At 70.3% G+C, this 55,965-nt stretch carries 49 protein-coding genes and 1 tRNA gene (2 of these 50 cut by a window edge); 27 read left to right on the top strand and 23 right to left on the bottom strand.

Annotated features, from left to right (window positions below; translation table 11 throughout):
• Positions 1-123 carry the beginning of a YqgE/AlgH family protein gene (locus NYP07_RS07340; RefSeq protein ID WP_268148926.1) on the bottom strand. It extends 456 nt beyond the left edge of the window, so only the first 123 of its 579 coding nucleotides appear in the window; its start codon is at positions 121-123; the stop codon falls past the left edge of the window.
• Between the two features lie 23 nt (positions 124-146).
• On the opposite strand from NYP07_RS07340, the gene NYP07_RS07335 reads away from it, so the two are divergent.
• Positions 147-1,598 carry a cryptochrome/photolyase family protein gene (locus NYP07_RS07335; RefSeq protein ID WP_268148924.1) on the top strand — a complete coding sequence of 484 codons (1,452 nt, stop codon included), beginning with the start codon at positions 147-149 and terminating at the stop codon, positions 1,596-1,598.
• Positions 1,599-1,608: 10 nt separating this feature from the next.
• Here the strand turns inward: NYP07_RS07335 and NYP07_RS07330 are convergent, their stop codons facing one another.
• The 7 genes from NYP07_RS07330 to NYP07_RS07300 form a co-directional block, all read right to left on the bottom strand.
• The gene (locus tag NYP07_RS07330; protein ID WP_268148922.1) at positions 1,609-2,649 is read right to left on the bottom strand and encodes a GGDEF domain-containing protein; all 1,041 of its coding nucleotides are present in this window, start codon (positions 2,647-2,649) and stop codon (positions 1,609-1,611) included.
• Between the two features lie 7 nt (positions 2,650-2,656).
• On the bottom strand, positions 2,657-8,575 hold the full coding sequence (locus NYP07_RS07325) for a hybrid sensor histidine kinase/response regulator (RefSeq protein ID WP_268148920.1): 5,919 nt from the start codon (positions 8,573-8,575) through the stop codon (positions 2,657-2,659).
• Between the two features lie 32 nt (positions 8,576-8,607).
• Complete coding sequence (locus NYP07_RS07320) at positions 8,608-10,962, bottom strand: methyl-accepting chemotaxis protein (RefSeq protein WP_268148918.1); 2,355 nt, start codon at positions 10,960-10,962, stop codon at positions 8,608-8,610.
• A gap of 72 nt (positions 10,963-11,034) precedes the next feature.
• On the bottom strand, positions 11,035-11,565 hold the full coding sequence (locus NYP07_RS07315) for a chemotaxis protein CheW (RefSeq protein ID WP_268148916.1): 531 nt from the start codon (positions 11,563-11,565) through the stop codon (positions 11,035-11,037).
• 83 nt (positions 11,566-11,648) lie between these two features.
• A complete protein-coding gene (locus NYP07_RS07310) occupies positions 11,649-12,014 on the bottom strand; it encodes a response regulator transcription factor (protein WP_132571125.1) in 366 nt (121 codons plus the stop codon).
• A 26-nt stretch (positions 12,015-12,040) separates the two neighbouring features.
• Positions 12,041-12,430, bottom strand: coding sequence for a response regulator (locus tag NYP07_RS07305; protein WP_132571124.1), 390 nt, complete (start codon positions 12,428-12,430; stop codon positions 12,041-12,043).
• 49 nt (positions 12,431-12,479) lie between these two features.
• Positions 12,480-12,632 carry a rubredoxin gene (locus NYP07_RS07300; protein WP_268149035.1) on the bottom strand — a complete coding sequence of 51 codons (153 nt, stop codon included), beginning with the start codon at positions 12,630-12,632 and terminating at the stop codon, positions 12,480-12,482.
• A gap of 180 nt (positions 12,633-12,812) precedes the next feature.
• Between NYP07_RS07300 and thiD the strand changes: the two genes are divergently transcribed.
• From thiD to mpl, 3 genes are read left to right on the top strand one after another with little or no spacing between them, the layout of a single operon-like run.
• Positions 12,813-13,754 carry a bifunctional hydroxymethylpyrimidine kinase/phosphomethylpyrimidine kinase gene (thiD, locus tag NYP07_RS07295; RefSeq protein WP_268148912.1) on the top strand — a complete coding sequence of 314 codons (942 nt, stop codon included), beginning with the start codon at positions 12,813-12,815 and terminating at the stop codon, positions 13,752-13,754.
• Between the two features lie 18 nt (positions 13,755-13,772).
• A complete protein-coding gene (gene hemL, locus NYP07_RS07290) occupies positions 13,773-15,059 on the top strand; it encodes a glutamate-1-semialdehyde 2,1-aminomutase (RefSeq protein WP_268148910.1) in 1,287 nt (428 codons plus the stop codon).
• 29 nt (positions 15,060-15,088) lie between these two features.
• Positions 15,089-16,468, top strand: a complete 1,380-nt coding sequence (gene mpl, locus NYP07_RS07285) for a UDP-N-acetylmuramate:L-alanyl-gamma-D-glutamyl-meso-diaminopimelate ligase (RefSeq protein ID WP_268148908.1) — start codon at positions 15,089-15,091, stop codon at positions 16,466-16,468.
• 69 nt (positions 16,469-16,537) lie between these two features.
• On the opposite strand, the gene NYP07_RS07280 is transcribed toward mpl, so the two are convergent.
• Both NYP07_RS07280 and NYP07_RS07275 read right to left on the bottom strand, forming a co-directional pair.
• Positions 16,538-16,948: a PaaI family thioesterase gene (locus tag NYP07_RS07280; RefSeq protein ID WP_268148907.1), complete on the bottom strand. Its 411-nt coding sequence runs from the start codon at positions 16,946-16,948 to the stop codon at positions 16,538-16,540.
• Positions 16,949-17,037: 89 nt separating this feature from the next.
• Positions 17,038-19,707, bottom strand: coding sequence for a zinc-dependent metalloprotease (locus tag NYP07_RS07275; RefSeq protein ID WP_268148905.1), 2,670 nt, complete (start codon positions 19,705-19,707; stop codon positions 17,038-17,040).
• Between the two features lie 111 nt (positions 19,708-19,818).
• Here NYP07_RS07275 and NYP07_RS07270 point away from each other — a divergent pair, with 111 nt between their 5' ends.
• The 12 genes from NYP07_RS07270 to NYP07_RS07215 all read left to right on the top strand — a co-directional run bounded on the left by NYP07_RS07270 (position 19,819) and on the right by NYP07_RS07215 (position 30,292).
• The gene (locus tag NYP07_RS07270; RefSeq protein WP_268148903.1) at positions 19,819-20,409 is read left to right on the top strand and encodes a YqiA/YcfP family alpha/beta fold hydrolase; all 591 of its coding nucleotides are present in this window, start codon (positions 19,819-19,821) and stop codon (positions 20,407-20,409) included.
• Positions 20,410-20,426: 17 nt separating this feature from the next.
• On the top strand, positions 20,427-22,454 hold the full coding sequence (locus NYP07_RS07265; protein WP_268148901.1) for a ribonuclease catalytic domain-containing protein: 2,028 nt from the start codon (positions 20,427-20,429) through the stop codon (positions 22,452-22,454).
• A 1-nt stretch (position 22,455) separates the two neighbouring features.
• Entirely contained in the window at positions 22,456-23,307 is an 852-nt protein-coding gene (locus NYP07_RS07260) for a cell envelope integrity TolA family protein (protein WP_268148899.1), read from the top strand.
• Positions 23,304-24,119, top strand: a complete 816-nt coding sequence (gene aroE / locus NYP07_RS07255; protein WP_268148897.1) for a shikimate dehydrogenase — start codon at positions 23,304-23,306, stop codon at positions 24,117-24,119. Before NYP07_RS07260 ends, aroE begins: the two co-directional genes overlap by 4 nt.
• A complete protein-coding gene (gene mtgA, locus NYP07_RS07250; protein ID WP_268149033.1) occupies positions 24,119-24,832 on the top strand; it encodes a monofunctional biosynthetic peptidoglycan transglycosylase in 714 nt (237 codons plus the stop codon). The genes aroE and mtgA overlap by 1 nt, the downstream gene beginning before the upstream one ends.
• A complete protein-coding gene (locus NYP07_RS07245) occupies positions 24,829-25,428 on the top strand; it encodes a hypothetical protein (protein ID WP_268148895.1) in 600 nt (199 codons plus the stop codon). The genes mtgA and NYP07_RS07245 overlap by 4 nt, the downstream gene beginning before the upstream one ends.
• Positions 25,425-25,943: a TlpA disulfide reductase family protein gene (locus NYP07_RS07240; RefSeq protein ID WP_268148893.1), complete on the top strand. Its 519-nt coding sequence runs from the start codon at positions 25,425-25,427 to the stop codon at positions 25,941-25,943. Before NYP07_RS07245 ends, NYP07_RS07240 begins: the two co-directional genes overlap by 4 nt.
• 138 nt (positions 25,944-26,081) lie before the next feature.
• Positions 26,082-26,531, top strand: a complete 450-nt coding sequence (gene aroQ, locus NYP07_RS07235) for a type II 3-dehydroquinate dehydratase (protein WP_268148891.1) — start codon at positions 26,082-26,084, stop codon at positions 26,529-26,531.
• Positions 26,532-26,587: 56 nt separating this feature from the next.
• Positions 26,588-27,049, top strand: coding sequence for an acetyl-CoA carboxylase biotin carboxyl carrier protein (gene accB, locus NYP07_RS07230; protein ID WP_268148889.1), 462 nt, complete (start codon positions 26,588-26,590; stop codon positions 27,047-27,049).
• Positions 27,050-27,062: 13 nt separating this feature from the next.
• Positions 27,063-28,412, top strand: a complete 1,350-nt coding sequence (accC, locus tag NYP07_RS07225; RefSeq protein WP_268148887.1) for an acetyl-CoA carboxylase biotin carboxylase subunit — start codon at positions 27,063-27,065, stop codon at positions 28,410-28,412.
• Positions 28,413-28,451: 39 nt separating this feature from the next.
• The gene (gene prmA, locus NYP07_RS07220; RefSeq protein WP_268149031.1) at positions 28,452-29,339 is read left to right on the top strand and encodes a 50S ribosomal protein L11 methyltransferase; all 888 of its coding nucleotides are present in this window, start codon (positions 28,452-28,454) and stop codon (positions 29,337-29,339) included.
• Positions 29,336-30,292, top strand: a complete 957-nt coding sequence (locus NYP07_RS07215; RefSeq protein WP_268148886.1) for a zinc-ribbon and DUF3426 domain-containing protein — start codon at positions 29,336-29,338, stop codon at positions 30,290-30,292. Before prmA ends, NYP07_RS07215 begins: the two co-directional genes overlap by 4 nt.
• 109 nt (positions 30,293-30,401) lie before the next feature.
• Here NYP07_RS07215 and NYP07_RS07210 read toward each other — a convergent pair whose 3' ends face one another.
• The 7 genes from NYP07_RS07210 to NYP07_RS07180 all read right to left on the bottom strand — a co-directional run bounded on the left by NYP07_RS07210 (position 30,402) and on the right by NYP07_RS07180 (position 40,218).
• Positions 30,402-30,881, bottom strand: coding sequence for a histone (locus NYP07_RS07210; RefSeq protein WP_268148884.1), 480 nt, complete (start codon positions 30,879-30,881; stop codon positions 30,402-30,404).
• 208 nt (positions 30,882-31,089) lie between these two features.
• Positions 31,090-32,283: a ribonucleotide-diphosphate reductase subunit beta gene (locus NYP07_RS07205; RefSeq protein ID WP_268148882.1), complete on the bottom strand. Its 1,194-nt coding sequence runs from the start codon at positions 32,281-32,283 to the stop codon at positions 31,090-31,092.
• 157 nt (positions 32,284-32,440) lie between these two features.
• Positions 32,441-35,344 carry a ribonucleoside-diphosphate reductase subunit alpha gene (locus NYP07_RS07200; protein ID WP_268148881.1) on the bottom strand — a complete coding sequence of 968 codons (2,904 nt, stop codon included), beginning with the start codon at positions 35,342-35,344 and terminating at the stop codon, positions 32,441-32,443.
• Positions 35,345-35,997: 653 nt separating this feature from the next.
• On the bottom strand, positions 35,998-37,440 hold the full coding sequence (locus NYP07_RS07195) for a sigma-54-dependent transcriptional regulator (RefSeq protein WP_268148880.1): 1,443 nt from the start codon (positions 37,438-37,440) through the stop codon (positions 35,998-36,000).
• On the bottom strand, positions 37,437-39,098 hold the full coding sequence (locus NYP07_RS07190) for a sensor histidine kinase (RefSeq protein ID WP_268148878.1): 1,662 nt from the start codon (positions 39,096-39,098) through the stop codon (positions 37,437-37,439). The genes NYP07_RS07195 and NYP07_RS07190 overlap by 4 nt, the downstream gene beginning before the upstream one ends.
• 2 nt (positions 39,099-39,100) lie before the next feature.
• Positions 39,101-39,343: a PP0621 family protein gene (locus NYP07_RS07185; RefSeq protein WP_268148876.1), complete on the bottom strand. Its 243-nt coding sequence runs from the start codon at positions 39,341-39,343 to the stop codon at positions 39,101-39,103.
• Positions 39,340-40,218 carry a cytochrome C assembly family protein gene (locus tag NYP07_RS07180; RefSeq protein ID WP_268148874.1) on the bottom strand — a complete coding sequence of 293 codons (879 nt, stop codon included), beginning with the start codon at positions 40,216-40,218 and terminating at the stop codon, positions 39,340-39,342. The genes NYP07_RS07185 and NYP07_RS07180 overlap by 4 nt, the downstream gene beginning before the upstream one ends.
• Positions 40,219-40,272: 54 nt before the next feature.
• Between NYP07_RS07180 and ffh the strand changes: the two genes are divergently transcribed.
• On the top strand, positions 40,273-41,655 hold the full coding sequence (gene ffh / locus NYP07_RS07175; protein WP_268148872.1) for a signal recognition particle protein: 1,383 nt from the start codon (positions 40,273-40,275) through the stop codon (positions 41,653-41,655).
• A 132-nt stretch (positions 41,656-41,787) separates the two neighbouring features.
• Entirely contained in the window at positions 41,788-42,294 is a 507-nt protein-coding gene (locus tag NYP07_RS07170; protein ID WP_268148870.1) for a hypothetical protein, read from the top strand.
• 18 nt (positions 42,295-42,312) lie between these two features.
• On the opposite strand, the gene ftsY is transcribed toward NYP07_RS07170, so the two are convergent.
• The gene (gene ftsY / locus NYP07_RS07165) at positions 42,313-43,422 is read right to left on the bottom strand and encodes a signal recognition particle-docking protein FtsY (RefSeq protein ID WP_268148869.1); all 1,110 of its coding nucleotides are present in this window, start codon (positions 43,420-43,422) and stop codon (positions 42,313-42,315) included.
• Between the two features lie 43 nt (positions 43,423-43,465).
• Between ftsY and NYP07_RS07160 the strand changes: the two genes are divergently transcribed.
• Positions 43,466-43,542: transfer RNA gene (locus NYP07_RS07160), tRNA-Met, on the top strand.
• A gap of 75 nt (positions 43,543-43,617) precedes the next feature.
• Here NYP07_RS07160 and NYP07_RS07155 read toward each other — a convergent pair.
• Positions 43,618-44,880, bottom strand: a complete 1,263-nt coding sequence (locus NYP07_RS07155; protein ID WP_268148867.1) for a vanadium-dependent haloperoxidase — start codon at positions 44,878-44,880, stop codon at positions 43,618-43,620.
• A gap of 232 nt (positions 44,881-45,112) precedes the next feature.
• Between NYP07_RS07155 and NYP07_RS07150 the strand changes: the two genes are divergently transcribed.
• Positions 45,113-45,490 carry a hypothetical protein gene (locus NYP07_RS07150; protein ID WP_268148865.1) on the top strand — a complete coding sequence of 126 codons (378 nt, stop codon included), beginning with the start codon at positions 45,113-45,115 and terminating at the stop codon, positions 45,488-45,490.
• Entirely contained in the window at positions 45,487-46,851 is a 1,365-nt protein-coding gene (miaB, locus tag NYP07_RS07145) for a tRNA (N6-isopentenyl adenosine(37)-C2)-methylthiotransferase MiaB (RefSeq protein WP_268148863.1), read from the top strand. The genes NYP07_RS07150 and miaB overlap by 4 nt, the downstream gene beginning before the upstream one ends.
• Here the strand turns inward: miaB and NYP07_RS07140 are convergent.
• Positions 46,841-47,116: a hypothetical protein gene (locus tag NYP07_RS07140; protein WP_268148861.1), complete on the bottom strand. Its 276-nt coding sequence runs from the start codon at positions 47,114-47,116 to the stop codon at positions 46,841-46,843. The two genes, miaB and NYP07_RS07140, sit on opposite strands and share 11 nt — an antisense overlap.
• Before the next feature lie 54 nt (positions 47,117-47,170).
• Here NYP07_RS07140 and hemA point away from each other — a divergent pair, with 54 nt between their 5' ends.
• The 6 genes from hemA to NYP07_RS07110 all read left to right on the top strand — a co-directional run bounded on the left by hemA (position 47,171) and on the right by NYP07_RS07110 (position 52,143).
• A complete protein-coding gene (gene hemA / locus NYP07_RS07135) occupies positions 47,171-48,433 on the top strand; it encodes a glutamyl-tRNA reductase (protein ID WP_268148859.1) in 1,263 nt (420 codons plus the stop codon).
• A 65-nt stretch (positions 48,434-48,498) separates the two neighbouring features.
• A complete protein-coding gene (gene prfA / locus NYP07_RS07130; RefSeq protein WP_268148857.1) occupies positions 48,499-49,584 on the top strand; it encodes a peptide chain release factor 1 in 1,086 nt (361 codons plus the stop codon).
• Positions 49,581-50,384, top strand: a complete 804-nt coding sequence (gene prmC, locus NYP07_RS07125) for a peptide chain release factor N(5)-glutamine methyltransferase (RefSeq protein WP_268148855.1) — start codon at positions 49,581-49,583, stop codon at positions 50,382-50,384. The genes prfA and prmC overlap by 4 nt, the downstream gene beginning before the upstream one ends.
• Positions 50,385-50,506: 122 nt before the next feature.
• Positions 50,507-51,079, top strand: a complete 573-nt coding sequence (locus NYP07_RS07120) for a hypothetical protein (protein ID WP_268148853.1) — start codon at positions 50,507-50,509, stop codon at positions 51,077-51,079.
• A 54-nt stretch (positions 51,080-51,133) separates the two neighbouring features.
• Complete coding sequence (gene grxD / locus NYP07_RS07115) at positions 51,134-51,448, top strand: Grx4 family monothiol glutaredoxin (protein ID WP_268148851.1); 315 nt, start codon at positions 51,134-51,136, stop codon at positions 51,446-51,448.
• A 131-nt stretch (positions 51,449-51,579) separates the two neighbouring features.
• On the top strand, positions 51,580-52,143 hold the full coding sequence (locus tag NYP07_RS07110; protein WP_268148849.1) for a UbiX family flavin prenyltransferase: 564 nt from the start codon (positions 51,580-51,582) through the stop codon (positions 52,141-52,143).
• Between the two features lie 4 nt (positions 52,144-52,147).
• Here the strand turns inward: NYP07_RS07110 and NYP07_RS07105 are convergent, their stop codons facing one another.
• From NYP07_RS07105 to NYP07_RS07095, 3 genes are all read right to left on the bottom strand, one after another.
• Positions 52,148-54,283: a M3 family metallopeptidase gene (locus NYP07_RS07105; protein WP_268148847.1), complete on the bottom strand. Its 2,136-nt coding sequence runs from the start codon at positions 54,281-54,283 to the stop codon at positions 52,148-52,150.
• 83 nt (positions 54,284-54,366) lie between these two features.
• Positions 54,367-54,972: a lytic transglycosylase domain-containing protein gene (locus NYP07_RS07100; RefSeq protein ID WP_268148845.1), complete on the bottom strand. Its 606-nt coding sequence runs from the start codon at positions 54,970-54,972 to the stop codon at positions 54,367-54,369.
• Positions 54,972-55,965, bottom strand: partial view of a proline--tRNA ligase gene (locus NYP07_RS07095; RefSeq protein WP_268148844.1) — the 3' portion only. It continues 749 nt past the right edge of the window; only the last 994 of its 1,743 coding nucleotides appear in the window; its start codon lies off the right edge, out of view; its stop codon occupies positions 54,972-54,974. The genes NYP07_RS07100 and NYP07_RS07095 overlap by 1 nt, the downstream gene beginning before the upstream one ends.

Raw genomic sequence — 55,965 nt, 5'->3', positions numbered from 1 at the left:
GCCGAGGGCGCCGTTGTCGTTGTGCTCGCAGAGGTAGACCACCGTGCCTGCGAAAGCCTCGTCGGCCATGCCCGGCATGGCGATGAGGAACTGGTTGGTCAGGACGATCCGGTCGGCGGGCATGGCGGCATTTTATTCTGCCGGGTATGACCACCCGAATTGATCGCGCCCTGGTCTGGTTCCGCCGCGACCTGCGCGTGGACGACCAGGCCGCGCTGTACCGCGCGCTGACCGGCGCCAGGCAGGTCTTCTGCGCCTTCGTGCTGGACCGCGACATCCTCGACGCCTTGCCCCGCGCGGACCGGCGCGTCGAGTTCATCCTCGGCGCGCTGCAGGTGCTGGACGAGGCCCTGCGCCGACACGGCGGCGCGCTGATCGTGCGCCACGGCCGCGCGGCGGACGAGATCCCGCGCCTGGCGGCCGAACTGGGCGTGCAGGCGGTGTTCTGCAACCACGACGACGAGCCGCAGGCGCTGGCGCGCGACGCGCTCGTGGCCGGGCGGCTGGAGGCCCTCGACGCCGAGCTGCGCACCTTCAAGGACCACGTCGTCTTCGAGCGCCGCGAACTCATGACGGCCGCCGGCGGCCCCTACGGCGTGTTCACGCCCTACAAGAACGCCTGGCTGCGCAAGCTGGACGCCTTCTACCTGGGCAGCTACCCGGTCGAGCGCCATGCTGCGGCGCTGGCGCCGAGCGGGCTGGCGCGCGGCGTGCCCACGCTGGCTAACATCGGCTTCAAGCCTGCGGGCCTGAGCCCCCATGTCGGCCAGGGCAGCCGCGGCGCCGAGGCCCTGCTGGACGACTTCCTCGACCGCATCGACCAGTACGGCCGCACGCGCGACTTCCCCGCCGTCAAGGGGCCGAGCTATCTGAGCGTGCACCTGCGCTTCGGCACCGTGTCCATCCGCCGCCTGGCGCGGCTCGCCCACCAGCGCATGCTGGGCGGCGAGCATGGCGCCGAGGTCTGGCTGTCGGAGCTGATCTGGCGCGACTTCTACCACCAGCTCATGCACCACCATCCGCAGGCGATGACGGCCGCCTTCCGGCCCGAGTACGACGCTGTTCGCTGGGAGACGGGCCCGCAGGCCGACGCGCTGTTCGCCGCCTGGTGCGAGGGCCGCACCGGCTTCCCGCTGGTGGACGCGGCGATGCGCCAGCTGCGCCAGACCGGCTATATGCACAACCGGCTGCGCATGGTCGCGGCCAGCTTCCTGTGCAAGGACCTGGGGCTGGACTGGCGCCGCGGCGAGGCCTGGTTCGCCGCGCAGCTGCTGGACTTCGACCTCGCGGCCAACAACGGTGGCTGGCAGTGGGCCAGCAGCAGCGGCTGCGACGCCCAGCCCTGGTTCCGCATCTTCAACCCGACCACGCAGAGCGAGAAGTTCGATGCCGAGGGCCGCTTCATCCGCCGCTACTGCCCCGAACTGGCCGGCCTGCCGGCCAAGGCCGTCCACGCGCCCTGGGAGCGCGCGCCGCTGCAGATGCAGGGCGTGGACTACCCGCGCCCGGTCGTGGACCACGCGCTGGCGCGCGCGCGCACGCTGGAACGCTATGCGGTCGTGAAGACGCGTGCGCTGCCGGCGCGCGAGCCGACCTGAGGCAGCCGCGTCAGAACAGCTCCACGTCGGACAGCGGGGCGGTTTCCTGGATCACGCCGCTGGCCACCAGGGCCGCGTAGTTGTGCACCTGGTTCCGGCCATGCGCCTTGGCGTGGTAGACGGCCTTGTCGGCACGCTCGAAGGCCGCGGCCGGCGCATCGCCGGCCCGCACCTCGGTGAAGCCGATGCTGACCGTGATGCGGCCGACCTGCGGGAAGACGTAGCGCTCGGTGTTCAGGCGCAGGCGCTCGAAGGCCTCGCCGGCGTGGACATCCTCGTCGCAGCGCATCAGCACGACGAACTCCTCGCCGCCGAAGCGGTAGAGCAGGTCGTGGAAGCGGAAGGATCCACGCATCAGCCGCGACAGCAGCAGCAGCACCTCGTCGCCGATCAGATGGCCGAAACGGTCGTTGACGGACTTGAAGTGGTCGATGTCGATGACGCCCAGCACATAGTGGGGCACGGCGGCTTCGTGGCGGCGGTCCTCGGCGCCGTGCTCGGGCAGCGGCTGCTTGGCCGGGATCTCGGTCAGCACCTTCAGGAAGCTCTCGTCGAAGGTCTTGCGGTTGAGCAGGCCGGTCAGCGTGTCGCGCTCGGAGTAGTCGAGCAGGCCCTGGAAGTTGTGATAGATGCGCAGCACGCTGCTGACCATGCGCTGCGAACTGGCACCCAGGCGGCGCGTGGAGAGGATCTCGATGACGCCGACGACGTCGCGGTCGGTCGCGATCGGGAACAGGTAGAACCACTGGCCGCCCTGGGCGACCTGGGTCACGCTGCGGCTGCGCATGGCCTCCAGGCGCAGCGGATGCTCGGTCACCAGCGGCAGCGCCTCGGGCTTGGCCCACAGCGGGTCGGCCGAGGCCACCGCGTCGCCGGCGCGCAGATGCGCGCGCGTGAGCCAGCGCTCCTGCCCCGGCTCGCCGACGCTGCGGTAGATGGCCACCGACTCCGGCTCCAGCAGGTCGCGCAGCGCCATGACGAGGGTGACGTCCATGACGTCACGGTCACGGAAGCCCGTCAGCTCGGCGAGGTGGTCGACAACCTGTGACATGGGTCGCCTAGGCCGCGGCGGCGTGACGGGTGAACTGCTGGATCAGGCCCAGCAGCTGTTCCTCGTCATACGGCTTGCCGAGGTAGTGCTCGACACCGAGCTGGGCCGCGTAGTCTCGGTGCTTCTGCGCGATGCGCGACGTGATCATGATGACCGGCAGGCCGGCCAGCCGCGAGTCGGCGCGCATATTGCGCACCAGGTCGAAGCCGTCCATGCGCGGCATCTCGATGTCCGACAGCACGACGGCCGGCAGTTCGTCGCCGGCCAGCTTCTCCATCGCATCGAGGCCGTCCTTGGCCAGCAGCACGCGCAGGCCGACGCGCTCCAGCAGGCGCTGGGTCACGCGGCGCACGGTCAGCGAATCGTCGACCACCATGACCAGCGGCGCCTGCACGACCTCCTCGGCCACCGGCGCGACCGGCTGGGCCGACTGCGACTGCGCATGGGCCGCCACGAGGCGGGCCTGGGCATCGACGCCGTACCAGTCGGCCAGCGCGACGACGTTGTAGATCAGCGCGACATCGCCCGAGGCCAGCAGGCTGATGCCCGCCAGGCCCGGCACGCGGTTGAGCTGGGCGCCCAGGTTCTTGACGACGACTTCCTGGTTGCCGATGACCTCGTCGACGTGCAGGGCCAGCGCGGCCTGCGCGCTGCGCACCAGCACGATGGGCGCATGGCGGCCATGCGTGTGGCCGCGGCCGTGATGGCCGAGCAGGCCGCCCAGCCAGTAGAACGGCAGCTCAGCGCCGCCATGCCTGAGCTTGCCGCCGGCATAGGCCGCCTCGACGGCGTCGACCGGCACGCGCTGCACGGACTCCATCAGCGCCGCCGGCACGGCGACGACCTGGTCACCGCTCCTGAGCAGCACGATCTGCGTCAGCGCCGTGGTCAGCGGCAGGCGCAGCAGGAAGTTGGTGCCCGCGCCGGCCTGCGAGGCCGTCTCGATGCTGCCGCCCAGCGTGCCGACCTCGGCGCGGACCACGTCCATGCCGATGCCGCGCCCGCTGAGCTCGGTGATCTGGCTGGCCGTGGAGAAGCCGGGCGCGAAGATCAGGCGCTTGAGCTGGGCCTCGTCGGGCTCGGCATCGGGCGCGATCAGGCCCAGCTGCAGGCCGCGCTCGCGGATGCGCGCGAGGTTGAGGCCGGCGCCGTCGTCGGCGAAGTTCAGCAGCACCTCGTTGCCGTGCTGGCGCACCCCGATGCGCAGCGTGCCGGTGGCGTCCTTGCCCGCCGCGGCGCGCGCGTCCGGCGCCTCGATGCCGTGGCTGACGCTGTTGCGCAGCAGGTGCTCGAAGGCGCCCGACATGCGCTCCAGCACGGAGCGGTCCAGCTCGGTCTGGCCGCCGCTGATCTCCAGCCTGACCTGCTTGCCGGTGTCGCGCGCGGCCTGGCGCACGACGCGGTGCATGCGCTCGCCGACGGAGTCGAACTCGACCAGGCGGGTGCGCAGCAGGTCGTCCTGCAGTTCGCGCGTCAGCCGCGACTGCGCGGCCAGCTCGTCTTCGCCGGACTGCACGCTGCGGCCCAGCGTGCGCTGCAGCGTGGCCACGTCGCCGACCGACTCGGTCAGCATGCGGGTCAGTTCCTGGAAGCGGGTGTAGCGGTCGAACTCCAGCGGGTCGAACTCGCGGCCGCCCTGCTGCGCCAGCTCCTGCTGGGCATGCATCTGGGCCTCGGCCTGCAGGTCCAGCTCGCGCAGCTGGGCGCGCAGGCGCTCCAGGTTGTCGTCCAGGTCGAGCAGCGCACCCTTCATCTGGGCCAGCTCGGACTCCATGCGGGCGCGGCGGATGCTGACCTCGCCGGCCTGCGTGGCCATGCGCTCCAGCAGGCTGCCACGCACGCGGACCTGAGCCTGGCCGATGGCCAGGCTGTCGCTGCCGGGCTCGATCTCGGCGGTGTCGGTGAAGCGGCTCCAGTCGATCTCGCGGGCCGGCGCCGACGGGGCCGCCTCGTCGGCCACCGGGGCCGGCATGGCCAAGCGGGCCAGCGGCTCGGGCCGGGGTTCGGCGGGTGCGACGGCCGCGGGGAGCGGTGCCGCCACGGGGGCCGCGGCGGCCGGCGCCATCAGGCTGCGGCCGAGCTGCTCGAAGGCGTGCTCCAGCGCATCGCCCTCGTGCTGCAGGGCCTGGACCTGGCCGAAGTCGGCGCTGCCGGCGCGCAGCAGCGCCTCGATGGCCGACTCCAGATGGTGGGCCTGCTCGCCCAGGCGCATCGCGCCGGCGAGGCGGGCACCGCCCTTGAAGGTGTGCAGGGCCCGCATGCAGGCGTCGGAGCGGCCCAGGTCGCCGGGCTCGGCCAGCCATTCGCGCAGCGCGCCGTGCAGCTGCTGCAGCAGGTCGCGGCCCTCTTCCTCGAAGATCGGGTAGAGGTCGGGCTCGATGTGGTCGGGCAGGCCGGCCTCGGGCTCGGGCGGCGGCTCCGGCGCAGGGGCCGGCTCGACGACGGCTTGGCCGGCCGGCTCGGACGCGAGCTCGGGCTGCGGCTGCGCGACGGAAGCGGGCAGCTCCAGCTCACCGGCGATGGTGTCAGGGCCGGCCGCCGCCACGAGCGCGTCCAGCGGGGCCGCGGCCGTCATCGGCTCCTCCTGCGGCTCGTAGGCATGCAGTTGCTCGATGACCTCGGGGTCGTGCGGCTTCAGGAAGCCGGCGGCGAACTGGTGCAGCAGGCGGCGGATGTCGTCGGCGGCGCGCACGAAGAGCTCGGCGTCGGCCTCTTCGTAGCGCACGGCGCGCTGGGCGCGGCCCAGCGTGTGCTCCAGCTCGCGGGCCAGCGACGACAGATCGTCGTAGCCCACGGTGGCCGCATTGCCGGCCAGCTTGTGGGCATGCGCCTCGCAGCTGGCGGGCACGGGGTGGCTGAGCTCGGACGCCCATTCGGCCAGCTCGATGGAGAGGCGGCGCGACAGCTCGTCGGCCTCGTTCAGGAAGATGTTGAACAGCGCGATGCTGATGCGCAGCGGGCCGATGAGCTTGAAGCCCTCGTCGGGATCGACCGGCGCGAGCTCGGGCTCGGGCGGCACCACCGGCTCGACCAGCGCGAGCAGCGGCGCGGCCTCGGCCGCCGCGGCATGCGCCGCCTCGTGGGCCGGCGGCACGGACAGCGCCAGTGTGGGCTCATCGTCGGGCAGGGGTGCGGCCTCGACCGCTTCGGCCGCCCCGTCCAGGTCGAGCTCGACGCCGAGGCTGGGCAGCAGCGGCTCCATGTCGACGGCGGCGACCGGCAGGGGCTCGGCCGACGCGTGGACGTCGGGCAGCAGCTCGGTGCCGCCGAAGTCCAGCGACAGCGCGGGCTCGGGCCGGGCCGGGCCGGCCGGGGTCGCCGCGGCCTGCGGCTCCGAGGGTTCGAGGACGAAGTCGGGCAGCAGCGGCTCGGCCTCTTCGATCTCCGGCGGCAGCGTGTCGGCAAAGTCGAGGTCCAGTGCTGCGGCCTCGATGTTCTCGGCCACGGGCAGAACCTCGGCCGGCGTCGCGGCGGCGCGCGGGGGCTCCGCAGGCGCCGGCTGCGGGGCGGCGGCCGGCGCCTCGGCGGGCCAGTCCAGCGGCAGCGGCTGGCCCTGCAGGCGCAGCGAATCGGCGCTGCGGCGCAGCGGGTCGGGCAGGCTGTGGCCAGGCGCGCTGCCGGCGATCTGCTCGCGCCAGCGCGCGAAGTAGTCCAGCGCCTCAGCCGTGAAGCCCATCAGCGCCGCATCGGCCTGCGGATGCGCCTCGGCGAGGCTGGCGTTGTAGAGCTGCTCGCAGGCCCAGGCGCCCTCGCCGAAGTCGTTCAGGCCGACCATGCGCGCGCTGCCCTTGAGCGTGTGGAAGGCGCGGCGCACGACGGTGAGCTGGGCGTGGTCGGCCGGTTCCGTGTGCAGCGCTTCGAGCGCGGCACGGGCATTGGCGATGACCTCGTCGGCCTCCTCCAGGAAGATCTCGCGCATCTCCGGGTCGTCGGCCACGCTCGGCTCGGCCGCGGCGGGCGCGGGCGCCGGTGCGGCGGGCAGGGGCGCGGGCGCCGGTGCGGGCTGCGACAGGTCGACGTCGGGCAGGCTGAGGTCGGGCAGTTCCAGCGTGCCCAGCTCGACGTGCAGGGGCTGGGTCGCCTCGTGCGCGAAGTCGGGCACGGCCGCGGGTTCCGGCTCGACATGGAAGCCGCTGGCCTCGAAGTCCGGCAGATCGACGGCGCCTTCACGGCGGCCCATGACGGCGTCCAGGCGGCCGCTGGCCTCGTCGAACTGGAACATGCGCTTGGCCAGGGCCGGCTGCACGCTGAGCATGTCGATCAGGAAGCCCAGCGCGCCGAGGTTGGTGGCGAGGCGCTCGAAGACGCCCTTGGCGCCGGCGCGCTCGAAGTCGATCTCGGTGTTGGCGAGGCCGTCGACCTCGTCGCGCATGCGCACCGTGGCCAGCGCGGCCTGGTCCAGGCCCAGCACGCTGAGCACGCCGCGCATGGCCTGCAGCTGGCCGGGCACGGGGATCAGCAGCTCGCGCTGGGTCGGGCTGCGGAAGTATTCGTCGCACAGCCTCTCGACCTCGGACAGGCTGGCGCGCAGCTCGTGCACGACGCTGCCCAGGGTCTGGCGGTCGGAGACCCGGCGGTACAGATCCTCCATCCAGTCTTCCAGCGGCTCGGCCGGCTGGCCGTGGGCCACGGCCTCGACGCGGCGCGCCAGGCGGCGCACGCGGTCGGCCTGCTCGGGCTGGTCGAAGGCGGCGTCTTCCAGCGCGGCCTCGACATAGAGCAGGCTGGTGGCGACCTCCATGGCCAGGGCCGGCGGCGGCGTGCTGCGCGAGCGCAGCGTCGCGACGACGGCGCGCTGCAGCGTCTGGGCCAGCACCTCGCCGCTGGGGAAGAGGCGGGTGAGGGACTCGGCCAGCGCGGCGAACTGCTCGTCCAGGCCGGTCAGGCGGTGCTGGTCGCCCTCGGCAGCGCTGGACCAGCTCTCCTTGGCGGCCAGCACGCGCCGCTTGGCCTGCGCGACCCAGGCGGGGTCGATGCGGCCGAGGCTGGCATCCTCGTAGTTGCCGGCCTGCTCGTCGCCCAGCCGGTAGGCCTCGTGCACGGCCTGCAGGCGCGGGCCGACGCCCGGCGTGGGGCGGCACTGGGCGCAGAAGAACAGCAGATCCTGCGCAAGGCGGTCGCGCTGCGGATCGTCCTGCCCGTCCTGGCCCACCAGGCGCAGCTCGTGCAGCAGCTTGGAGCCCAGGCGCTTGGTGTAGGCGTCGCTGCCCAGCAGCTTCAGCGCCTGGCCTTCGAAGACGGCCGCGGCCAGCTGCCACAGCGTGCGGCCGTTGCCGGCCGGCAGCCCGGCCGCCAGGCCGGCACACAGGCCGGACAGGCTGGCAGCGTGGGCCGGGTTGGGCTCGCGCATCTGGCGCAGCAGCGCGGCCTCGAAGGGCGCGCGCACGGCATCGGGCGAACGCGGCGCGGCGCCGGCCTCCAGCGGCAGGCTGCGCCAGGCCCAGTCGTACTGCCAGAGGTCGGCCGGGTGGATGCGCTCGACGCCGTTGAGCTGCTGCAGGTCGCGGTAGCTCGGGTAGAGGGCCAGCGTCGAGGTCTTGCTGCCGGCCAGCAGCCGGGCGACATAGGCCAGCAGCGCGAAGTCGGCGCGCTCGATGGTGTCGACCGTGCTGGGCTCGACCTCCAGCGGGTGCTGGGCCAGGCGCTCGACCGCCTGCTCGGCGGCGCGCAGCACGCTGGCGCCCGCCGGCAGGCCGACGAGGGACAGCACGCCGCTGACCTGGTGCAGCTGGGCCGCGGCCTGCTGCAGCGGCAGGCTGGGCTGGGCGTCGGCGCCAAAGGCCGAGAGGCGGTTGTCGGCGCCATCGCGCACGAGGCGGCGCAGCGTCTTGTGCACAGCCTCCAGTGACCGGCGCAATTCCTCCTGCACCCAGGCCAGGGGGCTGAGGTCGGCCGGGAGTTCGGCGTCTCGCAGGGAGCTTTCCATGCCTGGGCTTTCTCGCTCGGTGCGGGTCGCCTTCAGGCGACCTTGAATCGGGCCACGGATGCGCGCAGCGCCTCGGCGGAACGGGACAGCTCATGCACCATCTGGGCCGTGGAGCGCGTGCCCTCGGAGGTCTGCTCGGTCACCGCGAAGATGTGCTGGATGTTGGACGCGACCTCGTTGGCGTGCTCGGCCTCCTGCTTGGCCTGCGCGGAGATGCGCACGATCAGTTGGTCCAGCTGGCGCGACACCCTGTCGATGTCTTCCAGCGCCTTGCCGGCCGCGTCGGACAGCTGCGTGCCTTCGACCACCCCGCGCGTCGAGCGCTCCATGGCGGCCACGGCGTCGTGGGTGTCGGTCTGAATGGTCTTGACCAGGGCCGCGATCCGGCGCGTCGCGTCGCCGGATCGCTCGGCCAGGCGCTGCACTTCTTCCGCCACGACGGAGAAGCCGCGGCCCGCTTCGCCGGCGGACGCGGCCTGGATGGCCGCGTTCAGCGCCAGCACGTTGGTCTGTTCCGTAATGTCCGAGATCAGCTCCGTGATCTCGCCGATCTCCTGCGACGACTCGCCCAGGCGCTTGATGCGCTTGGACGTCTCCTGGATGGAGTCGCGGATGGTGTTCATGCCGGCGATGTTGTTCTGCATCGCGGCCAGGCCCTGCTCGGCGGCCTGGCGGCTCTGGCGCGCCACCTCGGCAGTCGTCTGCGCCTGCGCGGACACGTCGGTGATTCGGCCCGCCATGCCCAGCACGGCCTCGCCGGTCGCGCGGATCTCGTGCAGCTGCTCCTTGGACGCGGCCAGCAGGTCGGTGGAGGTCTGATCCACCGCGCCGGTGGTGTCCGTCACGCGGGCCGCCGTCGTCTGCACCTGGCCGACGAGGGTGCGCAGCTCTTCCACCGTGTAGTTCACCGAGTCGGCGATCGCGCCGGTGATGTCTTCCGTCACCGTCGCCTGCTGCGTCAGGTCGCCTTCGGCGACCGTGGACAGCTCGTTCATCAGCCGCAGAATGGCCGCCTGGTTGGCGTCGTTGACGCGCTTGGCCTCCTGCTCCTGGGCCTCGGCCTCGCGCTTCTGGGCCTCGGCGAGGGCGGCGCGCTCGGACTGGTCGGCCACGAACAGGCGCAGGAAACCGACGGCACCCACCAGCAGCGCGATCAGCGACAGGATCATGAACAGGGCCAGGCCCCAGCCGGCGCCGCCGGTCTTTTCGAGGTCGGCCGCGGCCTGCTCCAGGCCTTTGCGCAGCGGCTCGGAGTCGTTCAGGATGGCCGTCTGGGCTTCACGCGCGGACACCAGGCCCTGCAGATTGCCCAGGATCGCGGAGGCCTGGGTGCGGGTCTGCTCGTACTGCTTCAGCAGGGTCTGCAGGCGCTCCTTCAGCTGCGGGTCTTTCGCGGCGTTCAGGCGCAGTTCGGGGCTGCCGCTGATCAGGGCCTCGGTGATGAGCTTGAAGGAGTTCAGATCCTTGCCGAGCAGGAACACGGCCTCGGGGCTGACGCCTTCCTGCGTCAGGAATTCGTTGGCGCTCTTGCCGATGCGCTGGGTCAGCATGACGAGCTGGCCGACCGCGGAGACCTCGCCCGCCGACGAGCCGATCTGCAGCGCCTGGGACGACACGGCCTCGGCGGACTCCAGCAGGTCGCTGGACTGGCGGTTGATGGCGCGCAGCGCCTGGCCGACCTGGGTCAGGATCTTTTCCTGGGCCTGCACGACCTTGCCGTTCTTCTCGGCGCGCTCGACCAGGGGCTTGAGGGATTCGAGGGTCGGCTGCACGGCGGCCGGCGCGACGGCCAGCGGGCCCTCGCCGGTGCGCAGATTGGTGACGACGCCGCCGAGCGTGCCCACCGACTCCCTCAGCTCGCCGAAGGCCGCCGGATTGCCCACCAGCGCGGCGGACACCGACTTGGCCATGCGCTGCGAATGCATCAGCGCCTGGCCGGCCGCGCGCACCTGGGCGGCGCTGCGGTTGGAGCTCACGAGCACCAGGCTGACCGACACGGCCGTGCCGACGAGGCCGAGCACGACGAGGCCGGTCAGCACGCGCTGGCGGTGGCGGCCGAGCAGCTCGCCCAGCTTCGCGGCGCCGCCGGCGGGCCGCGCGGGCAGCACCGTGGTCGGGTCGGCGGCCTGCGTGGTCGGCGCGAAGCTCATCGTGCTGGGCGCGAACTCGCTGACCGGGCCCGGTTCGGTCGGAACGGCCTGCGAGATGATGGATGTCGGTGCGTCGGCGGGGACCAGGCTCTCGACGCCGGCCAGCGTCGACTCGGCGGCGCGCGTCGCATCGAAGCTCGGCCCGCGCGTGTCGATGGTGGTGTCCATCGACTCGGGCGGCATCGTCAACAGCTCTTCGGTTTCGGACTTTCCCCTGATCTTGTCCAGCAGGTTCATCTCACCCTCGTCCTTCAATGTTCGTGATGTCCGCGCTCGGCGGCGGGCTGTGGGCCTAGGAAACGGTTCGCCTCAGGCGACGATGTGCAGGAAATTCTCCTGTCGCGACAGCGCCTCGAGGTTGATCTCTTGCCAGCTGCGCCCGGCCTCGTCGCGCCGCAGCGCGCCGGCAAAGCGCGGCAGCGGCCCTGCGGGTTGCTGGGCCGCGAGGGGCAGTTGCTCGTCGCTGCGCAGGCCGGCCAGCCGGTCCACGAGCAGCGCGCAGTTCAGGTTCAGGTCGGCGCCCAGTGACACGAGGCGGCTCTGCGGCGCGAAGGCGCGGCCATGCACCGGCTCGCGCAGGCCGAGGTAGACGGCCAGGTCGACGACGGTGAACAGGCCGCCGCGCAGATTGGCCACGCCGGCCAGCCAGGGCTTGGCATAGGGCACGGGCTTGATCGGCACCGGCGCGAAGATCTCGCTGGCCTGCTTGAGCGGGAACAGCAGCCCGACGCCGGCGCATTCGACGGCCAGCCAGTTCGCGATCAGCGTCTGCTCGCGCGCGGCCTGCATGCGCTCGGCCAGGCGCTGCTGGAGTTCACGGAGTGCCGTCCGGTTCGCCATGTCAGCGCCGCCCGGCCGCCCGAAGGCGTTGAAGCGCCCCCCCGGGGGGCAGTGAACGGAGTGAGCGTGGGGGCATCGTCATATCAGCCCAGGGCCTTGATCTTGGCGATCAGTTCCTCGGCCTTGACGGGCTTGACGACGTAGTCGCTGGCCCCCTGGCGCATGCCCCAGACCTTGTCGGTCTCCTGGCCCTTGCTGGTGCACATGATGACCGGCACGCCGACATAGCGCTCGTCGCGCGTGATCGCGCGGGTCAGCTGGAAGCCGTTCTGGCCGGGCATGACGACGTCCATCAGGATCAGGTCGGGCTTGGCCTCGGCCAGGCGCTTCATGGCCTCCTCGCCGTTCTCGGCCGTGCGCACGTTGTAGCCGCGCTTGACCAGCATCTCCGACAGCGCGTGCAGCTCGGTCTTGGAGTCGTCAACCAGCAGGATGTTGTGGATGCTCATGGCAGTTCTCTTTCATAGGCTGGGTCTCAGGGCCGGTGCTGCAGCACCGCCTGGAGCAGCTGGTCCTTGGTGAAGGGCTTGGTCAGGTAGTCCTGCGAGCCCACCATGCGCCCGCGGGCCTTGTCGAACAGGCCGTCCTTGGACGACAGCATGATCACCGGCACGGCCGAGAACTGCGGGTTGCGCTTGATGATGGCGCAGGTCTGGTAGCCGTCCAGGCGCGGCATCAGGATGTCGCAGAACACGAGGTCGGGATGGAAATCGCCCAGCTTGGCCAGCGCGTCGAAGCCGTCCTCGGCCAGGGCCACCTCGTGGCCGCCCTGCTTCAGGAAGATCTCGGCGCTGCGGCGGATGGTGTTGCTGTCGTCGATGACCAGGATGCGGGTCGGCGCCGCTGCGGAAACTTGCTCGTTCAAACCATGTCTCCTCGGTACTTCAGCTCGGGGCCGGGCCGGCGAGGCCGAGTCAGATGCGCACCATCTCGAAATCTTCCTTGCGCGCGCCACAGTCGGGGCAGACCCAGTTCATGTCGACGTCCGCCCAGGCCGTGCCGGCGGCAATGCCGTGCTCGGGATCCCCCGTCGCTTCGTCGTAGATCCATCCACAGATCAGGCACATCCAGGTACTGGGTTCGCTCACGGTGCTCAGAGTTTGCTCACTACAATCGAATCATTCTAGCCAGGGCCCGAGAGCGCGATGCTGAGGGCAAACGCCTGTGCCCAGGGCCTCGGGAGCACCCTTTTAGCGGCAGACTCCACGCTTTGCGGCAGCTCTTTGGCCGCGACCGCCACGACCCCCATGAGCCCAACATCCCATCCCGCCGACCCCGAGGTCGACCCCGCCCAAGACGAGCAGGAGAGCCCGCCGCCGGCCTGCGTGCTGTGCTTCAACGCCAGCGACGCCTCCGGCGCCGGCGGCCTGGCCGGCGACGTGGCCACCGTCGCGGCCATGGGTGCGCACTGCCTGCCGGTGGTGACCGCCGTCGTGCTGCGCGACACGGCCGAGGTCTTCGAGCACCACAGCCTCGACGCCGACGTGCTGGCCGAGCAGGCCCGCCACATCCTCGAGGACGTGCCCATCACGGCCTGGAAGGTCGGCTTCCTCGGCAATGCCGAAGGCGTCAGCGCCGTCGCCGAGGTGCTGAGCGACTACCCCGACGTGCCCCTCGTGACCTACCTGCCCTCGGTCGCCTGGATCGACGAGGACGAGCAGCAGCAATACCTGGACGCGCTGCGCGAGCTGGTGCTGCCGCAGACGGCCGTGCTGGTGGGCAACCACAAGACCCTGACCGACTTCCTGCTGCCCGACTGGGACAGCGAGCGCAGCCCCTCCGCGCGCGAGCTGGCCGTGGCGGCCGCCCAGGCCGGCGCACAGCATGTGCTGGTGACCGGCATCCAGCTGCCCAACCAGTTCGTCGACAACGTGCTGGCCAGCCCGCAGGGCCCGATCGCCGGCGAGAAGTTCGAGCGCTTCGAGACCGCCTTCGTCGGCGCCGGCGACACGCTGTCGGCCGCGCTGGCGGCGCTGCTGTCGGTCGGCGCCGAGCTGCACTCGGCCGTCAGCGAGGCGCTGTCCTTCCTCGACCAGTCGCTGGACGCGGGCTTCCGCCCCGGCATGGGCAACGTCATCCCCGACCGCTTCTTCTGGGCCCTGCCCGCGGCGGACGAGGAAGGCGCCGAGACCGCCTTCGACGAGCCCGAGCCCGAGCAGCCGCCCAAGGCGCCGCGGCGCATGCACTGACCCTTTCCTTCGTTTCCGATGGTTACCAATTCGCAGTTGTTCGAGCGCGCCGCGCGCGTCATTCCCGGCGGCGTCAACTCCCCCGTGCGCGCCTTCCGTGCCGTCGGCGGCACGCCGCGCTTCATCGCCCGCGGCGACGGCGCCTACATCTGGGATGCCGAAGGCCGGCGCTACGTCGACTACATCGGCTCCTGGGGCCCGATGATCCTCGGCCACGGCCACCCGGCCGTGCTGGAGGCCGTGCAGAAGGCGGCCACCGAAGGCTTCTCCTTCGGCGCGCCGACCGAGCGCGAGATCGAGCTCGCCGAAGAGATCCTGAAGCTCGTGCCCGGCATCGACCAGGTCCGCCTCGTCAGCTCGGGCACCGAGGCGACGATGAGCGCCATCCGCCTCGCGCGCGGCGCCACCGACCGGCCCAAGTTCATCAAGTTCGAGGGCTGCTACCACGGCCACACCGACGCGCTGCTCGTGAAGGCCGGCTCGGGCCTGGCCACCTTCGGCCACCCGACCAGCGCAGGCGTGACGCCCGGCGCGGCGGCGGACACCGTCGTCCTCGAATACAACAACGTCGAGCAGCTGGAAGCCGCCTTCGCCGAGCACGGCAAGGAACTCGCCTGCGTCATCGTCGAGCCGATTGCCGGCAATATGAACTTCGTGCGCGCCTCCGTGCCGTTCATGACGGCCATGCGCCGCCTGTGCACCCAGCACGGCGCGCTGCTGGTGCTGGACGAAGTCATGACGGGCTTCCGCGTCGGCCTCGCGTCGGCGCAGGGCCACTACGCCGGGCTCATCCCCGGCTTCGCGCCCGACATCTCGGTGTTCGGCAAGGTCATCGGCGGCGGCATGCCGCTGGCGGCCTTCGGCGCCAAGCGCGAGGTCATGCAGCACCTGGCGCCGCTGGGCGGCGTCTACCAGGCCGGCACGCTGTCCGGCAACCCGGTGGCCACGGCCTGCGGCCTGGCGACGCTGCGCGAGATCCAGAAGCCCGGCTTCTTCGATGCGCTGTCGGCCCGCACCCGCCGGCTCGTCGACGGCCTGAAGGCGGTGGCGGCCGACAACGGCGTGCCATTCAGTGCCGACTGCGAGGGCGGCATGTTCGGCTTCTTCCTGCTGCCGGAGCTGCCGCAGAACTACGCGACCGTCATGACGACGGACAAGGAGCGCTTCAACCGCTTCTTCCACGCGATGCTCGACGCGGGCATCTATCTTGCCCCGGCCCTGTACGAGGCGGGCTTCGTGTCGGCGGCGCACAGCCAGGCCGACATCGACGCCACCCTCGCGGCCGCGCGCACCGCCTTGCGCTGAATCCCGGAGCGCCCTCGGGCGCCACTGCCATGCATCTCCACATCCTCGGCATCTGCGGCACCTTCATGGGCGGCCTGGCGGCGCTGGCGCGCGAGGCCGGCCACCGCGTGACCGGCTGCGACGCCAACGTCTACCCGCCGATGAGCACCCAGCTCGAAGCGCTCGGCATAGCGCTGATCGAGGGCTTCGGCGCCGAGCAGCTCGAACTCAGGCCCGATGTCTTCGTCATCGGCAACGTCGTCGCGCGCGGCGAGCGCTTCCCGCTGATGGAAGCCATCCTCGACGCCGGCCTGCCCTATGTCTCCGGCCCGCAGTGGCTGGCCGAAAACGTGCTGCAGGGGCGGCACACGCTGGCCGTGGCCGGCACGCACGGCAAGACGACGACGTCGTCGATGCTGGCCTGGATTCTTGAACACGCGGGCCACAAGCCCGGCTTCCTCGTCGGCGGCGTGCCGCAAAACTTCGGCGTGTCGGCGCGGCTCGGCGAAGGCAAGGCCTTCGTCATCGAGGCGGACGAATACGACACGGCCTTCTTCGACAAGCGCAGCAAGTTCGTCCACTACAGGCCGCGCACGGCCATCCTGAACAACCTCGAGCACGACCACGCCGACATCTTCCCGGACCTGGCCGCCATCGAGACCCAGTTCCACCACCTCGTGCGCACCGTGCCGGCCAGCGGCCTGCTCGTCGTCAACGCCCGCGAGGAGGCGCTGCAGCGCGTCATCGCGCGCGGCTGCTGGAGCGGGCTGCAGCGCTTCGGCGCCAAGAAGGAAGAGGCCGGCATGCTGCGCGCGCGCGGCGAGCCGCAGGCCTTCGACGTGCTGCGCGGCAGCCTCAAGGTCGCGCGCGTCGAGTGGGGCCTGATCGGCGAGCACAACCAGCTCAACGCGCTGGCCGCCATCGCGGCGGCGGAGCATGTGGGCGTGCCGCCCGAGCAGTCGGCCGCGGCGCTGGCCGAGTTCCAGAACGTGCGCCGCCGCATGGAGCTGCGCGGCGAGGTGCAACGTGAAGGTGGCGTCATCAAGGTCTACGACGACTTCGCCCACCACCCCACGGCCATCCGCACGACGATCAACGGCCTGCGCCGCCGCGTGCTGCCCTCCGAGCGCATCCTGGCCATCTTCGAGCCGCGCTCCAACACGATGAAGCTGGGCACGATGAAGGCCCAGCTGCCCTGGGCGCTGGAGGAGGCCGACCTGGCCTTCTGCAACCAGCAGGGCTTGAGCTGGGATGCGAAGGAGGCGCTGGCGCCGATGGGCGCCCAGGCCGTGGTCGGCGCCGATGTGGACGCGCTGGTGGCGGCCGTCGTCAAGGCCGCCAAACCGGGCGACCACCTGCTGTGCATGAGCAACGGCGGCTTTGGCGGCATACACGACAAGCTATTGCAAAGCTTGGCCGCCCGGGCCTGAGGCCCGAGGGCGGCATACACGACAAGCTATTGCAAAGCCTGGCTGCCCGGGCCGGCTGAGCACGGCCGCTCACTTCCCGTAAAGCACCATCTGCGTGCAGCGGAACAAGGCCATCGTCTTGCCCGTGGACTGGTTCGTGACGACCGCGTCCCAGACCTGCGTCGTGCGGCCCAGGTGCACGGCCCGCGCCGTGCAGGCGATGCTGCCTTCGAGCGCCGTGCCGAGGAAGTTGGACTTCAGCTCGATGGTCGTGAAGCCCACCGCGCCTTCGGGCAGGTTGTCCAGGCAGCCGTAGCCCGCGCAGGTGTCGGCCAGCGTGACGACGCTGCCGGCATGCAGAAAGCCGTTGGGCGCCATCAGCTCAGCCCGCACGGCCAGCTCGGCCTGCACCTCGCCGCCGCCGATGCGCGTGACGACGATGCCGAGGTGGCCCGGCAGCTTGCCGGCTCCGGATTGGTTGTAGTGCGCGGCGTCGGCCATGCGGATCTCCTCGTGAAACGACGAGCATCCTAGTGAACAGCAAAAAGGCCGGCATCGCTGCCGGCCTTGTCGCTCGCCGCGAGGCTCGCTCAGCTGCGCACCAGCGAAGCCTTGAGCATGCTGTTCAGCATGTCCTGCAGTTCCGCCAGATGGGCCCTGGTCTCGACCGACAGCCCCGGCCTGGCCGCGGCCGTGCGCAGCTCGCTGGCGAGCTGGGTAGCGTGCCAGCGGGCCATCGAGAAGGCGTCGGCGTAGACGGTCGCGCCGTTCGTCGAGCGGTTCAGTTGGGCCTGCAGGCGGCGCAGGTATTCGCGCTGCAGGCTGCGGCGCATGCGGTCGATCTCGCCGCCGGTCTTGACCTCGCTGAAGATGGCCGCCTGCAGCGTGCCGTAGACCTCGCCGAGCGACACCGCGCCCTTGCGCTGGGCCTCGGGCAGGTAGCTGCCCATCTCGATCAGGCGGTGCGCGGTGTTGGGCGACATCAGCCGGTCCAGCACGCAGCCCTGCAGCGCGGCGACGGCGTCCGGGATGGACAGCGGCAGGCCGCGGTCCCATTCGTTGTAGTCCAGCGTCTGGCTGGTCAGGAACTCGGGGCGGAACCTGAACGAATCGCTGGACAGCAGGCCCGTGGCGATGAAGCGTAGCGCCTCGCGCTGCTGCGCGTTGTCCACCGGCTTGAAGGCCGGCCCCGGCGTCACGCCCGGCACGATGCGCTCGGCATGGAGGCCGCCGACGTATTTGCCGACGTTGTTGGCCGTCATGCCCAGCTGGCGGAAGCTCTCGAGCACCGAGCGGCGGTTGCGCAGCGGATCGTCGCCGGCCGAGGCCGGGCGGGCCTGCACGCGCTCCCACAGCTCCTGGCTGAGCTTGAGGCGCTTCTTCGCATAGGCCAGCGGGTCGTCGCCGAGGTCGCGCTGGTTGATGCGCGGATCGAAGCCGTCGTAGGGGCCGCCGACGCCCTGGTCGAAATCGTCGCCATAGGCCAGCTGCGGCTCGGTGGAGCGCGCGGCGATCCTGGCCAGCTCGGCGGCTTCCTGCTCGGCCGGCAGGGTCTTGTAGGCGTACTCGATGGCCCAGTAGTCGTAGGCGCCCAGCGTCGTGTTCGTCAGGCTGGCCTTGGGCTCACCCTTGAGCGGCAGGTTGTAGGCGTTGTAGTCCATCACCGAGTTGGAGATGCCGTGGGCCTCGGTCCAGGCCCTGTCCCGGAGCTGGGCCTGGGTCACCGTGGTGGACGAACGGAAGTTGTGCTTGAGCCCCAGCGTGTGGCCGACCTCGTGCGTGACGACGTCCTTGACGACGGCCTGGGCCAGCGCCTCGGCCTCGGGGCCGTTCATGTCCATGCCCTCTGCCTCGCCCCGCAGCGCCAGCAGGTCGAGCGCGAAGCCGAGCTCGTTGGCCTGGTCGGCCATATAGCTGCACTGCTGCTCGGCCAGCAGCTGGCCGCTGCGCTCGCCCATCCAGGCCTGGGCCTGCGACTGGCCGCCGGGCAGCACGTCGTCCACGGCGAAGCGGCGCGTGCCGCGGCCGAAGACGTCGCTCATGCCGATGTCGGCGTCCAGGATCTCGCCGGTGCGTGGGTCGCGGTTGCTCGGGCCGATGGCGAAGCCGACGTCGGCGCCGGTGAACCAGCGCACGGACGCATGGGTCGAGTCCATATTGTCCCAGTCGGCGTCGTCAGGCTGCTGCCTGGCGACGATGGCGTCCTTGAAGCCGATCTTCTCGAAGGCCTTGTTCCACTCCAGGATGCCGGCCTTGACGGCCTCGCGGTACTTGGCCGGGATGTTCCTGTCCAGCCAGTAGACGATGGGCTGCACGGGCTCGGACAGCTCGGCCGCCGGATCCTTCTTCTCGAGGCGCCAGCGGGCGATCATGTGCACGCGCGGGTTGGCCTTGAGGTCGTCGCCGAGGTTGCTGTAGGTCTCGGCGAAATGGCCCAGGCGCGGGTCGGCGTGGCGGATGGCGGCGGGCGTCTCGGGCAGCGCGCGCAGGCTGTAGACGAAGCTGAAGAACATCGAGCGCGGGTCGGGCGTGGCCTGCGGCGGCGTGGGCACCGGCACGGGAGGGGGCACCAGCGGCGGCGCCGGGATGCGGGCCGTCGCGAAGTGCACGCGCGCGGTCAGCGTCGAGACCTGCGCATCGGCGCGGCTGGCCTCGATGAAGGAGTTGGCGCGGTCGGGCGCATAGGGCAGGCGGTAGGCCAGCTCCAGGCGCGTCGAATAGCCGGGGATGTCGCCCAGCAGCAGGCCGCTGGCATCCACCAGCACGGACTTGCGGTCCGGGTGGTCGGCGCTGGCCACCGGGCCCGACGTGATCAGGCTGGGCGAGAAGGCCTGTTCGACGGCAAGCCTGCTGGCCGCGTTGTCGGCGCGGAACTTGGTGTTCAGCGCGATCAGCTGCACATGGTTGCCGACGCGGCGCCACTCGGCCAGCTCGTCGCCCAGCATCTGGCTGGCGTAGAGGCCGCGCTCGCCGACGCCGTTGGCGACGTTGACGCTGAACAGGAAGGGCTTGTTGAAGTAGTCCTTCGGGATCTCGATCCAGACCTTCTCGTCCTTGCGCCAGATCGGGAACAGGCCGGGCTGCTCCTTGGCGCCCTTGATGACATCGGCGAAGGGCTTGGGTGCGGCCGGGTCGACGGGCGGGCGGGCGGCGGGGGCCGAGGCGGCGGCGGCAGGGGCGGCGGGGGTCTGGGCCTGCGCGAGGCCGGCCAGCGCGATCAGCGCGGCCGCGGCCAGCGCGGTGCGGGACATCGGGATCATGGTTTGACCGAAGGAAACGAAAAGGCGGCCACTGTGGTGGGCGGCGACACTCGCGTCAATCGGCGCCCGCCCCTGTCGGCGCCAGGCACGAATCCCGCGAAAACTTCCGTCATGGCCCTCACGCATCTGCTCTATCTGCATGGCTTCCGCTCCTCGCCGCAATCGGCCAAGGCGCGCCGCATGGCGGCCTGGTCGAGCGGCATGCCGGGCCTGCATTTCTGCTGCCCGCAGCTGCCACCTTCGCCGCTGGAGGCCATGGCCCAGTTGGCCCGCCTCGTGGCCGACTGGCCGGCCTCGGGGTCGGCCGTCGTCGGCAGCTCGCTCGGCGGCTTCTACGCCACCGCGCTGGCCGAACAGCCGGCCCACCGCGGCTGGCGCGTGGCCGTGCTGAACCCGGCCGTGGACCCGGCGCGCGACCTGTCCCGCCACATCGGCGTGCAGACGGCCTGGCACGACCCGGCGCTGAAGTTCGACTTCACGGCCCGGCATGTGGCCGAACTCGCCGCGCTGGCGCCGCCGGCCCGGCTGAGCACGCCGCCGCGCTACTACGCGCTGATCGCCAAGGGCGACGAGCTGCTGGACTGGCGCGAGATGCTGGCCCGCTACAGCGGCTGCGACGGCAAGGTGCTGGAGGGCAGCGACCACGGGCTGACCGACTTCGAGGACCATCTGCCGGGCGTCGCGGCGCACCTGCTCGCGTAAGGGACAATCACGCCCCTATGTTTGCGCTGTTTGACGACGCCGGGAAATTCCTCGCCGGCCGTGTGATGAGCGAGGCCGACGCCTCGATGCAGGTGGAGCTCGACTCGGGCAAGCGGGTCAAGGTCAAGGCCGCCAATGTGCTGCTGAAGTTCGAGCAGCCGGCGCCCGCCGTGCTGCTGGCCGACGCGCGCGCGCTGGCCGACGACATCGACCTCGACCTGGCCTGGGAGTTCGCACCCGAGGGCGAGTTCGGCTTCGCCGACCTGGCCCGCGACTATTTCGATGCCAGGGCCGGCGTCGTGCAGCAGGCCGCCGCCCTCTTGCGCCTGTTCGACGCGCCGCACTACTTCCGCCGCGCCGGCAAGGGCCAGTTCAGGAAGGCGCCCGAGGAGACGGTCAAGGCCGCGCTGCTCGGCATCGAGCGCAAGCGCCAGCAGCAGCAGCAGATCGAAGCCTGGGCCGAGGAGCTGGCCCAGGGCCGCTGCCCCCAGCCCATCCAGGACCAGATCTACAAGATCCTGTTCAAGCCGGACAAGAACGGCCCCGAGTACAAGGCCGTCGTCGAGGCCAGCAAGCGCTCGCACAAGGCGCCGCTGGACCTGCTGCAGGCGGCCGGCGCCATCACCAGCCCCTACCAGTTCCACTGGAAGCGCTTCCTGTTCGAGAACTTCGCCAAGGGCGTGGGCTTCCCCGCGCTGACCGCGCCGGAGATCAAGGACGAGCTGGCGCTGTCTCCGGTCCAGGCCTTCTCCATCGACGACTCGCAGACGACGGAGATCGACGACGCGCTGTCGGTGCAGGGCCTGGGCACGGGCACCGTCACGTTCGGCGTGCACATCGCGGCACCCGGCCTGGCCATCGCGCCGGACTCGGCCGTCGACAAGGTCGCCCGCGAGCGCCTGTCTACCGTCTATATGCCCGGCTGGAAGATCACGATGCTGCCCGACGACGTCGTGCAGGCCTACACGCTGATCGAGGGCCGCGACTGCCCCGCCGTGTCCATCTACTTCACGCTGGACGAGACGACGTTCGAGATCAAGGCCAAGGAAACCAAGCTGGAGCGCGTGCACATCGCCGCCAACCTGCGCCACGACAAGCTGGACGGCATCGTCACCGACGCCACGCTGTCCGGCGAAGCCCCGGCCGACTACGCCTTCGCGCCCGAGCTGGCCTTCACATGGCGCCTGGCCAAGCACTTGAAGGCCCAGCGCGAAGTCGTGCGCGGCAAGCCCGAGAACTTCAACCGGCCGGACTACAACTTCCGTCTGCTGGGAGAGCGTACGGCCCCGCCCAGCGGCGACGAGACCGTCGAGATCAGCGTGCGCGCCCGCGGCAGCTCGCTGGACCTGATCGTGGCCGAGGCCATGATCCTGGCCAATTCCGCCTGGGGCGGCTGGCTGGCCGAACTGGGCCTGCCGGGCATCTACCGCAGCCAGGCCAGCCTGGCGCCGGGCATCAAGGTGCGTATGGGCGTCAAGGCGCTACCGCACGCCGGCATGGGCGTGGCCAGCTACACCTGGGCCAGCTCGCCGCTGCGCCGCTATGTCGACCTGGTCAACCAGTGGCAGATCATCGCGGCGGCCCGCCACGGCAAGACGGCGGCACTGGTCGCGCCTTTCAAGCCCAAGGACGCCCAACTCTTCTCCATCATCTCGGCCTTCGAGTCCGCCTACGCGGCCTACAACGGTTTCCAGAACGGCATCGAGCGCTTCTGGACGCTGCGCCACCTGGCTCAGAACGGCACGACCGAGCTGACCGCCGCCGTCATGAAGGAAGGCCTAGTGCGCGCCGACGAGCTGCCGCTGGTCTTCAAGGCCCTGGGCTGCGAAAACCTGCCGCGCGGCAGCCATGTGAAGGTGCGCATCACCGGCCTGGACGAGATGACGCTCGACGTGCACGCGACGCTGGTCGAGCGCCTGGACGAGGCCGCTGCCGCCGAGGAGCCCGAGGGCGACGACGACGAACTCGAGAGCGCCGCTGCACCGATTGCACTGGCCATCGACGTCAACGAGGCAGATCCCGCAGAAGCGGCCTCACAAGGCTGAGATGCGCAAGCCGAGCACGCTGCAGATCGCTCTCGCGTGCTCGCTCGGCGTGCACGGCGTGCTGCTGGCCTGGCGCGTCGGCTCGCCTGACTCCTTCAACCGCGTGTTCCAGGACACGCCGCTGGAGGTGGTGCTCGTCAACACCCGCTCCAGCGAGGCGCCGGCCAAGGCCGCGGCGCTGGCGCAGGCCAACCTCGCGGGCGGCGGCAATATGGAGACAGGCCGGGCCACGTCGCCTCTGCCACCGGCCCGCCGCAGCGAGTTGGGCGACGCGGCCGAGGTACAGCACACGCAGATCGCCCAGCTGCAGGAGCAGCAGCAGCAGTTGCTCGCCCAGGTGCGCCGCGAGCTGGCGCTGCTGCCGCCGCCCGACCCGCGGCGCGAAAAAACCGATGCGAACGAGCGCGCCCAGGCCGAGAAGCGCCGCCAGCTCGTCGACCTGCTCGCCGAGATCGAGAAGCGCGTCAACGACGAGAGCGCCCGGCCGCGCAAGCGCTACATCAGCCCCGCCACGCGCGAGGTCGTCTACGCCCAGTACTACGACGGCCTGCGCCGCCGCATCGAGGAGCGCGGCACGCGCGACTTCCCCGAATACCGCGGCAAGAAGCTCTACGGCGAGCTGACGATGAACATCCACATCGACCAGAGGGGGCGCGTCATCGAGACCGAGATCGTGGCCTCCAGCGGCAACCCGACGCTGGACCGCCGCGCCATCGCCATCGTGCAGGCCGCGTCGCCCTTCGGCAACTTCAGCCAGGAGATGCTGCGCGGCGCCGAGGTGCTGGTCATCACGTCGCGCTTCAAGTTCACGCGCGACGAGGGGCTGGAAACAACCTTGACGGGAGAGCAATGACAGATAGATATGCGGTCGTCGGCAACCCGGTGGAACACAGCCGCTCGCCGGCCATCCACGCGATGTTTGCCGAGCAGACCGACCAGGACCTGAGCTACGAGCGCCTGCTGGCGCCGCTGGACGGCTTCGAGGCCACGCTGCGCGCCTTTGCCGCCGCGGGTGCGAGCGGCTGCAACATCACCGTGCCTTTCAAGTTCGAGGCCTTCCGGCTCGCCGCCATGCACAGCGAGCGCGCGCAGCTGGCCGGTGCGGTCAACACGATGCGCTTCGACGCAGCGGGCTGGACGGGCGACAACACCGACGGCGCCGGCCTCATCAACGACATCCAGCGCAATGCCGGCCGGCCGCTGGCCGGGCTGCGGGTGCTACTGATCGGCGCGGGTGGCGCGGGCGCGGGCGTGCTGGGCAGCCTGATCGCCGCGAAGCCGGCCAACGTCACCATCGTGAACCGCAGCGTCGACAAGGCCGAGGCTCTGGCCGCGAGCCACGCCCACCTGGGCGTGCCGCTGCGCGCGGCGGCCCTGGCCGACGCTCCCGCTGAGCAAGACGTCGTCATCAATGCGACCAGCACCAGCCTGGCCGGCGCAGCCTCGCCGGTGGATTCCCGCGTGCTCAAGCCCGGCAGCCTGGCTCTGGACATGATGTACGGCCCCAAGGCTCAGGGCTTTCTCGACTGGGCCGCGGCCCATGGCGCGGAGCCGCGTGACGGCCTGGGCATGTTGGTGGAGCAGGCGGCCGAGGCCTTCTTCTCCTGGCGCGGCGTGCGGCCCGACACGGCGCCGGTGCTGGCCGCGCTGAGGGCTTCGCTGTGATCCGCCACCTCGGCCGCCTGCTCGCCGTGCTGGCGCTCGCCCTGCTCTGCCTGCAGTTCTGGTTCGCCGGCCGCATCCTGTTGATGCGCTTCGTCGCGCCGCAGTCCACCAGCTTCCAGCGCAGCGAGATCGTGCGCCTGCTGGCCGAGAAGCACCAGGTCGCCTGGAGCCAGCAGTGGGTGGACGACGCCCAACTGCCCGCAACGCTCAAGCGGGCCGTCATCGCCAGCGAGGACGACGGCTTCGCCCTGCACGGCGGCGTCGACTGGGACGCCCTCAAGGGCGCCTGGAAGAAAAACGAGAAGGCGCAGGCTCGCGTCGAGGCCCGGGGCAAGGGCGTGGCCAAGGTCGTCGGCGGCTCGACGATCACGCAGCAGCTGGCCAAGAATCTCTTCCTGTCCGGCGAGCGCACGCTGCTGCGCAAGGGCCAGGAGCTCGTCATCACGCTGATGCTGGAGGGGCTGCTCGACAAGCGCCGCATCCTCGAGATCTACCTGAACAGCGTCGAGTGGGGCGAGGGTCTGTTCGGCGCCCAGGCCGCCGCGCGGCACTACTTCCACACCGATGCGGCAAGGCTGGGCGCCTTCGAGGGCGCACGGCTGGCCGTCATGCTGCCGGCGCCCAAGCGCTTCGAGCGCCAACCCGCCTCGGCCTATGTGATGGGCCGCGCCGGCGTCATCGCCGGGCGGATGAACAGCGCGGAACTGCCATGAGTGCGCCCGACGAAATCGCCGCTGAAATCGCAGCAATGGCCGCCCGCCTCATCGTCGACGAGGGCATGGACTGGGGCCCCGCCAAGCAGCGCGCCGCGCGCGACCTGGGCCTGCCGCGCGCCGCCCTGCCCGGCAACGACGCGGTCGAGGACGCCGTGCGCGAGCACATCGCCATCTTCCACGCCGACACCCAGCCGGCCGAGCTACGCGCGCTGCGCGAACTGGCGGCGCAGTGGATGGCGCGGCTCGCCGAGTTCCGCCCCCACCTGACCGGCGCCGTCTGGCGCGGCACGGCCACGCGCCTATCCAACGTCCACCTGCAGCTCTACTGCGACGACAGCAAGGCCGCAGAGATCGCGCTGCTCAACCGCGGCCTGAACTTCGACGTGGCCGAGACGACGGCCGGCAAAGGCCGGGCCGTGGACATGCTCATCCTGGACGCGCCCTGCCCGGCCCTCGGCGAACGCGTCACACTCTGCCTGACCATCCTGGACTTCGACGACCTGCGCGGCGCGCTGAAGCCCGACGCCCGCGGCCTGACCGAGCGCGGCGACCTGGCCGCGCTGCAAACCCTGCTGGACGCTCCCGAACCATGAACCCCATCACCCGTCGCCTGATCCTGGCCGGCGCCGGCATGGGCGCGGCGGCCCTGGGTACCTCTTTAGCTTGGCGCAAGCTGAACAACTCACCCTCTCCTGCCGCCCAGGCTTTCTGGAGCCAACTTTTCCCCGGCCCGAACGGCGGTCAACTCGACGTCGCACGCTTGCGCGGCCAGCCGCTGCTGGTGAATTTCTGGGCGACCTGGTGCCCGCCCTGCGTGAAGGAGCTGCCGGAGATCAACCAGTTCTATCTGGAGGCCAAGTCCAAAGGCTGGCAGGTGCTGGGCCTGGCCGTTGACCAGGCGGAGCCAGTGAACGCCTTCCTGAAGAAGACCCCGCTGGACTTCCTCATCGCGCTGGCCGGCCCGGAAGGCCTGGGCCTGGTGCGCGAGCTCGGCAACCCGGCCGGCGGACTGCCCTTTTCCGTCGTCTTCGACGAAACTGGCGAGATCAGCTGGCGGCGACTGGGCGTCAGCCGGCTTGAAGAGCTGCGCCAGCTGGCCAAAAATTAGGCATCTGCGCTGCAAAGCAGCGTGACCCCGAGAATTTCCCTATCCGGCGGGAAATCGGCGCCAAAACGCGTAAAGTTCGCCCTTCCTCAATTTAGTGGCGGCTCTCTAGACCCTCGCGTCCGGCCCGCAGCCACCTGTTTGATGCAAGTTCTCGTCCTGCACGGCCCCAACCTCAACCTGCTCGGCAGCCGCGAGCCTGGGGTCTATGGCGCGCAGACCCTCGCCCAAATCGACGCCGAACTCGGCAAGATCGCCCACGATGCCGGCGCCACGCTGAGCTGCTTCCAGAGCAACCACGAGGGTGCCCTGGTCGACCGCATCCAGGCCGCGCGCAGCGACGGCACGCAGTTCATCATCATCAACCCGGCCGCCTACACCCACACCAGCGTCGCCATCCGCGACGCGCTGGCGGCCGTGGCCCTGCCCTTCATCGAAGTCCATCTGTCGAACATCCACCGCCGCGAGGCCTTCCGCCATCACAGCCATGTGAGCGAGCTGGCGGTCGGCGTCATCTGCGGCCTCGGCGCGAACGGCTACCGCCTCGCGCTGCGCCACGCCCTCGAATCGTTGGGAGCGGCCGGCGCCTGAACGGTACCGGCCTTCCTTTTTTCCTTTCCCCAAAACAACAACAGCCTGGAGCGTCCATGGACCTGCGCAAGCTCAAAACCCTGATCGACCTGGTCTCGGAATCGAACATCTCCGAACTGGAAATCACCGAGGCCGACGGCAAGGTCCGCATCGTCAAGTCCGACCCGGCCGCCGCCATCGCGGTGCAGCCGGTCTATGCCGCCGCGCCCGCGATGCCGGTCGTCACCGCCGCCGCAGCCGCCCCGGTGGCCGCCGCCGCTGCACCCGCCGCGCCGGTGGAGACCGGCCATGTCGTCAAGTCGCCCATGGTCGGCACCTTCTATCGCGCCTCCAGCCCGAACGCCAAGCCGTTCGCCGACATCGGCCAGCAGGTCAAGGAAGGCGAGGCCATCTGCATCATCGAGGCGATGAAGATCATGAACGAGATCGAGGCCGACAAGTCCGGCACGATCACGAAGATCCTGGCCGAGAACGGCCAGGCCGTCGAATTCGGTCAGCCGCTGTTCGTCATCGAGTGAGCGAGGCCTCTCGATGTTCAAGAAAGTCCTGATCGCCAATCGAGGCGAAATCGCCCTGCGCATCCAGCGAGCGTGCCGTGAACTCGGCATCAAGTCCGTCGTCGTCTACTCCGAGGCCGATCGCGACGCCAAGTACGTGCGCCTGGCCGACGAGGCCGTCTGCATCGGCCCCGCGCCGTCGGCCCAGAGCTATCTCAGCATGCCGGCCATCATCGCGACGGCCGAGGTGACCGACGCCGAGGCCATCCACCCCGGCTACGGCTTCCTCAGCGAGAACGCCGACTTCGCCGAGCGCGTCGAGCGCAGCGGCTTCACCTTCATCGGCCCGACGCCCGAATCCATCCGCATGATGGGCGACAAGGTCTCGGCCAAGCAGGCCATGATCCGCGCCGGCGTGCCCTGCGTGCCGGGCTCCGAGGGTGCACTGCCCGAAGACCCGAAGGAGATCATCCGCATCGCCCGCACCGTCGGCTACCCGGTCATCATCAAGGCGGCCGGCGGCGGTGGCGGCCGCGGCATGCGCGTCGTGCACACCGAGGCGGCCCTGGTGCACGCGGTGCAGACCACGCGTGCCGAGGCGGGTGCCGCCTTCGGCAACCCCGAGGTCTACATGGAGAAGTTCCTCGAGAACCCGCGCCATGTGGAGATCCAGATCCTGGCCGACACCTTCAAGAACGCCGTCTGGCTGGGCGAGCGCGACTGCTCGATGCAGCGCCGCCACCAGAAGATCATCGAGGAGGCGCCCGCCCCCGGCATCCCGCGCCGCACGATCGAGAAGGTCGGCGAGCGCTGCGCCGCCGCCTGCAAGAAGATGGGCTACCGCGGCGCCGGCACCTTCGAGTTCCTGTACGAGAACGGCGAGTTCTACTTCATCGAGATGAACACGCGCGTGCAGGTCGAGCATCCGGTCACCGAGCTGGTCACCGGCATCGACATCGTGCAGCAGCAGATCAAAATTGCCGCCGGCGAGAAGCTGCCGTTCACGCAGCGCCAGATCGAGCTCAAGGGCCACGCCATCGAATGCCGCATCAATGCGGAAGACCCGGTCAAGTTCACGCCCTCGCCCGGCCGCATCACGATGTGGCACGCGCCCGGCGGCCCCGGCGTGCGCGTGGACTCGCATGCCTACACGAACTACTTCGTGCCGCCCAACTACGACTCCATGATCGGTAAGATCATCGTGCACGGCGACACGCGCGAGCAGGCACTGGCCCGCATGCGCATCGCGCTGAGCGAGACGGTCGTCGAAGGCATCCAGACCAACATCCCGCTGCACCGCGAGCTGATGGCGGACGCCAAGTTCATCGAGGGCGGCACGTCCATCCACTACCTCGAAGGCTGGATGGCGGCGCACAAGCGCTGACCCCTGTCGCGTCGCGGGACAATACGGGGCATGAGTCATCTGTTTGAACTTGCCCTCGTCTGCCGCGAGGCAGACGTCGAGACCGTCAGCGACGCGCTGATGGAGATCGACGCCCTCGCCGTCTCCGTCGAGGACGCCGACGCCGACACCGAGGCCGAGCACGCCCTCTTCGGCGAGCCCGGCATGCCGGCCCCCAAGGCCGGCTGGGAGCGCTCGGTCGTCAAGGCCCTCTTCCCCGGCGAGCCCGAGGCCACCGAGGCCGCCACGCTGATCCTGGCCCAGGACTGGGCCGCCGACGTGCATGTGCAGGCCATCCAGGCCGTGCCCGAGCAGGACTGGGTGAGGCTCACGCAGAGCCAGTTCGCGCCGGTCGAGATCACGCCCGAGTTCTGGATCGTGCCGAGCTGGCACGAGGCGCCGCCGCAGGCCAGGCGTGTCATGCGCCTGGACCCGGGCCTGGCCTTCGGTACCGGCACCCACCCGACCACGCGCATGTGCCTGCGCTGGATCGCGAAGAACGCGCAGGAATGGCCGCGCGTGCTGGACTACGGCTGCGGCTCCGGCATCCTCGCCATCGGCGCGGCGCTGCACGGGGCGCAGGACATCGACGCGGTCGACATCGACCCGGCCGCCGTGACCTCGTCGCGCGACAACGCGGCGGCCAACGGCGTCACGCTCAAGCCCGGCCTGCCCGAACTGGCCCGGGGCGAATACCCGCTGGTCATCGCCAACATCCTGGCCACGCCGCTGAAGCTGCTGGCGCCGCTGCTGAGCGCCCACGTCGCACCGGGCGGCCGCCTGATCCTGGCCGGCATCCTGGAACGCCAAGCCGCCGAACTGAAGGCGGCCTACGCGCCCTGGCTGGCGCTCGACGTCGGCGATGAAGAAGACGGCTGGATCCTCATGACCGCCCAACGCGCCGCATGAGCCTCGCGACGCGTTGCACCGCCTGCGGCACGATCTTCAGGGTCGTCGAGGACCAGTTGCGCGTCTCCGACGGCTGGGTGCGCTGCGGCCGCTGCGCCGAGATCTTCGACGCCCGCGAACTGCTGTTCGACATCGAGCGCGACACGCCGCCGGGCTGGCCCGCCGCCTTTGCCGCGCCGACGGCGACCGTCGAACCGCCACCACCACCGCCTCCCACTCAGCCGCCGTCGCCCCCGCCACCGGCACCGGCGTTCGAGTCGGACTGGATGCCGCCCCCCGAACCCGAGCCGCGCACCGACGCGCTGCCCACCGGCTGGCCCGCCGAAGTGGCACGACAGGAGCCGCGCTGGGTCGAAGCGTCTGCCGGCCAGGCGCCGGCCCCCGCCGCCGAGGCGCCGGCGCCCATGGCCGCCGAGCCCGCGACCGCGCCGCCCGGCACCGCCATGCCCGAGTTCATGCGCCGCGCCGAGAGCAGCGCGCGCTGGAATCGCCCGGGGATGCGCGTCGCCCTTGCCCTGGTATCGCTGCTGCTGGCGGCCCTGTTGGCCCTGCAGGCCACGCTGCACTTCCGCGACGCCATCGCGGCCCTGCACCCGCCGATGCGCGGGCCGCTGCAGAGCCTGTGCGCCGCCTTTGGCTGCGACGTGAAGCCGTGGCGGCGCATCGAGGCCCTCAGCATCGATTCGACGTCGCTGAACCCCATCGGCGGCAGCGGCTACCGGCTCAACCTGTCGCTGCGCAACAAGACCGGCGTGGACGTGGCGGCGCCGTGGATAGAGCTCAGCTTGACCGACGCCGGCGGCACCCCGCTCTCGCGCCGCGTGCTCGGGCCGGAAGCGCTGAGCCCGGCGCTCAGGCAGGTCAACGCCGAGTCCGAGCAGGCGCTGTCCTTCAACTTCAGCACCGGCAGCCAGCGCGTCAGCGGCTACAGCGTCAACATCTTCTACCCCTAGAAGCGAGCGCAGTCAGGCGCTCGCCCAAGAAAAAACCCGGCGCCGCCGAAGCGGGCCGGGTTTCGCGGATGCGTGAAGCGGGCGGCGAACCGCCCGCTCGAACAAACGCTTAGGGCTTGTTGCCGGTGGGGAAGGGCCAGGCGGCTTGCGGGCTCAGCGCGGTCTTGGCCGCGGGGGCGGGCGCAGCAGCGGCAGGCTTGGCCGCAGGGGCAGGCTTGGCGGCGGCCTTCTTCGGAGCAGCAGCCTTCTTTGCGGCAGGCTTCGCGGCGGGCTTGGCAGCAGGCTTGGCGGCCGCCTTCTTCGGAGCGGCGGCCTTCTTGGGAGCAGCAGCCTTCTTGGGCGCGGCGACCTTCTTGGCAGCGGCCTTCTTCACCGGCGTGGCGGCGGCCTTCTTGGCGGGCGCTGCCTTCTTGGCCGGAGCGGCCTTCTTCGCCGGGGCTGCCTTCTTGGCGGCGGCCTTCTTCACCGGCGTGGCGGCGGCCTTCTTGGCCGGAGCGGCCTTCTTCGCCGGGGCTGCCTTCTTGGCGGCGGCCTTCTTCACCGGGGTCGCGGCGACCTTCTTGGCCGGAGCTTTCTTCGCAGTTGCCATGGTTTTCTCCTTGATCAAGTGGAAAAGACACCGTCCCGCACGGACCGGTCCGTGCGGATACGGCTATTCACCGTCCGAGAGTCGCTCAGGAGGAACGCCTCGGTACGGTGAATGGGATCGCCATGCAGCCCCGCCACCTCGAGGGTGCTGATGCGGGTTTCGCTCGGTGACTGCATTGGCCAGGTCTTGATCGGGTTGTGGCTGGGGTTCAGTCCCAGCTCAGGGCCCCGCCCGATTGGTACTCGATGACGCGGGTCTCGAAGAAGTTGCGTTCCTTCTTCAAGTCGATCATCTCGGACATCCACGGGAAGGGGTTTTCTTCGTTCGGGAACAGGGCTTCGAGGCCGATCTGCACCGCACGGCGGTTGGCGATGAAGCGCAGATAGCCCTTGAACATCGAGGCGTTGAGGCCCAGCACGCCGCGCGGCATGGTGTCCTCGGCGTAGCGGTATTCCAGCTCGACGGCCTTCTGGAACAGTGCCCGGATTGAGGCCTTGAACTCGGCCGTCCACAGCTGCGGGTTCTCGAGCTTGATCTGGTTGATCAGGTCGATGCCGAAATTGCAGTGCATGGACTCGTCGCGCAGGATGTACTGGTACTGCTCGGCCGCGCCGGTCATCTTGTTCTGGCGGCCCATCGCGAGGATCTGCGTGAAGCCGACGTAGAAGAACAGGCCTTCCATCAGGCAGGCGAAGACGATCAGGCTCTTCAGCAGCGTCTGGTCGGCCTGCAGCGTGCCGGTGACGAAGTTGGGATCCATGATCGCGTCGATGAACGGGATCAGGAACTCGTCCTTGTCGCGGATGGACTGGACTTCGTTGTAGGCGTTGAAGATCTCGCTCTCGTCCAGGCCCAGGCTCTCGACGATGTACTGGTAGGCGTGGGTGTGGATGGCCTCCTCGAAGGCCTGGCGCAGCAGGAACTGGCGGCACTCGGGCGCCGTGATGTGGCGGTAGGTGCCCAGCACGATGTTGTTGGCGGCCAGCGAGTCGGCGGTGACGAAGAAGCCGAGGTTGCGCTTGATGATGCGGCGCTCGTCGTCCGTCAGGCCGTTGGGATCCTTCCAGAGCGCGATGTCGCGGCTCATGTTCACTTCCTGCGGCATCCAGTGGTTGGCGCAGGTGGCGAGGTACTTCTCCCAGGCCCACTTGTACTTGAACGGCACCAGCTGGTTGACGTCGGTCTGGCCGTTGATGATGCGCTTGTCGGCGGCCCGCACACGACGGGCAGTCGTGTGCTCGACATTGCCGCGGCGCGCGGAAGTGGTGGACTCGCCGGACAGTTGGGGAGCAGGCATCGAGATGCTGGCTGCTTCACGCGACGCTGTCGCCGAAGGCATGGCCGCGAAGGGTTTCGCGGCGGGGGTATCAGTGGACTTCAGGTCTTCGTCCCAATCCAGCATGGTGTGCTTCCTATCGCTCCGAATTATCCGCAGTGCTGGCGCAAATCAACAAGGACCAGCCACTGCTATTTGCGTCATTCGCGCAATCTTTGTTGCGCGTGGGCATCGAAAACATGCATCGCCAACTTGTATATACAAGTTGGCGATGCCGCTTCGATTACTGGCAGGCCTCGCAGCCGGGGTCGTCGATCGCGCAGAACTTCATGTCCGTCGCCGGCAGTTCGGGCTCGACGGCAGCGACCGGCGCGGCGGGCGCGGCCATCACCGGCGCGGCGCTGGACGACACCGCATTGAGCTGGCCGGAGCGCGTGACCGTGCTCTTCTCGGCCTGCGTCGCGCTGATGGTGCGCAGGTAGTAGGTCGTCTTCAGGCCGCGCTGCCAGGCGAGCTTGTAGGTCTCGTCCAGTTTCTTGCCCGATGCGCCGGCCATGTAGATGTTCAGGCTCTGCGCCTGGTCGATCCACTTCTGGCGGCGCGCGCCGGCCTCGATCAGCCACACGGTGTCGACCTCGAAGGCGGTCGCGTACAGCGCCTTGATGTCGTCGGGCACGCGGTCGATGCGGCGCAGCGAGCCGTCGAAGTGCTTGAGGTCCATGACCATCACGTCGTCCCACAGGCTTAGGCGCTTCAGGTCGCGCACGAGGGATTCGTTGATGACGGTGAACTCGCCCGACAGATTGGACTTGACCGACAGGTTGCCGAAGCAGGGCTCGATGGACGCGTCGACGCCGATGATGTTGGAGATGGTGGCCGTCGGTGCGATGGCGACGCAGTTGCTGTTGCGCATGCCGTGAGCGGCGATGCGGGCGCGCAGCGCGTCCCAGTCCATCGAGGTCGAACGGTCCACGTCCACGTAGCCGCCACGGGCCTCGGCCAGCAGGTCCAGCGAGTCGATCGGCAGGATGCCGCGGTCCCACAGCGAGCCCTTGTAGGACGAATAGCGGCCACGCTCCTCGGCCAGCTCGGTCGACGCCCAGTAGGCGTGGTAGCAGACGGCTTCCATCGAGCGGTCGGCGAACTCGACGGCGGCTTGGCTGGCGTAGGGCGTGCGCAGCTGGTAGAGCGCGTCCTGGAAGCCCATGATGCCCAACCCCACCGGGCGATGGCGCAGGTTGGAGTCGCGCGCCTTCTTGACCGCGTAGTAGTTGATGTCGATGACGTTGTCGAGCATGCGCATGGCCGTGCGCACGGTCTTCTTCAGCTTGGCCTGGTCGATCGCGCCGTCCTTCAGGTGCTGGGCCAGGTTGACCGAGCCGAGGTTGCAGACGGCGATCTCGCTGTCGTTGGTGTTCAGCGTGATCTCGGTGCAGAGGTTGGACGAGTGCACGACGCCGACATGCTGCTGCGGGCTGCGCACATTGCAGGCGTCCTTGAAGGTGATCCAGGGGTGGCCCGTCTCGAACAGCATCGACAGCATCTTGCGCCACAGGTCCTTGGCCGGCATGCGCTTGAAGAGCTTGAGCTCGCCGCGGTCGGCCTTCTGCTCGTAGCCGACATAGGCTTCCTCGAAGGCCTTGCCGAACTTGTCGTGCAGGTCCGGGCAGGTCGACGGGCTGAACAGCGTCCAGTCGCCGCCCTCGATGACGCGCTTCATGAACAGGTCGGGAATCCAGTTCGCCGTGTTCATGTCGTGGGTGCGGCGGCGGTCGTCGCCGGTGTTCTTGCGCAGCTCCAGGAACTCTTCGATGTCCAGGTGCCAGGACTCCAGGTAGGCGCAGACGGCGCCCTTGCGCTTGCCGCCCTGGTTCACGGCCACGGCCGTGTCGTTGACAACCTTCAGGAAGGGCACGACGCCCTGGCTCTTGCCGTTGGTGCCCTTGATGTAGGAGCCCAGCGCGCGCACGGGCGTCCAGTCGTTGCCCAGGCCGCCGGCGAACTTGCTCAGCAGCGCGTTTTCCTTCAGCGCCTCGTAGATGCCGTCCAGGTCGTCGGCCACGGTGGTCAGGTAGCAGGACGAGAGCTGCGAGCGGCGCGTGCCGCTGTTGAACAGCGTCGGCGTGCTGGACATGAAGTCGAAGCTCGACAGCACCTCGTAGAACTCGATGGCGCGGGCCTCGCGGTCGATCTCGTTCAGCGCCAGGCCCATGGCCACGCGCATGAAGAAGGCCTGCGGCATCTCGATGCGCTCATCGGCGATGTGCAGGAAGTAGCGGTCGTACAGGGTCTGCAGGCCGAGGTAGTCGAACTGCAGGTCGCGCTCGGCCTTCAGCGCGGCACCCAGGCGGGCGAGGTCGTACTGGCCGAGCTTCTCGTCCAGCAGCTCGGCCTGGATGCCCTTCTTGATGTAGCCGGGGAAGTAGTCGGCGTAGCGCGCCTGCATCTCGGCCTGCGTGACTTCGCCGCCGACGATCTCGCGGCGGATCGTGTGCAGCAGCAGGCGGGCCGTGGCGCGGCTGTAGCCGGGGTCTTTCTCGATCAGCGTGCGCGCGGCCAGGATGGCCGCCTTGTAGACCTCGTCGATGGGCACGCCGTCATAGAGGTTGCGCTGGGTCTCGGCCAGCACGGGCTCGGGCTTCACGTCGGCGCCGAGGTTCTCGCAGGCCGAGGCGATCAGGGCCTTCAGCGCGCCCAGGTCCAGCGGGCGGCGCTCGCCACGGTCGACGACCATCAGCTGCGGCTCGGCGGCGCGGGCGGCCTCGCCCTGCGCAGCGCGCTCCTGCGCGCGGCGCTCGCGGTAGAGCACGTAGGCGCGGGCGACTTCGTGGTTGCTGCTGCGCATCAGGCCCAGTTCGACCTGGTCCTGCACGTCCTCGATGTGGAAGGTGCCGCCGCTCGGGCGCGAACGCAGCAGCGCGCGCACGACGTTCTGGGTCAGCTGCTCCACCGTCTCGCGCACGCTGGCCGAGGCCGCGCCGCTGGTGCCGTGCACGGCCAGGAAGGCCTTCATCAGCGCCACGGCGATCTTGCTCGGCTCGAACGAGACCACGGCGCCGTTGCGGCGAATGATCTGGTAGGCCTGGTAGCTCGACGGCATGGAGGCCTGAGCGGCGGCGGGCGCGTCGGATTCAAACGCGACCGGTGCGGCGGAGGCGGAGGCCTGACCGGAGACGGCTTGCTGCATGGGGAATCCTTTATCGAAAAACTGCAAAGCGATGCGCGGCACCGACCCGGGGGCGGCGGGCCATCGCATCGTGGGGGGCTTCAGACGGGGTGTTTCGTCCCTGCCGGGCCATGACTCGGCCGGCTGCGCGGCGCGCTTCCCCGGTGCGTCGTCTGGTATGACATCTCTGGCGGCAAGCCACGTCAAACAGTGCGTCCGGGGAGATGGTCATGGGGGATCGACTGGGGCAGAAGGATAGCACGAGAGGACACTATATATGTGGCAACCCACCCTCTCAAGCACTAGGGATAGTGTGAAACCCAGGCCCCGCCACGCGCTGGAAGACGGTGTTACGCGCGCGCCGCCCCGATCAACACGGGCCTCGCACCGCGCAACCCGCATGGGCATTGGGCACGCAGGCCGAAACCCCGCGCCAGGCCGCGCCGCTGCTCGCTCGCGAGCGCCCGCGACGGCCGCGCGATGCGGGCCGCGCCGGATTCAAGCAGGGCAAATCCCGAGAAGCCGACAACGCGCGAATTTTCGGGCCGAGCGCCGGGCCGCCCCCAAGCCGGCCCGCCGGGCGATGTGCATGCGGCTCGATGCCGCATGCATCGCCGTCCCCTTGGGGGACCGACTGGGGTGCCCGCGTCCAGCGCGGCACACCGGACGAGGGGTCAACTTTCCCCTGCTGAGATTGCCAGCCGCGCCATGCGGTAGCGGATCTGGCGCAGCGACAGGCCGAGGCTGGCCGCCGCGGCCGTGCGGTTGAAGCGGTGCTGCTCCAGCGCCCGCAGCAGGATGGCGCGCTCGACTTCGTCGAGATAGCGCGCCAGGTCGCTCGGCAACTGCTCGGGCAGGCTCAGGCCCTCGGACACCGGCGCCACGGGCAGCGGCGTGTCCAGCGCCGCGAACTGCGATTCGCTGCGGCCCTCGTCCAGCAGCGCATCGGGCAGGCCGAGGTCGTCCGCATCGATCCACTCGCCACCCGCCAGCGCGAGCGCGCGATGCAGCAGGTTCTCCAGCTCGCGCACATTGCCCGGGAAGGCATAGCGCGACAGCGTCTGCAGCGCACCGGCCGTCAGCCGCGGCGTCGGCGACACGCCGGCATCCTGCGCGATGCGGGCCAGCACACGGTTGCTGATCAGGCCCAGGTCCTCCAGCCGCTCGCGCAGCGGCGGCACGCGGATCTGGATGACGTTGAGGCGGTAGAACAGGTCCTGACGGAAGCGCCCCGCCGCGACCTCTGCGCCCAAGTCCTTGTGCGTCGCGCTGAGGATGCGCACATTGACCGGGCTCTCCGCCGTCGCGCCGACCGGGCGCACCGAGCGCTCCTGGATGACGCGCAGCAGCTTGCTCTGCATGGCCAGCGGCAGGTCGCCGATCTCGTCGAGGAAGAGCGTGCCACCGTCGGCCGCCTGGAAGAAGCCCTCGCGGTCCTCGTTCGCGCCGGTGAAGGCGCCCTTGCGGTAGCCGAAGAACTCGGCCTCCAGCAGGTTCTCGGGGATGGCGCCGCAGTTCACCGCGACGAAGCGCTGCTTGACGCGCGCGCCATGCTCGTGGATGGCGCGCGCGACCAGTTCCTTGCCGGTGCCCGACTCGCCCTGCACCAGCACCGGCGCCATGCTGCGCGCGACCTTGTCGATCAGCGAGCGCACCGCGCGGATGGCCGGCGATTCGCCGACGAGGCGCAGCGCGGTCGCCGCGGCCGGCGCCGGCGCGGCGTCCTCGACCACCGGCACCGGCTCGGGCGCCACGCGGCCCAGGGCCGAGCCGACGACGAGGCGGAACTGGCGCAGGTCCACCGGCTTGGTCAGGTAGTCGTAGGCGCCGGCCTTCAGCGCCTCGACGGCGTTCTCGGCCGAGCCGAAGGCCGTGATGACGAGGGCCTTCTCCGGCCGGCCGGCCTGCTCCAGCCAGCGCAGCAGGGCCAGGCCCGAGCCGTCGGGCAGCTTCATGTCGGTGATGACGGCGCTGTAGCGGCCGGCCTGCAGCAGCGCCAGCGCCTCGGCGACCGAGCCGGCGCTGTCGATCTCGTAGCCCTCGCGCAGAAGCGTCAGCTCGTAGAGCGTGCGCAGGTCGGGTTCGTCGTCGACGACAAGCAGGCGGGCAGCGGTCATGGGGTGGCAGGCGTCGTGCGCAGGCGCACGCGGAATTCGTTGGCGGCCGCGTCGGCGGCGCGGCGGTAGTCGATGCTGGCGCCGTGGCGCTCGCACAGCTCACGGCAAATATAGAGGCCCAGGCCGGAGCCGCGGCTGCGCGTCGAGAAGAAGGGCTCGAACAGATGGCGCTCGATCTCCGGCGGCACCGGCGGCCCGGCGCTGCGGACGACCAGCTCGACCGCGTCGCCGTCCGCCGCCAGCGTCACGCGGATCGCGCCGGCCGCGGCGTCGGCGTGGCGCCAGGCGTTGTCCAGCAGGTTGACGAGCACGCGGCGCAGATGCTCGGCATCGAACAGCGCCTTCAGGCCGGCGGCCTCGATCTGCAGGCCGAAGCGGCTCTGCGGGCCGGCCGCGACGCCGTTGACCTGGCACCAGTCGGCGCAGGCCTCGCGCACCAGCTGGCTCGCGTCCAGCAGCAGGCTCTCGGGCTGCACGCCGGGCGCCACCTCGGTCACGTCGTCGACGAGGCGCTTCAGGCGCTGCACATTGGACGCGACCATGCGGGTCAGCTGCTCGGCGCGCGAGCCGCCGACGTCCTCGGCCAGCAAGGCATTGGCCTGCGCGATGGCCGCCAGCGGGTTGCGGATCTCGTGCGCGATGCCGGCCGACACGCGGCCCATCGCCGCCAGCTTCTCCTGGCGGGTGCGCGCCAGCAGCTCGCGGTTGTCCTCGACAAACAGCACGCAGAGCTCCTCGCTGCCTTCGCGCTGGCGCGTGAACCGCAGGCGCAGGCGCAGGCTGCGGCTGACGCCGTCGGCCAGCGGCAGCGTCACGTCCTGCTCGGCGCTGCCGCCCTGGGCATGGGCCTGCTCCAGCGCGGCGACCAGGGGCTGCCAGCCGGGCCGGCCGCGCAGCTGCCAGCTCAGCTCGCCGCTGGCCGCGCCCAGCAGGCCCTGCGCGGCCGGGTTCATCGCGCGCACGCGGCCACGGCGGTCGACGACCAGCACGCCCTCCTGCATCTCGTCGATGACGAGGCGGTTCAGCTGCTCCTGCTGGCGCGCCAGCGCCAGGCTGCCGCGCGCCGCCTTCTCCTCGCGCGCCAGGCGGGCGCTGAGCTCGCCGGCCAGCAGGCTGACCGCGAACAGGCCGCCGCCGACCAGGCCGGCCTGCGTCAGCTTCACGCTCGACATCTCGCCCAGCAGCTGCGACCAGCCCGCCGCCAGCAGCAGGCCCAGCGCCGCGATGGCCGCCGTGGCCAGCGCCAGCCGGCGCGGGCACAGCACGGCCGACATCAGCACCGGCATCACGAACAGCGCGCCGTAGTTCACGCCGCTGGTGTCCAGCGCCTGCAGCACGCCGAACAGCAGCAGGTCCACGCCGATGGCGCTCCACCAGTGCGGGCTGCTGATGCGCGCCAGGCTGCGCGCCGAGGCGCCGCGGCGCAGCTGCGGCAGCAGCCACAGCGCCAGCGCGGCCATCGCGTAGGACGCGCTCAGCACCAGCGTCGAATGCATCAGCGTCTTCAGCGACGCGGCGATCAGCTGGGCCACGACCAGCGCCAGGCCCAGGGCTGCCCGCGCCGTCAGGAAGGCGCGGTAGAGGCGGTCGAAGGACGCGCTCGATTCGGCCGGTTCGGCCGGTGGCGATTCGACGAACCAGCTGCCCGGGCCGGTCACGCTCAGGCCCGGCCCTGGCGGGCTTCGAAGCTGGCCCGGTGGGCGGCGCCGCAGAACACGCCGCCCTTGCCCGGCAAGGCCTCGTCGGCCGGCAGGTGCATGCCGCATTCGGCGCAGCGCAGCATGGCCTGCGGCGGCGCGGGCGGCGGCGGCTTGCGCGCCTCGGGCTCGCTCGGCCGGCCGCGCCGGGCGCCCAGCATGAAGAAGACGACGGCCAGCAGCGCGAGCATCAGCAGGAACTTCATGCGCCTCCCCCGGCCACCGCGCGCTGCAGGATGACTTCGAGCACGAAGCGCGAACCGGCGTAGGACAGCAGCAGCAGGCCCGCGCCGGCATAGAGCCAGCGCGTCGCGCGCCGGCCGCGCCAGCCGTAGAGGCGCCGCCCGACCAGCAGGCCGGTCAGCACCAGCCAGCCCAGCACGGCGAGCAGGTTCTTGTGGTCCCACTTCCAGTGCGGCGTGAACCACCAGCCCAGCAGGATGGCCAGCGACAGCACGCCCACGCCCGCCGCGACGAACTGGAAGGTCAGCCGCTCCAGCTGCAGCAGCGGCAGGCCGCCGGGCGTCGGCTGCCTGCGGCGCATCTGCTGCTCGGCGCGGTTCAGCAGCGCCGCGTGCAGCACGGCCACGCCGAACAGGCCATAGGAGGCCAGGCCCAGCACCCAGTGCAGCGGCGCCCAGGGCGAGGCCGCCAGCGGCCGGCTTTCGCCGGGGAAACTCCAGGCCAGCAGCACGGCCGCGGCGGCCAGCCAGGCCAGCACGCGGCGCACGCTGTGCAGCGGCAGGAAGCGGCTTTCGACCAGATAGACCGTCAGCACCAGCCACATCGTCATCGACAGCGCCGGCGCAAAGCCGAAGCGCGCGCCCGGCGTGGCCAGGCCGTAGCCGCTGATGTCGAGGTAGAGGGCGACGAACTGGGCCGTCCAGGCCAGGGCCATCGGCGGCACGGAGCGCATCGGGCGGCGCGCGGCCGGTGCGCCGTCGACGACGCGGGCGCGCAGCAGGCCGATCCAGATGTAGCCAAGCAGCGCCAACGCGCTGGCGATCGCCAACGCCAGACCGGGCTCGACGCCTTGCGCGGCGGCAGCGGCGCCTCCGAGGGGAGCGGGCGATAAACTCATGGCTGCAGTGTACTTTTGGGCTCCGCGCGTTCTGCCGGACTTCCCCCTCCCACCATGGCTTCCAACCTCACCGACCGCCTGAGTCGCCTCGTCAAGACGATGCGCGGCCAGGCCCGCATCACCGAGAGCAATGTGCAGGACATGCTGCGCGAGGTGCGCATGGCCCTGCTGGAGGCCGACGTGGCCCTGCCGGTGGTGCGCGACTTCATCGCCCGCGTGAAGGACAAGGCCCTCGGCCAGGAGGTCGTCGGCTCGCTGAACCCGGGCCAGGTGCTGGTCTCGGTCGTGCACAAGGAACTCGCCGCGACGATGGGCGAGGGCGTGGCCGACATCAACCTCGCCGCGCAGCCGCCCGCCGTCATCCTGATGGCCGGCCTGCAGGGCGCCGGCAAGACGACGACGACGGCCAAGCTCGCCAAGCACCTGATCGAGAAGCGCAGGAAGAAGGTGCTGACGGTCTCCGCCGACGTCTACCGCCCCGCGGCCATCGAGCAGCTGAAGACCGTCACGCGCCAGGCCGGCGCCGAATGGTTCGAGTCCACGCCCGACCAGAAGCCGCGCGACATCGCGCTGGCCGCGCTGGACTACGCCCGCCGCCACTACGTCGACGTGCTGCTCGTCGACACGGCCGGCCGCCTGGCCATCGACGAGGCCTTGATGGCCGAGATCAAGGAGCTGCACGCGACGCTGAACCCGGTCGAGACGCTGTTCGTCGTCGATGCGATGCAGGGCCAGGACGCGGTCAACACCGCCAAGGCCTTCAAGGAAGCCCTGCCGCTGACCGGCGTCATCCTGACCAAGCTGGACGGCGACTCGCGCGGCGGCGCCGCGCTGTCGGTGCGCCAGATCACCGGCGCGCCGATCAAGTTCGCCGGCGTGTCGGAAAAGATCGATGGCCTGGAGGTGTTCGATGCCGAGCGCCACGCCGGCCGCGTGCTGGGCATGGGCGACATCGTCGCGCTGGTGGAGCAGGTCACGCAGAGCGTCGATCTCGCCTCGGCTCAGGCCATGGCCGAGAAGCTCAAGAGCGGCAGCGGCTTCGACCTGAACGACTTCCTGCAGCAGATCGCGCAGATGAAGAAGATGGGCGGCCTCGGCGGCCTGATGGACAAGTTGCCGCAGAACATGATGGGCGGCAAGCAGCCCGGCCAGGCCGACATGGACCGCGCCGAGCGCGACATGAAGCGCATGGAAGGCATCCTGCGCGCGATGACCGCCAAGGAGCGCGCCCAGCCCGCGCTGCTGATGGACGGCAAGAGCAAGGCCAGCCGCAAGCGCCGCATCGCCACCGGCGCCGGCGTGCAGATCCAGGACGTCAACCGCCTGCTGAACCAGTTCGACCAGATGCAGCAGATGATGAAGAAGATGAAGGGCGGCGGCCTGATGAAGATGATGAAGCGCATGGGCGGGCTCAAGGGCCTGCCCGGCATGGGCTGAGCCCGCGCGCGGACACAGCTGCTCACACTTCCCTCGTGAGCAGTCCCCAGCTCCGGGGACGCCCAGCCATGGTCAAGCCCCCATGCGCCCGCTAGCGTGCGGCGCATGCGCAACCTCCACCTCCCCCGCGCCATGAGCGCCTGGCTGAGCCGCCTGACCGGCCAGCCCGCCCGCCCGGCCAACGACGCCCCGGACACCGTGATGCACTGGCCGCCGACGGCGGCGCGGGTGCTGATGAGTTCGGAGCGGCATGCCTACAAATGCCTGAGCCAGGCGCTGGCGCTGGAGCACCCCAAGGGCTTCCTGCTCGCGCATGTGCCCCTGCACAAGCTGGTGCGGGTGCCCAAGCACCACTCCTACCGCGAATGGCTTTCGCGCACCGGCCTGCTCACCGTCGACTTCGCGCTGTGCGACGAGCACGGCTATGCGCGCGCCGTCATCGTCATGCCGGCCGCGGAGGACCCATCCCGGCACGGCCGCAAGCGGGAGCGGCTGCTGCGCGTGCTGGCCGCCACGGACCTGTCGGTCACGCAGTGGGAGCGGGACTGGCAGAACGAGAGCAGCGAGCGGCTGCGCGCAATGCTGTTCACGAAGCCGCGCGGCGCCGGCTATTTCGCCGACGTGCCGCAAGCGCACTGACGCCGGCTCAGCGCCCGCTCACTCCAGCAAGGCCCGCGCGAACTCGCGTGCGCTGAAGGTCTCGAGGTCTTCCAGCTGCTCGCCCACGCCGATGAAATAGACCGGCACCGGGCGCTCGCGCGCGATGGCCGCGAGCACGCCGCCCTTGGCCGTGCCGTCGAGCTTGGTCACGACGAGGCCGGTCAGGCCCAGCGCCTCGTCGAAGGCCTTGACCTGGTTCAGCGCGTTCTGGCCCGTGTTGCCGTCCACGACGAGCAGCACCTCGTGCGGCGCACCCTCCTGGGCCTTGGCGATGACGCGCCTGATCTTCTTCAGCTCCTCCATCAGGTGCAGCTGGGTCGGCAGGCGGCCCGCGGTGTCGGCGATGACGACATCGGCACCGCGCGCGCGGCCGGCGTTGACCGCGTCGAAGGACACGGCCGCCGGGTCGCCGCCCTCCTGGCTGACGATCTCGACCTGGGCCCGGTCGGCCCAGACGCCCAACTGCTCGCGCGCCGCCGCGCGGAAGGTGTCGGCCGCGGCCAGCAGCACGCGCTGGTCGGCCTCGGCGAGATGGCGGGTCAGCTTGCCGATGCTGGTCGTCTTGCCGGCGCCGTTGACGCCCACGACCATCATCACGGTGGGCGTGTGGCGGCCGACCTCCAGGCCCTTCTCCAGCGGCGCGAGCAGCTCGGCCAGCGCATCGACGAGCAGCGCGCGCACCGCCTGCGGGTCGGCGGCCCGGGCCTCCTTCACGCGGCGCTTCAGGTCGCCGAGCAGGAACTCGGTCGCCTTCACGCCGGCATCGGCCATCAGCAGCGCTTCTTCCAATTCCTCGTAGAGCTGGTCGTCGATCTTCGTGCCGGTGAAGACGCCGGCGATGCTGCTGCCGGTCTTGCGCAGGCCAGCGCGCAGCCGGTTCAGCCAGCTCTGGCGCGGCGCGACCTCCGGTGTGGGTACGGGCGGCGGCGGGGCAACGACTGCCACCGGCGCTGGCGCCGGATCGGCGACGGGCACTGCCACGACGACGGGAGCAGGCTCCGCGGCACGCGGCGCGGGCGCCGAAACGGGCCTGACGGCCCAGCCCTCGGGCAGCAGCGCCGGCGCTTCGGCAGGGGCCGGCGGCGTCTTTTTGAAGAAACTGAACATGGCTTGCATTCTCGCCCGAAACCCCGCTAGAATGGCGGGCTTAGGCGCTTTAGCTCAGCCGGTTAGAGCGACGGAATCATAATCCGCAGGTCCGGGGTTCGAATCCCTGAAGCGCCACCAAAAGCCAACGGGCTGCCTCACACGAGGCAGCCCGTTTTCATTTGCCGCGTCACCGGCCCGGCACGAACAGGTCTTTCAAAGGCCCGGCTTCTCCGCGGTTCGCGCGGGTGCCGTCGCCAGAGGCGCCGCAAAGCGCTGCTGCACCAGCGCCCCGACGGCCATGCCGATCCGGTTGCCGACCTCGGTCGAATTCCGGTAATGCACGCCGTCGTAGATGCGGGCCATGCTCACCTCGGCCATGAAGGCGTCGATGCTGTCCCACTCATGCGCGATGCCGGGCAGCGTCGGGCTGGCCGAACCGAGACGAGGCACGGCCTGGCCGCGCGTCTCCTCGCGCAGCACGGCGCCGAGCGCGCCCGATGCGACGCAGTGCGCGCAAGGGTATTCGGGATGCATGGGCGTGGCGATGAAGGGCGTCCAGCCGAGGTCGGCCACCGTCTTGCTGCCGCCGGCGAGATGCTCGACGCGGATCGCCGTGATCGGGCGCCAGAAGTTGTAGGCGTACTTGGCGTCGAAGACGGCGATCAGCGCATCGTCGATGGCCAGGCCGACGGCGGCATACAGGCGGGCGTTCTGCACGACGCTGCGTCCCGGCATCTGGGCGACGGCCTTGAGTACGGGGTAGTAGACCAGCGGCCTCGTTTCCTCCCAGAACCTCGCGATGTCGGTCTGCGCGGCCGTTCGGGTCGTGCTGTTCTTCGCACCCAGCGCGCGCACCTCCTGCAGGTCGCGCGCCCACACGTCGCTGGCGAGGTCGGGCGGCGGGCCGGGACGGAACTGGTCGGCGCGCGCCATCACCCAGGGTTTGCGCCGCGGCCAGGTCGGCACGGCGGGAATCACGGTGGGCACATAGCGGCCGGGCGCCGTCTGCCACTGGTAGTTGTCGGCGCCGCCGGCACCGTCGGCCGCCGCGCGGGCGAGCACCTGGGCCGCGGCCTTCTCGCCGGTCGCGATGCCGTCCAACTTGGCGGCCCCGTCCGGCAGGGCCTTCAGCGCGGCCTGGTAGACCGCCTCGGTCGTGGCCTTCTCGGCCGGCATCAGCGCCACCAGCGCCGCACGGTTGGCGGCCGCAACGGCGGCGTCCACCGAAGCGCCCGGCGGCGCCGTCATCTGCGGCATCCACGGCGCATAACGCGGCTCGATGCTGTTCACGGCCTCGAAGACGGCGAGCTGCACGATGGCCATCATGCGGTGCCCCGGCGCCCCCGGGCCTGCCTTGGCCACCACCTCGCAGGCGGTCTGGTTCCAGTCGCCGATCACATCGGCCCGCGCCGGCGCGAGGCCGACTCCCAGGATGAATGCAGCCAGAAGGCTGGGCCATGAACGCCGCAAAGCCATGCTCGTCTCCTCATGCGAAGCCGTCGGCGGCGCCGCGCCAACAAAGATAGTCGGCGCACCGGCCAGCAACACCGCACGCTTGAGGGGCTTGCGCGCACAGGATTGCGGTCTCCGCGGGCGCGACCGGCCAAGGTAAACTTGGCGTCCCGCAGACGCCCGAACGCCGCGGAGCCCCGAGCGGCGCGAGCGAGCCTCGCGCCGTCTTCATTTCCGCAGCCACTGGACAAATACCATGTACCGCTGTGTCCTCCCGCTGGCCCTGGCCGCCAGCTGCGTGGTCGCCCATGCGCAGACCCACCGTTTCTTCCCCGCCAAGGCGCTGCGCGGCGAACTGGTCGTGACCCAGTTCCCCGACGTGCTGCTCAACGGCCAGCCGGCCCGGATGGCGCCAGGGGCCCGCGTCAAGAACGAGAACAACCTCTGGGTGCCGCCCGCCGGCCTCGCGGGCCAGAAGCTCATCGTGCACTACACGGTCGAGAGCAGCGGCCTGATCCTGGACGTCTGGGTGCTGAACGCCGCCGAGCTGGCCAACAAGCCCTGGCCGGCGACGCCGGCCGAGTCCGCGAACTGGCAGTTCAACCCGGGCAACCAGACCTGGAGCAAGCCATGAGCGGCGCGGAAGAGACGGCGGGCAAGAAGGTCTACATCAAGACCTTCGGCTGCCAGATGAACGAGTACGACTCGGACAAGATGGCCGACGTGCTGGGCGCCGCCAAGGGCTACACGCCCACCGACGACCCCGAGCAGGCCGACCTCATCCTGTTCAACACCTGCTCGGTGCGCGAGAAGGCGCAGGAGAAGGTCTTCAGCGACCTCGGCCGCGTGAAGCACCTCAAGGCCAAGGGCGTCATGATCGGCGTCGGCGGCTGCGTGGCCTCGCAGGAGGGCGCGGCCATCATCGAACGCGCGCCCTATGTCGACGTGGTCTTCGGCCCGCAGACCCTGCACCGCCTCCCCGCAATGCTCGAGGCGCGCCGCGAGCAGCGCCGCCCGCAGGTGGACATCTCCTTCCCCGAGATCGAGAAGTTCGACCACCTGCCGCCAGCCAAGATCGAGGGTGCCTCGGCCTTCGTGTCCATCATGGAAGGCTGCTCCAAATACTGCAGCTACTGCGTGGTGCCCTACACGCGCGGCGAGGAGGTCTCGCGGCCCTTTGACGACGTGCTGACCGAGATCGCCGGCCTGGCCGACCAGGGCGTCATGGAGATCAACCTGCTGGGCCAGAACGTCAATGCCTACCGCGGCAAGATGGGCGACACGGCCGAGCATGCCGACCTGGCCCTGCTGCTCGAGTACGCGGCCGAGATCCCCGGCGTCCGGCGCCTGCGCTTCACGACCAGCCACCCCAACGAGTTCAGCCCCCGCCTCATCGAGGCCTACGGCAAGATCCCGCAGCTCGTGAACCATCTGCACCTGCCGGTGCAGCACGGCAGCGACCGCATCCTGATGGCGATGAAGCGCGGCTACACGGCGCTGGAGTTCAAGAGCATCGTCCGCAAGCTGCGCGCCATCCGCCCGGACCTGCGCCTGGCCAGCGACTTCATCGTCGGCTTCCCCGGCGAGACCGACGAAGACCACGCCAGGCTGATGAAGCTCGTGCACGACGTCGGCTTCGACGCCTCGTTCAGCTTCATCTTCAGCCCGCGCCCCGGCACGCCGGCCGCGGCGCTGGAAGACACGACGCCCTACGAGACCAAGGTCAAGCGCCTGCAGGAACTGCAGGCCGCCATCGAGGCGCATGCGCTGAGCATCTCGCAGGGCATGGTCGGCAAGGTCGAGAAGGTGCTCGTCACCGGCAACGCCCGCAAGGACGCCGCCGAGCTGATGGGCCGCACCGAGTGCAACCGCATCGTCAACTTCGCCGGCTCGCCGCGGCTGATGAACCGGCTCGTCGACGTGCGCATCACGACGGCCTTCGCGCACTCGCTGCGCGGCGAGGTCGTCACAACCGAGGAGGTGCTCAGCGCCTGAAGCTGAGCAAATACCACTGGGGTAAGGCCACGCCGAGCAGCAGCAAGGCGTAGCCGGCCATGTGGCCGTCACGGCCCAGCAGCGCCAGGGCGGCAATGGTCGCCACGGTGCCACCCACGCCACCCCAGCCCCACAGCCGCCGCCACGCCAGGGACTTCGCCTCACGCCACCACAGCCCCTTGATCGCCAGCGCCAGCAGTGCCGCCAGCCCCCAGGCGGGCGCGAACAGGTTGGCGAGATGCCAGAAGGCGTCGAGTGGGCTCATGCGGACTTGACCGGTGTCAGGGGCGGAAAAGCGGTGAATCCTACAATTCAAGCCATGTCGGTCTTTGCTCTCGGCCTGAACCACAACACTGCCCCGCTGGATCTGCGCGGGCGGTTCGCGTTCACGCTTGAGCAACTCGCGCCTTCGCTGACTGGCCTGCGCCAGAAGCTGCCCGGCGCGCCCGAGGCGGCCATCCTGTCCACCTGCAACCGCACCGAGGTCTACGTGGCCGCGCCGCCGGCCCAGGTGCAGCCGGCCATCGCCTGGCTGGCCCAGACCGGCGGCGTGGACAGCGGCGCGCTGCGCGAGCACGCCTATGTGATGCAGGGCAGCGCCGCCGCCCGCCACGCCTTCCGCGTCGCCAGTGGGCTCGACTCGATGGTGCTGGGCGAGCCCCAGATCCTCGGCCAGATGAAGCAGGCGGTGCGCGAGGCCGAGAACGCCGGCGCGCTGGGCACGACGCTGCACCAGCTCTTCCAGCGCAGCTTCTCGGTCGCCAAGGAGGTGCGCAGCTCCACCGAGATCGGCTCCCACTCCATCAGCATGGCCGCCGCCGCCGTGCGCCTGGCCGGCCAGTTGTTCGAGGACCTCGCCCGCACGCGCGTGCTCTTCGTCGGCGCCGGCGAGATGATCGAGCTGACGGCGACCCACTTCGCCGCCAGGACGCCGCGCCACATGGCCGTGGCCAACCGCACGCTGGAGCGCGGCGAGAAGCTCGCCACCCACTTCGGCGCCGAGGCCATGCGCCTGGCCGACCTGCCCGAGCGCCTGCACGAGTTCGACATCGTCGTGTCCTGCACCGCGTCCAGCCTGCCGCTGATCGGCCTGGGCGCCGTCGAGCGCGCGCTCAAAAAACGCAAGCACCGCCCGATGTTCATGGTCGACCTGGCCGTGCCGCGCGACATCGAGCCCGAGGTCGCCCAGCTGGACGACGTCTACCTCTACACCGTCGACGAGCTCGCCGCCCAGGTGCAGACCGCCGGCGAGAGGCGCCAGGCTGCCGTCGCCCAGGCCGAAGCCATCGTCGAGACCGGCGTGCAGAGCTTCATGCACTGGCTGGACCAGCGCCACACGGTGCCGCTGATCCAGGCCCTGCACGCCCAGACCGACGACTGGCGCGCGGCCGAGATCGCCCGCGCCCGCAAGCAGCTCGCCAAGGGCGCCGACGTCGACGAGGTGCTGGACGCGCTGACCCGCGGCCTCACGCAGAAGCTGCTGCACGGCACGCTGGCCGAGCTGCATGCCAGCGACGGCGAGCAGCGCCTGCTGCTGGCGCAGACCGTCTCGCGCCTGTTCCTGCGCGGCAAGCAGTCTTAGCGGCTCTCTCGCTTGCCGCCCGGCGCGCTGCGCCGACTCCCTGACTGCCCTCGCCCGCTCCCGCCATGAAAGACTCCCTGCGCCAGCAGTTCGACCGCCTCGGCTTCCGCCTCGCCGAGCTCGACGCCCTCCTCGCCGACGGCAGCATCGCCGCCGACATGAAGCGCTACCGCGCGCTGACCAAGGAGCAGGCCGAGGTGAGCGGCCTTGTCGAACGCTACCGCCGCTACCAGGCCCACGAGGCCGACCTCGCCGCCGCGCGCGAGATGCTGGCCGACACAGAAATGGCCGAGATGGCCCGCGAGGAGATCGCCAGCAACGAGGCGGCGCTGGCCGCGCTGGACCAGGAACTGCAGCTCGCGCTGATCCCGAAAGACCCCGACGACGAGCGCAATGCCTTCCTGGAAATCCGCGCCGGCACGGGTGGCGACGAATCGGCGCTGTTCGCCGCCGACCTGGCGCGCATGTATCTACGCTATGCCGAGAGCCAGGGCTGGCGCACCGAGATCCTGTCGGAGAGCACGTCCGACCTCGGCGGCTACAAGGAACTGGTCGTGCGCATCGAGGGCGACGGCATCTACGGCCGGCTCAAGTTCGAGAGCGGCGGCCACCGCGTGCAGCGCGTGCCGGCCACCGAGACCCAGGGCCGCATCCACACCAGCGCCTGCACGGTGGCCGTGATGCCCGAGCCCGACGAGGCGGAGACCATCACGCTGAACCCGGCCGACCTGCGCATCGACACCTTCCGCGCCAGCGGCGCCGGCGGCCAGCACATCAACAAGACCGACTCGGCCGTGCGCGTGGTGCACCTGCCCACCGGCATCGTGGCCGAATGCCAGGACGGCCGCAGCCAGCACAGCAACAAGGCCAAGGCGCTGCAGGTGCTGCAGGCCCGCATCCAGGAAAAGGAACGCAGCGAACGCGCCGCCAAGGAAGCCGCCACGCGCAAGGGCCTGATCGGCAGCGGCGACCGCAGCGACCGCATCCGCACCTACAACTTCCCGCAGGGCCGGCTGACCGACCACCGCATCAACCTGACGCTCTACAAGCTCGGCCAGATCATGGACGGCGACCTCGGCGACGTGATCCAGGGCCTGCTCGCCGCGCAGGCGGCCGACCAGCTCGCCCAGCTCGAAGAAGGCCGGGCATGACGGTCGACGAGGCGCTGGCCCTGGCCCGCCAGCTCGGCGTCGAGCGCGGCGACGCGCAGGCGCTGCTCGCCCACCTGAGCGGCCAGAACCGCGCCTGGCTCGTCACCCACGGCGACGCACCGGTCGCCGGCGCCGAGACCGCGCTGCGCCGCCTGGCCGACGGCGAGCCGCTGGCCCACCTGACCGGCTGGCAGCCCTTCCACGGCCTGGAACTGCAGGTCACGCCGGCCACGCTGATCCCGCGGCCAGATACCGAGACGCTGGTCGGCTGGGCGCTGGAACTGCTAACGGCCCTGCCCGGCGAGCCGAGCGTCGTCGACCTCGGTACCGGCAGCGGCGCCATCGCGCTGGCCGTCAAGGCCGCCTGCCCGCGCGCCCAGGTCACGGCCGTGGACTTCAGCGCCGACGCGCTGGCCGTGGCCCGCGGCAACGGCCAGCGCCTCGGCCTCGCCGTCGACTGGCGCCACGGCAACTGGTTCGAGCCTCTGGCCGGCCGGCGCTTCGACCTGGTCGTCAGCAACCCGCCCTATATCGCCGGCGACGACCCCCACCTGCCCGCGCTGCGCCACGAGCCCATCACCGCCCTCACGCCCGGCGGCGACGGCCTGGCCGACCTGCAGGCGCTGATCGATACGGCGCCGCAGCATCTGAACGCCGGCGGCTGGCTGCTGCTGGAGCATGGCTGGGACCAGGCCGATGCGGTGGCGCAACAGTTGGCCCATCGCGGATTCGAGGCGCTGGGCCTGCGCCGCGACCTCGGCGGCCGCGCCCGCGCCAGTGGCGGACGCTGGGCGGGCTGAACGGCAACGCACGCCGACCCGGTTTGCGTGATGTTTTGCGCCCAGTTCTTCACTCACGGGAAACGATTGCCGGCGTAGTATCGAATCCCGGTGCCAGCCCTTGCACCGTGCAGGAGAACGTCATGACCCGCCTCGCCAGCGCTGCAGTTCTGAGCCTCTCTGCCGTTTTCATGCTGCCGGCCTGGGCCGACGGCGACGCCAGCCCGCACTGGCAGGCGCGCCTGCAGCTCAACAGCATCGACGGCAGCGGCGATGCGCAGCAGCCCCACCTCGGCGGCTCGCGCGTGCTGAGCGCCAACCTGCTGGGCGACTACTACCTGACCAACTCCGGCTTCGCCAGCCTGCGCGGCGGCCTGCGCGCCACCGGCGGCATGCTGCTCGGACCCCTGTCCATGGCGCAGGCCAGCGGCGGCCTGGCCCTGGGCAACGGCCCGGTCTCGGCCGGCCGGCGCAGCCTGGCCGCCAGCGGGCTGGACGCCTACTCGCTGGAGCCCAGCGCCAACCTGTCCTATGTCGGCATCGGCTACACCGGCCGCGTGCAGCACAGCGGCCTCGCCTTCAGTGCCGACTTCGGCCTGATGTCGGGCTCCTACGGCGTGCGCCTGGGCCGCAGCAGCGCCCAGGGCTTCGAGGACGCGATGCGCGACCTGCGCTTCAAGCCCCTGCTGCAACTGGGCCTGGCGTACAGCTATTGAAGCCCACCCGCTCGCGTCTCGGATAATCACGGCTTTGCCTTTCCGAGAACTGCAATGAGCGACGTTCAGCAACGCATAGCCGACCTGGTCAAGTCCAACCGCGTCATGCTCTTCATGAAGGGCACGGCCCAGTTCCCGATGTGCGGCTTCTCCGGCCGCGCCATCCAGATCCTGAAGGCCGCCGGCGCGACCGACCTGAAGACCTTCAACGTGCTGGAAGACGAGGAAGTCCGCCAGGGCATCAAGGACTACGCCAACTGGCCCACCATCCCCCAGCTCTACATCGGCGGCGAGTTCATCGGCGGCTCGGACATCATGATGGAGATGTACGAGTCGGGTGAGCTGCAGCAAGCCTTGACTGCTGCGTAATCGGCCCACCCCCTACGCGCTTCGCGCCCCCTCAAGGGGGCACTGCCAGTGGCCTGGCAAAGCCAGTTCCACGGCAGTCGCTCGGTCGGGCACTCCGCCGCCCCGTGCGGGCGCTTCAAAGGTTCGATGACATGACGCAACGGTTGGTGGTGGGTCTGACGGGTGCGACCGGCGCGGCCTATGCGCTGCGCCTGCTGCGCCGCTCGCGCGAGCTGGGCGTCGAGACCCACCTGATCGCGACGCCGGCCGGCATCCTGAACGCCCACCACGAGTTGGGCCTGGACCGCTCGGCGCTGGAGGCCGAGGCGACCCGGGCCTACGCGCCCGGCGACATCGGCGCCTGCATCGCCAGCGGCAGCTTCGCGACCGCCGCGATGATCGTCGCGCCCTGCTCGATGAAGTCGCTGGCCGCGATCGCCCATGGCCTGGGCGACAACCTGCTGACCCGCGCCGCCGACGTGACGCTCAAGGAGCGCCGCCGGTTGATCCTGATGGTGCGCGAGACACCGCTCAACCTGGCCCACCTGCGCAATATGGTCGCGGTGACCGAGATGGGCGGTATCTGCTTCCCGCCGCTGCCAGCCTTCTATCACCACCCCAAGTCCATCGACGAGATGGTCGACGAGACCGTCGAGCGCGTGCTCGAACTGGCCGGCATCGCGGCCGCCCAGCCCAAGAGCTGGGCCGGGCTGTAGCGTCTCAGGGCTTCTGCACGACCAGGCCGCGCCGCTCCAGCAGCGGCTTGATGTCCGGCTCGTGGCCGACGAGGTTGCGGAACAGCAGCATCGCGTCCTCGCCGCCGCCGCGCGACAGCAGCTTGCCGCGCAGCGCATCGCCGTTGGCGCGCTTGAGGCCGCCGTGGGCCTTCAGCCATCCCACGGTGTCGGCGTCCAGCACCTCGCTCCAGATGTAGGCGTAGTAGCCGGCCGCGTAGCCGCCCATGATGTGGCTGAAATAGGGCGTGCGGTAGCGCGGCGGCACCGGCGCGAAGTCGACGCCCTCCTCCTTCAGCACCTGGGCCTCGAAACCCATCAGCTTGTCGGCCGACGGGGCCTGGCCCGCGCCGAGCTGGTGCAGGCGCTGGTCGAGGATGGCGGCGCCCAGATAGGACAGCGTCGCATAGCCCTGGTTGAAGCGCTTGGCGCGCGCCACCTTGTCCAGCAGCTCGCGCGGCATGGGCGCGCCCGTCTGGTAGTGCCTGGCGTAGTTGGCCAGCACGCTGGGCCAGTCGGCCCAGACCTCGTTGACCTGCGACGGGTACTCGACGAAGTCGCGCGGTACGCGGGCCAGGCTGGGGTAGCGGCCCTTGTTGAACATGTAGTGCAGCGCATGGCCGAACTCGTGGAACATCGTATTGACCTCGTCCCAGGTCAGCAGCGTCGGCTCGCCAGCCGCCGGCTTGGGGATGTTGAGGTGGTTGGCCACGACGGGCTGCGTGCCCTCAAGCGGGTTCTGGCTGACGTAGGAGTTCATCCACGCGCCGCCGCGCTTGCTCGGCCGCGCATACATGTCGGCGATGAAGATGGCGAGCTGCTTGCCGTGGGTGTCGAACACGTCGTAGACGCGCACGTCGTCGCGGTAGACCGGCAGGTCGGTGCGGCGCTTGAAGCTGATGCCATAGAGCTGCTGGGCCGCGAAGAACACGCCGCGCTCCAGCACGCTGCCGATCTCCAGATAGGGCTTGAGCTGGCTCTCGTCGAAGCCGTACTTGGTGGCGCGCAGCTTGTCGGCGTAGAAGCTCCAGTCCCAGGGCTGCAGCGCAAAGCCCGGCTGGCCCTTGGCAGCCTGGTCGCCGTCGATGAGCCTCTGCAGTTCGGCGGCCTCCGTCCTGGCCGAGGCCACGGCCGCCGGCGCCAGCTGGCGCAGCAGCGCGTTGACGGTGTCGGTCGACTTGGCCGTCTCCTCCTCCAGCACGAAGGCCGCGGGCGTGGCATAGCCGAGCAGGGCCGCGCGCTCCTCGCGCAGCACCAGCACGCGGGACACGATGCCCGTCGTGTCGTTGGCATTGCCGCGCGCGCCGCGGGCGACGGAGGCCTCGTGCAGGCGCTGGCGCAGCGCGCGATTCTGCAGCTCCGTCTCGAAGGGCTGGATCGTCGTGTTCAGCAGCGCGATCAGGTATTTGCCGTCCAGGCCGCGCGTCCTGGCCGCATCGGCCGCCGCGGCGATCTGCGCGGGGCTCAGGCCGGCCAGTTCCTCGGCGCTGTCGACGACGACGGCCGAGTCGTTCACCTCGGCCAGCACGGCCTTGTTGAACTGCGCGCCCAGCGTCGCCAGCTCGGCGTTGATGGCCTTCATGCGCGCCTTCTGCTCGTCGTTCAGGCGCGCGCCGGCGCGCACCATGTCACGGTGGTAGCGCTCGATGAGGCGCTTGGCTTCCGCGTTCGGCGCGGCCTTGTCGCGCGCGGCGTAGAGGGCCTCGACGCGGGCGAACAGCTTGGGGTTGAGCAGCACCGCGTCGCGCTGCGCGGAGAGCTTGGGTGCGTAATCGGTCTGCAGCTGCTGGCGGGCCGGGTTCACGTCGGCGCCGATCAGGTTGAACAGCAGCGTCGTCGCGCGCGACAGCAGGCGGCCGCTCTTCTCCAGCGCGAGGATGGTGTTGTCGAAGCTGGGCGCCGCGGGGTTGTCGGCGATGGCCTGCACCTCGGCGAGCTGCTCGGCCATGCCGCGGTCCAGCGCGGGCGCGAAGTGCTCGTCGCGCAGCTTGTCGAACTGCGGATACTGCAGCGCCAGCGGGCTGGGTGCGAGCAGCGGGTTGTCGGAAGGCTGGGCCCAGGCAAGGCCGGAAGCGAGAAGCGTGGAAAGCAGGAAAGGCGCGAGGCGGCTTGTGGCGGGCATGGAGGGCCTGTCTTGTGGACGAAGCCGCGCAGCCTAACGGATGCGATCGCCTCTGCCACAAGCCACGGCGGGAAAGCCCGCGGTCACTTCTCGCCCGGCAGCAGCCACTGACGCCGTGCGGCGAAGACGGCGCTCGGATACTCCGGCCGGCCGCGGCTGCCGTTGTAGCGCCCCAGCGCGAGGAACATGTCGCCACGCTCGACGTCGAGGTAATGGCGCAGGATCACGCAGCCGAAGCGCAGATTGCTCTGCATATGGAAGAGGCGCGAGGCGTCGCCGTCACCGATGCTGCGCGTCCAGAAGGGCATGACCTGCATATAGCCCCGCGCGCCGGCCACGCTGATCGCGTACTTGCGAAAGCCGCTCTCGACCTGCACCAGGCCGAGCACCAGGCTGGGCTCCAGGCCCGCGCGCTTGGCCTCGTACCAGACGGTCTCGAGGAACTCGATGCGGATCTGCGTCTCGGTCTTGCGGCTCTTGAGCTTCTCGCTCATCGTGCCCAGCCAGCGCAGATAGGCCATGCGGGCCTCGATCTCGTTGCCGAACTTGGGCCGCGGCGGCGCGGCCTGGGCGATGGAAGCGCTCAGCGCCGAGCGGACCGCATCCGCCAGCGGCTCCTCGATCTGCGCGCCGGCCCGCGCGAGCAGCGGCGCGGCGAGCAGGCTGGCTACCGCGACGCGCCGCTTCATCAAAGCTTGAGCAGGCCCTTCAGATGGCCGACGACTTCGCCGACGGCCAGCTTGGTCGCGGCCTCGTCGCGCCGGCCCTGGTACTCGACCAGGCCTTCCTTCAGGCCGCGGTCGCCCAGCACGACGCGATGCGGGATACCGATCAGCTCCCAGTCCGCAAACATCGCGCCCGGGCGCTCGCCGCGGTCGTCCAGCAGCACGTCGATGCCGAGGCCCTTGATCTCGTCGTAGAGCCTGAACGCGACCGTCTTGACCTCGTCGCTGCGGTCCATGCCGATGGGGCAGAGGACAACGGTGAAGGGCGCGATCGAGTCCGGCCAGACGATGCCGCGCGCATCGTTGTTCTGCTCGATGGCGGCACCGAGGATGCGGGTCACACCGATGCCGTAGCAGCCCATCTCCATCAGCGCGGGCTTGCCGTTCTCGTCGAGGAAGCTCGCGTTCATCGCGGCCGAATACTTGGTGCCGAGGTAGAACACCTGGCCCACCTCGATGCCGCGCTGGATGGCCAGTACGCCCTTGCCGTCCGGCGAGGGGTCGCCCGCGACGACGTTGCGGATGTCGGCGACGAGATCGGGCTCGGGCAGGTCGCGGCCCCAGTTCACGCCGGTCAGGTGGAAGTCCAGCTCGTTGGCGCCGCAGACGAAGTCGGCCATGTTGGCAACGGTGCGGTCGGCCACGATCCTGACGTCCTTCGCACCGATGGGTCCGAGGTAGCCCGGCTTGCAGCCGAAGCGCGACTCGATCTCGCCCATGGTCGCAAAGCGGAAGCCGCCCTTGAGCCCTTCGACCTTGCCGGCCTTCACTTCGTTCAGGTCGTGGTCGCCACGCACCAGCAGCAGCCAGACTTGCGTCTTGGTGACGACGCCGTCCTTGTCCAGCTCGTCGGTGGCCAGCACCAGCGACTTCACGGTCTGCGCCAGCGGCAGGCCCAGCAGCGCGGCCACGTCCTCACAGGTGCTCTTGCCCGGCGTGGGCGTCTTGGCCAGCGCC

This window comes from Pelomonas aquatica (assembly GCF_026712205.1).
Classification (GTDB): Bacteria; Pseudomonadota; Gammaproteobacteria; order Burkholderiales; family Burkholderiaceae_C; genus Pelomonas; species Pelomonas aquatica.
This window is presented reverse-complemented; position numbering and strand designations above follow the sequence as displayed.

Excerpts from the sequence above, each read along its gene's own strand:
- NYP07_RS07335 (WP_268148924.1), top strand. The coding sequence starts at position 147 with ATGACCACCCGAATTGATCGCGCCCTGGTCTGGTTCCGCCGCGACCTG.
- NYP07_RS07330 (WP_268148922.1), bottom strand. The coding sequence starts at position 2,649 with ATGTCACAGGTTGTCGACCACCTCGCCGAGCTGACGGGCTTCCGTGAC.
- NYP07_RS07325 (WP_268148920.1), bottom strand. The coding sequence starts at position 8,575 with ATGGAAAGCTCCCTGCGAGACGCCGAACTCCCGGCCGACCTCAGCCCC.
- NYP07_RS07320 (WP_268148918.1), bottom strand. The coding sequence starts at position 10,962 with ATGAACCTGCTGGACAAGATCAGGGGAAAGTCCGAAACCGAAGAGCTG.
- NYP07_RS07315 (WP_268148916.1), bottom strand. The coding sequence starts at position 11,565 with ATGGCGAACCGGACGGCACTCCGTGAACTCCAGCAGCGCCTGGCCGAG.
- NYP07_RS07310 (WP_132571125.1), bottom strand. The coding sequence starts at position 12,014 with ATGAGCATCCACAACATCCTGCTGGTTGACGACTCCAAGACCGAGCTG.
- NYP07_RS07300 (WP_268149035.1), bottom strand. The coding sequence starts at position 12,632 with ATGTGCCTGATCTGTGGATGGATCTACGACGAAGCGACGGGGGATCCC.
- thiD (WP_268148912.1), top strand. The coding sequence starts at position 12,813 with ATGAGCCCAACATCCCATCCCGCCGACCCCGAGGTCGACCCCGCCCAA.
- hemL (WP_268148910.1), top strand. The coding sequence starts at position 13,773 with ATGGTTACCAATTCGCAGTTGTTCGAGCGCGCCGCGCGCGTCATTCCC.
- mpl (WP_268148908.1), top strand. The coding sequence starts at position 15,089 with ATGCATCTCCACATCCTCGGCATCTGCGGCACCTTCATGGGCGGCCTG.
- NYP07_RS07280 (WP_268148907.1), bottom strand. The coding sequence starts at position 16,948 with ATGGCCGACGCCGCGCACTACAACCAATCCGGAGCCGGCAAGCTGCCG.
- NYP07_RS07275 (WP_268148905.1), bottom strand. The coding sequence starts at position 19,707 with ATGATCCCGATGTCCCGCACCGCGCTGGCCGCGGCCGCGCTGATCGCG.
- NYP07_RS07270 (WP_268148903.1), top strand. The coding sequence starts at position 19,819 with ATGGCCCTCACGCATCTGCTCTATCTGCATGGCTTCCGCTCCTCGCCG.
- NYP07_RS07265 (WP_268148901.1), top strand. The coding sequence starts at position 20,427 with ATGTTTGCGCTGTTTGACGACGCCGGGAAATTCCTCGCCGGCCGTGTG.
- NYP07_RS07260 (WP_268148899.1), top strand. The coding sequence starts at position 22,456 with ATGCGCAAGCCGAGCACGCTGCAGATCGCTCTCGCGTGCTCGCTCGGC.
- aroE (WP_268148897.1), top strand. The coding sequence starts at position 23,304 with ATGACAGATAGATATGCGGTCGTCGGCAACCCGGTGGAACACAGCCGC.
- NYP07_RS07245 (WP_268148895.1), top strand. The coding sequence starts at position 24,829 with ATGAGTGCGCCCGACGAAATCGCCGCTGAAATCGCAGCAATGGCCGCC.
- NYP07_RS07240 (WP_268148893.1), top strand. The coding sequence starts at position 25,425 with ATGAACCCCATCACCCGTCGCCTGATCCTGGCCGGCGCCGGCATGGGC.
- accB (WP_268148889.1), top strand. The coding sequence starts at position 26,588 with ATGGACCTGCGCAAGCTCAAAACCCTGATCGACCTGGTCTCGGAATCG.
- accC (WP_268148887.1), top strand. The coding sequence starts at position 27,063 with ATGTTCAAGAAAGTCCTGATCGCCAATCGAGGCGAAATCGCCCTGCGC.
- NYP07_RS07215 (WP_268148886.1), top strand. The coding sequence starts at position 29,336 with ATGAGCCTCGCGACGCGTTGCACCGCCTGCGGCACGATCTTCAGGGTC.
- NYP07_RS07210 (WP_268148884.1), bottom strand. The coding sequence starts at position 30,881 with ATGGCAACTGCGAAGAAAGCTCCGGCCAAGAAGGTCGCCGCGACCCCG.
- NYP07_RS07205 (WP_268148882.1), bottom strand. The coding sequence starts at position 32,283 with ATGCTGGATTGGGACGAAGACCTGAAGTCCACTGATACCCCCGCCGCG.
- NYP07_RS07200 (WP_268148881.1), bottom strand. The coding sequence starts at position 35,344 with ATGCAGCAAGCCGTCTCCGGTCAGGCCTCCGCCTCCGCCGCACCGGTC.
- NYP07_RS07195 (WP_268148880.1), bottom strand. The coding sequence starts at position 37,440 with ATGACCGCTGCCCGCCTGCTTGTCGTCGACGACGAACCCGACCTGCGC.
- NYP07_RS07185 (WP_268148876.1), bottom strand. The coding sequence starts at position 39,343 with ATGAAGTTCCTGCTGATGCTCGCGCTGCTGGCCGTCGTCTTCTTCATG.
- NYP07_RS07180 (WP_268148874.1), bottom strand. The coding sequence starts at position 40,218 with ATGAGTTTATCGCCCGCTCCCCTCGGAGGCGCCGCTGCCGCCGCGCAA.
- ffh (WP_268148872.1), top strand. The coding sequence starts at position 40,273 with ATGGCTTCCAACCTCACCGACCGCCTGAGTCGCCTCGTCAAGACGATG.
- NYP07_RS07170 (WP_268148870.1), top strand. The coding sequence starts at position 41,788 with ATGAGCGCCTGGCTGAGCCGCCTGACCGGCCAGCCCGCCCGCCCGGCC.
- ftsY (WP_268148869.1), bottom strand. The coding sequence starts at position 43,422 with ATGTTCAGTTTCTTCAAAAAGACGCCGCCGGCCCCTGCCGAAGCGCCG.
- NYP07_RS07155 (WP_268148867.1), bottom strand. The coding sequence starts at position 44,880 with ATGGCTTTGCGGCGTTCATGGCCCAGCCTTCTGGCTGCATTCATCCTG.
- NYP07_RS07150 (WP_268148865.1), top strand. The coding sequence starts at position 45,113 with ATGTACCGCTGTGTCCTCCCGCTGGCCCTGGCCGCCAGCTGCGTGGTC.
- miaB (WP_268148863.1), top strand. The coding sequence starts at position 45,487 with ATGAGCGGCGCGGAAGAGACGGCGGGCAAGAAGGTCTACATCAAGACC.
- NYP07_RS07140 (WP_268148861.1), bottom strand. The coding sequence starts at position 47,116 with ATGAGCCCACTCGACGCCTTCTGGCATCTCGCCAACCTGTTCGCGCCC.
- hemA (WP_268148859.1), top strand. The coding sequence starts at position 47,171 with ATGTCGGTCTTTGCTCTCGGCCTGAACCACAACACTGCCCCGCTGGAT.
- prfA (WP_268148857.1), top strand. The coding sequence starts at position 48,499 with ATGAAAGACTCCCTGCGCCAGCAGTTCGACCGCCTCGGCTTCCGCCTC.
- prmC (WP_268148855.1), top strand. The coding sequence starts at position 49,581 with ATGACGGTCGACGAGGCGCTGGCCCTGGCCCGCCAGCTCGGCGTCGAG.
- NYP07_RS07120 (WP_268148853.1), top strand. The coding sequence starts at position 50,507 with ATGACCCGCCTCGCCAGCGCTGCAGTTCTGAGCCTCTCTGCCGTTTTC.
- grxD (WP_268148851.1), top strand. The coding sequence starts at position 51,134 with ATGAGCGACGTTCAGCAACGCATAGCCGACCTGGTCAAGTCCAACCGC.
- NYP07_RS07110 (WP_268148849.1), top strand. The coding sequence starts at position 51,580 with ATGACGCAACGGTTGGTGGTGGGTCTGACGGGTGCGACCGGCGCGGCC.
- NYP07_RS07105 (WP_268148847.1), bottom strand. The coding sequence starts at position 54,283 with ATGCCCGCCACAAGCCGCCTCGCGCCTTTCCTGCTTTCCACGCTTCTC.
- NYP07_RS07100 (WP_268148845.1), bottom strand. The coding sequence starts at position 54,972 with ATGAAGCGGCGCGTCGCGGTAGCCAGCCTGCTCGCCGCGCCGCTGCTC.